Here is a 56,930-nt window from a genome sequence, read left to right on the forward strand (position 1 = left end):
GGACGACCGTTGCCATCCACCACGTTGCCTTGGTTCAAGTAGACGAAACCACCGTCATCGTTGACGCGTTGATGGCCGAGCAAGAACGCGTTGCCACCCAAGGTGTATGTGAACATGGCGCTCCAGGTCTTGTTATCGACCTCGCCCGGGTTCTTGGCATAACCACCGTTGTTATTGAAGCGGTAGCCTGCTTCCCCGTTCTTGCCATCGGAGCTGCTGTCAAAATAGCGGATATCGGTCTTGAACGACTGGTTGGTGCCGATCGGAAGAACATGCACCAGGCCGAAGAAGTTCTGCTTGTAATAATCCTGCAGGTTGGAGTGGTAGTACTGCAGGGTCAGGTCTTTGGTGACCTTCCAGTCGGCGCCTGCATAGCGGAACTGATTGCTGTCCTGTGTACCACCAGCCACTGCGAGGCCAGTGCTGTTTGTCGAGGCACGACCCACTGCATGCTCGAGCTGACCGGCGTTGAAGGTGACGTTGTCGATTTCCTTGGAGGTGATCGCGCCACCCTCGAAGGTTTGAGGCAGCAGGCGACTATCGTTCGCGACCAGAATCGGCAAGTTAGGTTGCAGAGCACCACCCAAGTGAGCTTCGGTCTTGGACAGACGTGCCTTGACGTTACCCGCTATGCGGCTCCAGGAATGTGTTGCCGAACCGTCAGAATCACTCGGGGAGAACGTGTTGCTGTCCGGGTGGTGCCCACGTCCACCATCCAGGTGAATGCCGCTGATCGCCTGCACATCCAGACCAAACCCGACCGTGCCCTGAGTGAAACCGGAGAGGTAATCGAACTTGAAGCCCTGCGCGGTCTCTTTCTGATCGGCGCCGCCATCACGGTTATCGTTGTTGTAGTACATGGTGCGGGAGCTCAGGGAAGCCTTGCTGTCTTCGATGAAACCCGCGGCACCTGCCTGCTGCGCCAATACCCCAAAGGCCACAGCCACGGCCAAGGTGGACTTATTCATTGTCAAGCTCCTCTCGTTTCTAATTCTTGTTTTCCCGGCCCGGATCGACGCCCGAGTCCCAAGGTTAGCGATTAGCGCCAGAGCGTGACTCACAAGTCAATCGTAACCTTGTGTGTCTACGACCATAGTCTAATCTCCGGTTTTTTGGTCCATGCAGTTTCATGAGTTCGTCATGAATCCGAAAAGAATTGATGTCTTCTTTTCTAATACCCTTTAGGAATTTAAACCCCGTGTTTAAAGGCTCGAGTGTTCCCCACGCGAACGCGACGGTCAATTTCTGAAGAGTATTGAGTCACCCTGTCGAGAGTGATTTGTGCTGAAGCAATCCGGAAATATTTCCATCACAACAACAGCCAACCCGCGCAATATCCGGATCAATTGTTACAGTTTGTGTATCGGGATATTTTTTTCACGCACAACGCATCCGCCTTGCCGGATTGACCTGGCTCGATGCAGCAATTGTGTTCAGTGATGTTGAATCAGGAGGAGTACTGCAGAAAGCGGCTGAGTGGGGAGCTTGCGGCCTGCATCTGCTGCCCCACAGCCTGATGAGTCAAAGCGTCTTTTCGAAGATCTTCGAATTGCGCTGATAGTTATAGAGAGAAGCCCGCGCTGCCGGCAGGCGCTCGACGCTGCTCGGCTCGAACCCGCGCTCGCGGAACCAGTGGGCGGTACGAGTGGTGAGCACGAACAGCGTCTTCAGGCCCTGCGCCCGGGCACGGGTCTCGATGCGCTCAAGCAATTCATCACCGCGACCGCCATGGCGGTACTCAGGATTCACCGCCAGGCACGCCAGTTCACCGGCATCCGAATCGGCAATCTGATACAGCGCCGCACAGGCGATGATCATCCCTTCACGCTCGACCACGCTGAACTGCTCGATCTCGCGCTCCAGCACTTCGCGCGAACGACGCACGAGAATCCCCTGCTCTTCCAGCGGGCTGATCAGGTCGAGCAGGCCGCCGACGTCTTCAATCGCCGCCTCGCGCACCAGCTCGAATTGCTCCTGGGCCACCAGCGTACCGCCACCGTCACGGGTGAACAGCTCGGTGAGCAACGCGCCGTCCTCGGCATAACTGACGATATGGCTGCGCGCCACGCCGCCACGGCAGGCTTCGGCGGCGGCATCGAGCAATTCCGCCTGATAGTTGCTGCCCAGACGTTGCAAATGCGCCGGCACCTGTTGCGGGCGCAGTTCGCGCACCAGTTTGCCGTTTTCGTCGATCAGACCGAGGTCGGCACCGAACAGCAGCAGTTTGTCGGCACCCAGATCGATGGCGGCGCGGGTGGCGACGTCTTCACAGGCCAGGTTGAAGATTTCACCGGTCGGCGAGTAACCCAGCGGCGACAGCAGCACGATGGAGCGCTCGTCGAGCAGACGGTTGATACCTTTGCGGTCAACCCGGCGCACTTCGCCGGTGTGGTGATAGTCGACGCCTTCCAGCACGCCGATCGGCCGTGCCGTCACCAGGTTGCCGCTGGCCACCCGCAGACGCGAGCCCTGCATCGGTGACGAAGCCATATCCATCGACAGCCGCGCTTCGATGGCGATACGCAGCTGACCGACCGCATCGATCACGCACTCAAGCGTCGCGGCATCGGTGATGCGCATGCCGTGGTGGTAATGCGGGGTCAGGCCGCGCGCGGCGAGGCGGGTCTCGATCTGCGGGCGCGAGCCATGGACCAGCACCAGCCGCACGCCAAGACTGTGCAGCAGCACGATGTCATGGACGATGTTGCCGAAATTCGGATGCTCCACGCCGTCGCCGGGCAGCATGACGACGAAGGTGCAGTCGCGGTGGGCATTGATATAAGGAGACGCGTGACGAAGCCAATTGACGTATTCGGGCATGAACCTGGGCCTGTAATAAATAGCAGCCGGAAAAAGGGCGAAACGGAAAACGCACAGCGGGCTGATGGTTATCGTCGGAACAGGCTTGGCAACACGCGCGCTCTCCTCATGAATACGGGTTGGCAGGACGGCAATTTATACAGCTTTGAGACAGTAATGTTCGATCAACTGACGCAATAGATGCACGGTAGGCTGCAAACGTGACATTTCAAGGTACTCGTCCGGCTGGTGGGCGCAGGCGATGTCACCGGGGCCGAGCACAATGGTTTCGCAGCCAAGGCGCTGAAGATAAGGCGCTTCGGTGCCGAACGCTACTGCTTCGGCCGTGTGGCCGGTGAGTTTTTCGGCGATTCGCACCAGCTCGGCGTCTTCGGACTGCTCGAACGGCGGCACTTCGGGAAACAGCGGCGCGTAATCGATCTTCACCTGATGCCGTTCGGCGACCGGGTTGAGCTTACGCAGGATCTCGGCCCGCAGGACCTTCGGGTCCATACCCGGCAACGGCCGCAAATCGAACTCCAGCGAACACTGGCCACAGATGCGGTTGGGATTGTCGCCGCCATGGATACAACCGAAGTTCATGGTCGGCTGCGGCACACTGAACTGCGGGTTGTTGAATTCGCGCTGCCACAGCAGGCGCAGCCCGCGCAGCTCGCCAATGGCGTCATGCATCGCCTCGAGGGCGCTGTGCCCCAGACGCGGATCCGACGAATGGCCGCTCTGCCCGAGGATATCGATGCGCTCCATCATGATGCCCTTGTGCATGCGGATCGGCTTGAGCCCGGTCGGCTCGCCGATCACCGCCGCCCGGCCCAGCGGCTGCCCCGCTTCGGCCAGCGCCCGGGCACCGGACATCGAGCTTTCTTCATCGCAGGTGGCGAGGATCAGCAGTGGCTGCTTGAATGGCTGATCGAGCAACGGTTGCACGGCTTCGATGATCAGGGCGAAAAAGCCCTTCATGTCGCAACTGCCGAGGCCGACCCAGCGGCCGTCGACTTCGGTGAGTTTCAGCGGATCGGTTTTCCACAGCGCATCGTCGTAAGGCACCGTGTCGCTGTGCCCGGCCAGCACCAGCCCGCCGGGGCCGCTGCCGAAACTGGCGAGCAGGTTGAACTTGCCGGGGCTGACCTGCTGGATGTCGCAACTGAAGCCCAGATCTCCCAGCCATCCGGCGAGCAGATCGATCACCGCCCGGTTGGATTGATCCAGGTTCGGTTGGGTGCAACTGACCGACGGCACGGCGATCAGTGCAGCGAACTGGTCTTGCATGGATGGCAAAGGCATCGCTGACTCCAACTCCCGGATTGAAGTCCATCATAGAACCATCCGGCGCCGAGAATAAACCGCCGCAAAGCGTAGGAAGGTTCAGTCCTGTACACTGCACGACCTTGGCAGCCACACATTCCCCCGGCTGCGCTCCCGATCCTGGATTTTCCGGCCATGCAGAAAGAAACCGAAATCAAACTCCGCGTCAGCCGCGAAACCCTCGCCGCCCTGCGCGAGCACCCTCTCCTGAAAAAACGCAACAAAAGTGGCTGGGAACGCCGTGAGTTGATGAATCAGTATTTCGACACGCCCGAGCGTGACTTGGCCCGGGCCAAGGTTGCCCTGCGCCTGCGCAAGGACGGCGAAGAGGTGATTCAGACCCTCAAGACCCGTGGCCAGAGCGTCGCCGGTCTGTCCGAGCGTAACGAATACGATTGGCACCTGCCCAAAGCCAAGCTCGACGTGAAGAAACTCGACGGCGAATGCTGGCCCGAGTCCCTCGCCGAGCTGGACAAGAAAACCCTGAAACCGATCTTCACCACCGATTTCGTCCGCGAGCGCGCCGAAATCGCCTGGGGCCGTGGCAAGACCAAAGTGGTCATCGAAGCCGCGCTGGACCTGGGCCATGTGGTGGTCGGCAAACAGAAAGAAGAAATCTGCGAGCTGGAACTGGAACTGCGCGAAGGCGAGCCTGCCGCGCTGCTGGAACTGGCTGCCGAACTGGCCGAAACCCTGGCCCTGATGCCGTGCGACATCAGCAAGGCCGAGCGCGGCTATCGCCTGTACGACGCCAACAGCTACTCGCTGAGCCTGCCGGCGCCGGCCATCACTGCTGAAACCCCGCTGGATGACGCCTTCGCCGCCCTGAGCTGGCACTTGCTCGGCAGCAGCCAGCGTCTGGCCGAACAGTATCGTTTCAACGGTCACTGGCGCCTGCTGCAGGACTGGGTCGAGAGCCTCGCGGAAATGCGCGCCCTGCTGAGCAGCCTCGGCCAGGCCGCGCCGCGTCAATCGACCCACGATCTGCGTGTGGCACTGGATGCATTGCTGGAAGACTGGCGCCCGCTGGTACAGGTCGGCCTTGAAGACGAAGACGTGCGCAAAGCCGCGCCAGAGCAGTTCCTCGAGGAACTGGAAGACCCGCGCTGGGGCCTGTTCTCGCTGAACACCTCGCGCTGGTTGCTGGCCCGCACCTGGGCTGCCGACCGCAACACCCGTGGCAATCGCCAGGGTGCCGCGCAATTGCAAAGCTGGCTGCCGCGCCTGCTGGGCGAAGAAGCCACTTCGCTGCAATTGCAGCGTTATCAGCAGCAACCGGAAGATCTGGCCGAGCAACTGCCACGCATCGAGCGCATCCAGGTCTGGCTGCACCACGCGCGCAACGTGCTGGACATCCCGGAAATGGATCGTCTGTACGGCGAGCTGAACAAACTGGCGCAACTGGCCAACGAGCCGACCATCACGGATGAACTGCTCGATGCACGCAAGCATCAGGCGATTGCGGTTTACCAGAACCGCGCCTGGAAAATGCTGCTGCGCATGTAATCCCCGGATGATGATCGTTCCCGCGCGAGGGAACGATCATCAGCGCAATACCGGCAGGCTCGTCGTCGACTTGATCTCCGACAGCGCCACAATCGAGTTCACTTCCTGAATCCCCGGCACCAGCGACAGCTTCTCGAAGAAGAATCGCTCATACGCCTCGATATCCGCCGCGACGATCCGCAGCAGGAAATCCACCGCCCCCATCAGCACATAACACTCCAGCACTTCGGGAAAGCCGCGAATCGCCTCGGTGAATTCGGTGAAGTTCGAACGACCGTGGGCGTTGAGTTTGATTTCGGCGAAGATCTGCGTGTTCAGGCCGATTTTCTTGCGATCGAGCAAAGTCACCTGGCCGCGAATGATCCCCTCCTCCTTCATCCGCTGAATCCGCCGCCAGCACGGCGACTGCGACAGGCCCACCTGTTCGGCAATCTGTGCGCTGGACAGGGAAGCGTCCTCTTGAAGCAGGGCGAGGATACGCCGGTCATAGCCGTCCAGTTCGCTGTGCATAAATAATCCTCAAAATCAGCCAATACCGAATTGACCAACCCCATCAACCGGCCAATCGGCTCATCTTAGACAAGAAATGCCCGGCATCGAATGTAAAAATTTCTCCATTGATTCCGGAGACCTGCCATGCCACACCTCGAAGCCGTCAACACTCCAGCGCCCCGTGCCGATGTGTGGAACGTCAGCAACGCTCATTGCCTTGCGAAGTACCAGATACTGGCCGAGGCCGAACCGGATTTGCTGGTGCGTGTGCTGAACCTGTTCGCCTTGCAGTTCCTCACCCCGGAACAGGTCAATGTCCAGCGTCTGGACGATCTGCTCTCGATCGACATCGTCATGGGTGGCCTGAGCTGGCACCGCGCCCGGGTGATCGCGGAAAAACTTCGTAACCTGATCAGCGTCTGTTCGGTGAATCTGCAGAACCCCGATGCGGCGTGGGATGCGCCGGCTCAGGCGGCTGGCTGACAAAAGCGGAAACGCCTTTGTCGGGTAGTGGCCCAACGGTCGGCGGGGCCACGACTATCCTTTGCGGACTGTCGTTCAAAAGGAGCCCGCATGTCCGTTCAACTCGCCACTCAGGACCGCTGGCTGGATCTCAATGATGTATTGCGTGAACTGGTCGCCCAAGGCTTCATCAGCCAGGACTCGGCCGAACACGCGCTGAATGCCCGCCGTCGGCAGGCGACCCACGGTCAGATACATCCGCTGGAATTCATCGCCGGCCAGCAACTGGACGACCTCAGCCGTCCGGGCAAACACCTGGATCTGGAAAGCCTGACCTTGTGGCTGGCGCAGCAGGCCGGCCAGCCGTACCTACGGATCGATCCGTTGAAGATCAACGTCGCCGCCGTGACGCCGCTGATGTCCTATGCCTTTGCCCAGCGCCACAAGATTCTCGCGGTGTCGGTTGATCGCGATGCAGTGACCGTGGCCAGCGCCCAGCCTTACGTCAGAGGCTGGGAAGCCGATCTGACCCACGTGCTGAAACTGCCGGTCAAACGGGTGGTGGCCAACCCGGCGGACATCCAGCGCTTCAGCGTCGAGTTCTTTCGCCTCGCCAAATCGGTCAGCGGCGCCAGCAACGCCGACCAGCAGGGCAGCAACCTCGGCAACTTCGAACAACTGCTCAACCTCGGCGCCAGCGATCAGGAGCCGGACGCCAACGACGCACACATCGTCAATATCGTCGACTGGCTGTTCCAGTACGCCTTCCAGCAGCGGGCCAGCGATATCCACATCGAGCCACGGCGCGAGCAAGGCTCGGTGCGTTTTCGCATCGACGGCGTGTTACACAACGTCTATCAGTTCCCGCCGCAGGTGACGATGGCCATCGTCAGTCGCCTGAAAAGCCTTGGGCGTATGAACGTCGCCGAGAAGCGCAAACCGCAGGACGGTCGGGTCAAGACCAAGACCCCGGACGGCGGCGAGGTCGAGTTGCGCCTGTCGACCCTGCCCACCGCGTTCGGCGAAAAAATGGTGATGCGGATCTTCGACCCGGAAGTGCTGCTCAAGGATTTCGACCAGCTGGGTTTTTCCGCCGATGACCTGCGGCGCTGGCAGGACATGACCCGCCAGCCCAACGGCATCATTCTGGTGACTGGCCCGACCGGCTCCGGCAAGACCACCACGCTCTACACCACCCTGAAAAAACTGGCGACCCCGGAAATCAACCTCTGCACCATCGAGGACCCGATCGAGATGGTCGAGCCGGCCTTCAACCAGATGCAGGTGCAGCACAACATCGACCTGACCTTCGCCGCCGGGGTGCGGGCGCTGATGCGGCAGGATCCGGACATCATCATGATCGGCGAGATCCGCGATCTGGAAACCGCCGAAATGGCGATCCAGGCCGCATTGACCGGGCACCTGGTGCTCTCGACCCTGCACACCAACGACGCGCCGAGCGCCATCAGCCGTCTGCTGGAACTCGGCGTGCCGCATTACCTGATCAAGGCCACGGTGCTCGGGGTCATGGCCCAGCGTCTGGTGCGCACACTGTGTCCGCACTGCAAGGCACCGCTACCTGTCGCCGAGGAGGACTGGCAAACCCTGACCCGGCCGTGGCAGGCGCCGCTGCCGGGCAACGCGCAACGGGCCATCGGCTGCCTGGAATGCCGCGACACCGGTTATCACGGTCGCGCCGGGGTCTACGAAATCATGCAACTGACCGACAGCCTCAAGGCGTTGATCAGCCCGGATACCGATCTGACGGCGCTCCGCCGCCAGGCCTTCAAGGAAGGCATGCGCAGTCTGCGGCTGTCCGGAGCGCAGAAGGTCGCGGCGGGGCTGACGACCATCGAAGAGGTGCTGCGGGTGACGCCGCAGAGTGAGCAGAAATAGCCCTTCACGGAACCGGATCGACGAAATGACGATCCAAGCCGTTATTCAACACCAGTGGAGTCATCCCTCATGCGTCTCAAACTTGCTGTCGCCACCCTCGCCCTGCTGTCTCTGCCCGTCGGTTCGGCAATGGCTGACAGCTTTTGGCGTAACGTCATTTCGTCCGGCGCCACCACCGGCTCGACGTACCTGACCTTCAAGGATCACAAGCTGATCGTCGCCGCACAGGACGACGCCGGCAGTTTCGTTGCCAGTGATGGCGGCATCCGTGGCCCGTATCTGGAAGCCGCCATGCAGAAAGTCCGCGCCGACAACCCGGGCCTGCAGGCGACGGACATGGAACTGGCGAACGCGATCCTGGCGAAGAACGCCGTGGCCTCGGAATAAATCTGTCGCCCACAAAAATGCCGCTCATTTGAGCGGCATTTTTTTGTCCGCCAATCAGCGGTAGTCGTCCACCGGCACGCAGGCGCAGAACAGATTTCGGTCACCATAGACGTTGTCCACCCGGTTCACCGCCGGCCAGTACTTGTGCGCCTTGGTGTGCGCATCCGGGGTAATGCCCTGCTCGATGCTGTAGGGCCGCTCCCAGACGCCAGTGACATCGGCCAGCGTATGCGGCGCCCGCTTGAGCGGATTGTCCTCGGCCGGCCAGTTGCCGTTTTGCACTTCGGTGATTTCCGCGCGGATACTCAACATCGCTCCGATGAAGCGGTCCAGCTCAGCCTTGGACTCACTTTCGGTCGGCTCGACCATCAAGGTGCCCGGCACCGGGAACGACATGGTCGGCGCATGGAAGCCGTAATCCATCAGGCGCTTGGCGATGTCTTCCTCGCTGATGCCGGTCTGCGCTTTCAGCGGCCGCAGATCCAGAATGCACTCGTGGGCGACCCTATCATTGCGCCCGGTGTAGAGCACCGGAAAGGCGCCGGACAGATGCTGCGCCAGGTAATTCGCCGTCAGGATCGCCACTTCGCTGGCGTCCGCCAGTTGCGGCCCCATCATGGCGATGTACATCCAGCTGATCGGCAAAATGCTCGCACTGCCCCAGGGCGCTGCACTCACTGCGCCGTTCTGCGGCTGCGGCCCGTCGATCGGCACCACCGGGTGATTGGCGACGAACGGCGCAAGATGCGCGCGAATACCGATCGGGCCCATGCCCGGCCCGCCTCCGCCGTGGGGGATGCAGAAGGTCTTGTGCAGGTTCATATGCGACACATCGGCGCCAATGTCCGCCGGCCGCGCCAGCCCGACCTGGGCATTGAGGTTGGCGCCGTCCATGTACACCTGGCCGCCGTGCTTGTGGATAACTTCGCAGATTTCGCTGATGCCCTCCTCGTACACGCCGTGGGTCGATGGATACGTCGCCATCAGGCATGACAACCTGTCCCCGGCCTCAGCAGCCTTGGTCTTCAAATCCTCCAGATCGACGTTGCCCGCCTCGTCGCACTCGACGATCACCACCCGCATCCCGGCCATCTGCGCCGAGGCCGGGTTGGTGCCGTGGGCAGACGACGGAATCAGGCAGATGTCGCGACCGCCCTGCTGGCGGCTTTCGTGATATTTGCGGATCGCCAGCAACCCGGCGTACTCCCCCTGAGCGCCGGAGTTGGGCTGCATGCAGATCGCGTCGAAACCGGTAATCGCACACAACCAGCGCTCCAGCTCTTCGATCATCAGTGTGTAACCGACGGCCTGCTCCCGAGGCACAAACGGATGCAGGTTGGCGAACTGCGGCCAGGTGATCGGGATCATCTCGCTGGTGGCGTTGAGTTTCATGGTGCAGGAGCCGAGTGGGATCATCGACTGGTTGAGCGCCAGATCCTTGTTCTCCAGTTGCTTGAGGTAGCGCAGCATCTCGGTTTCGCTGTGATGGGCGTTGAACACCGGATGGCGCAGGTAAGGCGAGTTGCGTTGCAGATTGTCGGGAATCCCGGACACCAACGCTTCGGCGTCGAGTTCCTCGACGTTGAGCCCATGATCGACACCCAACAGCACATCGAACAGTTTGCCGACGGTGCTCTCGTCACAGGTTTCATCAAGACTCAGGCCCAAGTGGCCGCGACCGAGAATCCGCAGATTGATCTGCGCTGCCTGAGCGCTTTCGATGATCGCGGTCTGCGCGCCGCCGACGTCCAGAGTCAGCGTGTCGAAAAACTGCTTATTGATGCGTTTGATGCCATGTCGCTCGAGGCCAGCAGCGAGGATGCAGGTCAGCCGATGGACTCGCTGGGCAATACGCTTGAGGCCTTCCGGCCCGTGGTACACCGCGTAGCAACTGGCGATGTTGGCCAGCAGCACCTGAGCGGTACAGATGTTCGAATTGGCTTTCTCCCGGCGAATATGCTGCTCGCGGGTCTGCAGGGCCATGCGCAGCGCTACGTTGCCGCACGCGTCTTTCGACACGCCGATGATCCGCCCGGGAATCGCCCGTTTGTATTCCTCGCGACTGGCGAAAAACGCCGCATGCGGCCCGCCGTACCCCATCGGCACGCCGAAACGCTGGGATGAGCCGAACACCACATCGGCGCCCAGTTCGCCCGGCGGGGTCAGCAACAACAGACTCAGCAGATCTGCCGCGACACAGGCCAGTGCCTGTTGCGCATGCAAGTGATCGATCAACGGACGCAGATCGCGGACCTCGCCGTGGGTGTCGGGGTATTGCAACAGCGCACCGAATACCTGGTGCTGCTTCAAGTTATCCACAGTGTCGACGATCAGCTCGAAACCGAAGCCTTCGGCGCGGGTCTGCACCACGGAAATGGTTTGCGGGTGACAGTTTTCATCGACGAAAAACAGATTGCTCTTCGACTTCGCCACGCGCTTGGCCAGCGCCATGGCCTCGGCGGCCGCCGTGGCTTCATCGAGCAGCGAAGCGTTGGCCAGTTCCAGGCCTGTCAGGTCGATGGTCAGTTGCTGGAAGTTGAGCAACGCTTCGAGCCGGCCCTGGGCGATTTCCGGTTGATACGGCGTGTAGGCGGTGTACCAGCCGGGATTTTCCAGCACGTTGCGCAAAATGACGGTCGGCGTGACGGTACCGTGGTAACCCATGCCGATCAGGCTGGTCCAGACCTGATTCTGTTCGGCGTACCCGCGCAGTTTCGCCAGTGCCGCCTGCTCGTCCAGCGCGGGCGGCAGGTCCAGTTCACGGTTGAGGCGGATGGCGGGCGGCACGGTCTGCTCGATCAGTTCGATCCGGCTGCCCAGGCCCAGGCTGTCGAGCATCGCCTGCTGCTCGGCGGCGTCGGGGCCGAGGTGACGGCGCAGGAAGGCATGGGGGTCGCGTAACTGGCTCAGGGACGGCAACTGGGACATGACGGGCTCTCTCTTGGCTGGCGCTCGGCGTCAATGCAACACGGTCAAACCAGCATAGCAGTCGATACCGTCGCGGACGGCTTGGCGGCGGGTGGCCGAACGCGGCATGCTGTGGCACCTGTAACACGCGCCCAACCCTCGGATGATCGAATCCTCATGAGCCAACTGCCGTTTCTGCCGTTTTCCAAACCTGTCATCGATGAAGCCACCATTGCCGCCGTCGGCGATGTCCTGCGTTCCGGCTGGATCACCAGCGGGCCGAAGGTCCAGGCCTTCGAGGCGCAACTGTCGGAGTATTTCGGCGGGCGTCCGGTACGAACCTTCAACTCCGGCACCTGCACCATGGAGATTGCCCTGCGCATTGCCGGCATCGGACCGGGTGATGAAGTGATCACCACGCCAATCTCCTGGGTAGCCACGGCCAACGTGATTCTTGAAGTGGGCGCCACCCCGGTGTTCGCCGACATCGACCCGGTCACCCGCAACATCGACCTGGATCGACTGGAAGCGGCCATCACACCGCGCACCAAAGCTGTCATCCCGGTCTACCTCGCCGGGCTGCCGGTGGACATGGAGCGCCTGTACGCCATCGCCAAAAAGCACAACCTGCGCATCATCGAAGACGCCGCCCAGGCCCTGGGTTCGAGCTGGAACGGCCAGCGCATCGGCGCCACCGGCGACTTCGTATCGTTCAGCTTCCAGGCCAACAAGAACGTGACCTGCTCCGAGGGTGGTTGCCTGGTGCTGAACACGCCTGAGGAAGCACGTCTGGCGGAGAAATATCGCCTGCAAGGCGTCACCCGGACCGGCTTCGACGGTCTGGATGTCGATGTACTGGGCGGCAAATTCAACATGACCGACGTCGCAGCGACCATCGGCCTCGGCCAGTTTGCCCACATCGAAACCCTGACCGCCCATCGTCAGGAACTGGCTCGCCACTACTTCGAATGCTTTGGCGACGACTTCGAAGCCACGTACGGCGCGCAACTGCCGCCAGCCGACTTCACCAACAGCAACTGGCACCTGTTCCAACTGGTATTGCCGGAGCGCAAGGACGGCTTGCCGGCGCGGTCCACGTTCATGGAGCAGATGCAGGAATTGGGCATCGGCATCGGTTATCACTACCCGCCGATCCATTTGCTTAGCCTGTACCGCGAGCGCGGTTTCAAGGAAGGGATGTTGCCGGTGGCCGAGCGCGTCGGGCGGCTGATTGTGTCGTTGCCGATGTTCACCACCATGACCAAGGCTGATGTCGAGCGCTCGGTGGCGGCGGTCAAAGCGGTGCTGGGCAACGCCTGAGCCGCGCAATAGAAAACTGCGGCCACAAAAAAGCCCCGACGGATCGGGGCTTTGCGGTGTTGCGTGAAGCTTATTCGCCGATGGCGGCCTTGTAGGCGGCAGCGTCGAGCAGCTTGTCCAGCTCGGCCTTGTCGCTTGGCTTGAGCTTGAAGATCCACGCGGCGTACGGATCGTTGTTCAGTTCTTCCGGCGCGCTGGCCAGTTCTTCGTTGACGGCGATCACTTCACCGCCGACCGGGGCGTAGATGTCGGAAGCGGCCTTCACCGACTCGACAACACCTGCCGCATCACCGGCAGCAAACACCTTGCCGACTTCGGCCAGTTCAACGAACACCACATCACCCAGCGCTTCTTGCGCGTGATCGCTGATGCCCACAGTGACAGTGCCATCGGCTTCCAGGCGCGCCCATTCATGACTTTCGGCAAAACGCAGGTCGGCGGGGATATTACTCATGCTCGGTGTCCTCAAGAAATTGTCAGCGGTCGTGCCCGCCGGAAAAGGTTAGATCAAGGTTTTGCCGTGACGGACGAAGGTCGGTTTGACCACTCGTACCGGATACCACTTGCCACGGATTTCCACTTCGGCGCGGTCGGCAGTCGCCATCGGTACACGCGCCAGGGCAATCGACTTGCTAAGCGTAGGAGAGAAACTACCACTGGTGATCTCTCCTTCGCCAACATCAGCGATACGAACCACCTGATGCGCACGCAAAACCCCGCGTTCCTCGAGCACCAGACCCACCAGTTTGTGCTGCACGCCGGCGGCTTTTTCCGCTTCCAGCGCATCGCGACCGATGAAACGGCGCGTGGCCGGCTCCCAGGCGATACTCCAGGCCATGTTCGAGGCCAGTGGCGAAACGTCCTGATGGATGTCCTGACCGTACAGGTTCATCCCGGCTTCCACTCGCAAGGTGTCGCGGGCACCAAGGCCAATGGGAGAAATGCCGGCGCCTACGAGATCGTTGAAAAATCCGGGGGATTGATCGGCCGGCAGGGCGATTTCCAGTCCGTCTTCACCGGTGTAGCCGGTGCGCGCAATGAACCAGTCGCCATCAACCTGGCCTTCGAAAGGCTTGAGCATCTGGATCAGATTGGCGCGGGACTGGGTCACCAGTTCGGCAATCTTGTGCCGGGCATGGGGGCCTTGAATAGCGAGCATCGCCAGATCCGTACGCTCATGCAGTTGCACGTCGTAGCCGGTGAGATGAGCCTGCAACCACGCCAGATCCTGATCGCGGGTCGAGGCGTTGACCACCAGTCGGTAACCGGCCTCAAGACGATAGACGATCATGTCGTCGACGATGCCACCGCGCTCGTTGAGCATGGTGCTGTACAACGCACGGCCGGGGCTGTGCAGGCGTTCGACGTCATTGGCCAGCAAATGCTGGAGCCAGGCCTTGGCCTGATGGCCGGCGACATCGATCACGGTCATGTGGGATACATCGAACACCCCGCAATCGCGACGCACCTCGTGGTGCTCCTCGACCTGCGAGCCGTAATGCAGTGGCATGTCCCAACCGCCAAAATCGACCATCTTCGCGCCGAGGGCGAGATGCAGGTCATACAGAGGCGTACGCTGTCCCATGGGTTTCTCCTTCCGGGCGTGGCGAAGGTGCGGAGCGCTGCTGCACGGTTTGAAAGCCCCGTGGAGGAAGGCTTTCAGCCGATTTCAGCGACAGGGTCTGTCAGACGGACCGCACCGAATGCCGCGCATTGTAGCCGCATGATTCATGACTCACTACTAAGTGTTTCGATGCGCCGAGCGGCGAATAAGTCCGATGACCGGCAACAACCCGACCAGAACAAGGGTCAGCGCCGGCAACGACGCCCTTGCCCATTCGCCTTCGCTGGTCATTTCAAAAATGCGCACCGCCAGCGTGTCCCAACCAAACGGGCGCATCAGCAGGGTGGCGGGCATTTCCTTGAGCACATCGACGAACACCAGCAACGCGGCGCTGAGGGTGCCGGGCAGCAACAACGGCAGATACACTTTGAAAAACAGTCGCGGCCCACTGACACCCAGGCTACGTGCCGCTTCGGGCAAAGAAGGCCGTATACGCGCCAGACCGCTTTCCAGCGGCCCGTAGGCCACCGCCACGAAGCGCACCAGATACGCCATCAGCAACGCCGCCAGACTGCCCAGCAGCAACGGTTTGCCCGCACCGCCGAGCCAGCCTGAGAGCGGAATCACCAGTTCACGATCCAGATAACTGAACGCCAGCATGATCGACACCGCCAGCACCGAGCCCGGCAGCGCGTAGCCGAGGTTGGCCAGACTGACGCCGGAACGGATCGCCGGGGTCGGAGAAAGACGCCGGGCGAACGCCAGCAACATCGCCACGCTGACCGTGATCAACGCCGCCATGCCCCCCAGATACAGAGTGTGCAGAATCAGCCCGGCGTAGCGCTCATCCAGATCGAAACGCCCGCGCTGCCAGAACCACACCAACAGTTGCAGCACCGGGATGACAAACGCACAGGCAAACACCAGACCGCACCATCCGGTCGCCGCCCAGGCCTTGGGCCCGCGCAGGTGATACAACGCCTTGATCCGCGGCCGCTCGTTGCTCGCCCGATTGGCGCCGCGAGCGCGACGTTCGCCGTACAACACCAGCATCACCACCAGCAGCAACAGGCTGGCCAGTTGTGCGGCGCTCGACAGGCTGAAGAAGCCATACCAGGTCTTGTAGATCGCGGTGGTGAAGGTGTCGAAGTTGAACACCGAGACCGCGCCGAAATCCGCAAGGGTTTCCATCAGCGCCAGCGCCACGCCGGCGCCGATGGCCGGCCGCGCCATCGGCAGTGCCACCCGCCAGAACGCCTGCCATGGCGACTGGCCGAGCACCCGCGCCGCTTCCATCAGACCTTTGCCCTGAGCGAGAAACGCGGTGCGTGCCAGCAGGTAAACGTAGGGGTAGAACACCAGCACCAACACCAGAATCACCCCGCCGGTGGAGCGCACCCGTGGCAGGCGCAGGCCGGTTCCGAACCATTCGCGTAGCAGGGTCTGCACGGGACCTGCGAAGTCCAGCAGGCCGACGAACACGAACGCCAGCACATAGGCCGGGATCGCGAAGGGCAGCATCAGCGCCCAGTCGAGCCAGCGCCGGCCGGGGAATTCGCAGAGGCTGGTGAGCCAGGCGAGGCTCACACCCAACAGAGTCACGCCGATGCCGACACCGAGCACCAGCGTCAGGGTGTTGCCCAGCAGGCGTGGCATCTGGGTTTCCCACAGGTGCGACCAGATTTGTTGGTCGATGGTCTGCCACGACAGCAATAGAACGCTGAGGGGCAGCAGCACCAACGCGGCGATGGCGAAGACGATGGGGTACCAGCGGCGTTGGGCGGGGTGGGCCAAGGAAAGACTCTCGTTGAATGAATGTGGCCACGCATGGCGTGGGCACTTATCTTGTGACGCTGCGCATTCCGCGTGCGGCGATTCGACTCGCAGCGTCAGTTCCAACCCGCCCGATCCATCATCCGGATCGCCTCGGCCTGACGTTTGCCCGCCACTTCGACCGGCAACGTATCAGCGACAAACTGCCCCCACGCCGCCACTTCTTCCGAAGGTTTCACCGCCGGATTCGCCGGGAATTCCTGGTTCACGTCAGCGAAGATCTTCTGCGCCTCAGGTGTGGTCATCCACTCGACCAGTGCCTTGGCGGCTTCCGGGTGCGGCGCATGTCTGGTCAAACCGATGCCCGACAGATTGACGTGCACACCGCGATCCGCCTGGTTCGGCCAGAACAGTTTCACCGGCAGTTCCGGCTTCTGCTTGTGCAGGCGCCCGTAGTAGTAGGTGTTGACGATGCCGACGTCACACTGACCGGCGTTGATCGCTTCCAGCACCGCGACGTCGTCGGAGAACACGTCGGTGGACAGGTTGTTGACCCAGCCCTTGAGGATCTTCTCGGTTTTCTCGGCGCCGTGGACTTCGATCATGGTGGCGGTCAGCGACTGGTTGTAGACCTTTTTCGCCGTGCGCAGGCACAGGCGACCTTCCCAGTTTTTGTCGGCCAGCGCTTCGTAGGTGGTCAGTTCGCTCGGTTTCACGCGCTCGGTGGAGTAGGCGATGGTCCGCGCGCGCAGGCTCAGACCGGTCCAGGCGTGGCTGGACGAGCGGTATTGCAGGGGAATGTTGGCGTCGATGGTTTTCGAGGTGAACGGCTGGAGAATGCCCATCTGTTCGGCCTGCCAGAGGTTGCCGGCATCGACGGTCAGCAGCAGGTCGGCGGTGGCGTTCTCGCCCTCGGCCTTGATCCGCTGCATCAACGGCGCTTCCTTGTCGGTGATGAACTTGATCTTCACCCCGGTCTTGGCGGTGTAGGCATCGAACACCGGTTTGATCAGCTCATCGATACGCGACGAGTAAACCACCACCTCATCAGCGGCCTGGGCGGCGGTGCTGCCAATCAGGGTCAGGGCCAGTGCGGTCAGAAGACGCTTGGGTGCCAACATGGGAGTGATCTCTCGGTCGGGAAAAGTGGCCCAAATGATAAGGACTCACATTTACCAGCTCAATCGAACACTTTCCCAAGGAGTTACCAGATGTTGCGCGATATTCATCACGCCTTGGCAAGCGCCGGCAAGTCCCCGGTCAGCCCCAATGCTTCACGTACGAACAGCGCTTTGGCCTCAGGCATCTGCTCGACGATTTTCAGTCCGGTGTTGCGCAACCAGCGCAGCGGCAGCGGATCGGCCTGGAACAACCGTTCGAAGCCTTCCATCGCCGCCATCAGCGTCAGGTTGTGCGGCATGCGCCGGCGTTCGTAGCGGCTCAGCACTTTCACATCCGCCAGGCGTTCGCCGCGTTCATTGGCTTGCAGCAGTACTTCGGCGAGTACAGCGGCATCGAGGAAACCGAGGTTTACACCCTGCCCCGCCAACGGGTGAATGGTATGCGCGGCATCGCCGATCAAGGCCAGGCCCTCGGCCACATAGCGCTTGGCGTGACGCTGACGCAGCGGCACGCACAGGCGCGGATCAGCGCTGATGACATCGCCGAGGCAACCTTCGAAGGCACGCTCCAGTTCACGGCAGAAATCCGCTTCATCCAGCGCCATCAGCCGCTCGGCTTCGCTCGGCGTGGTCGACCAGACGATCGAGCACCAGTCCTGCTGACCGTCACGCTCAAGCGGCAGAAACGCCAGCGGCCCGTGATCGGTGAAACGCTGCCACGCGGTCATCCGGTGCGGTTTGCTGCTGCGCACGCTGGTGACGATGGCGTGATGCAGATAATCCCACTCGCGAGTAGCGACACCGGTCAGGCGACGCACGGCGGAATTGGCCCCGTCCGCCGCAATCACCAGCGGTGCGCGCAAAGTGCGGCCGTCGGCCAGGGTCAGCAGCCAGTCGTCACCGGAGCGGCGCATCTGCTCCAGCCGCGCATTGGCCAGCAGGCCCAGATCGCAATCGTGCAGACGGTCGAGCAAGGCATCCTGCACCACGCGGTTCTCGACAATGTGGCCGAGCACATCGGCATGCACGCTGCTGGCCGAAAAGTGAATCTGCCCGGTACCGCTGCCGTCCCAGACGTGCATGTCGGTGTAAGGGCTGCTGCGTCGGTTGACGATGCCGTCCCACACGCCGAGGCGATCAAGGATTCGCTGGCTGGCTGCCGACAACGCGCTGACTCGCGGTTCGAACGGCGCGTCGGCATTGAAGGGTTTGACACTCAGCGGGCTGCCGTCGAGCAGCAGGACTTCCAGCCCGCTGTCCTGCAACGCCAGCGCCAGGGCGCTGCCGACCATTCCGGCTCCGACAATCAGCACATCTGCGCGCATTTCCATGCTTTAAGCCTGTCTCGCTTGCGGCTTGAGCCGCACGTAAAGGGTTTTACCGACCCGCGCCACCAGGTTGCCGGCGCCGTCATGAATGTCGACCTGCAACTGCGGCAGGTATTTCTCGCCAGTGGCGGTCTGCCGACGGATCTCGTCGAGCAGGGTGTCGTCGATGTTGAACCGGGCGAACACCGGGCCTTTGCCCGGCGCAATGAAATCAATGTCGGCAGCCTTGTCCCAGACGATGTAGCGCGAGCCGAGGTTCTCCATGAGCATCAACATGAAAAACGGATCGACCATCGAATACAGACTGCCGCCGAACTGGGTGCCGACGTAATTGCGGTTGTACCAGCCCAGGCCCATCGAAACCTGAATGTCACGAAAGTCATCGCTGATGTGCTTCACCCGGACGCCGGCGCCGAAATACGGCGGGTAGAACGTCATGATCCAGCGCATCAGCCGCGCCTTGCCAAACTGTTTGATCAGCCGCTCACGCATCCGGCCGCGTCCCCAGCCCCATGGCCTGACGGGCGAACCAGCGTTTGGCCGGCGGCAGCAGATCGAGGCCGAGCAGACCGATATTGCGCCCCAGCGACACCAGCGGCTGAGTGCTGCCGAACAGGCGCGTGACCTGATCGGAGAAGCCCACGGTGAGGTCCTGATCGAGGCGCTGACGCTCGCGATAGGCCTGCAGCGTGGCGAAATCCCCCAGCGGCTTGTTACTGGCCAGCAGCGCGGCGGCCAAGGCATCGGCATCACGCAGGGACAGGTTGAAACCCTGTCCGGCAATCGGGTGCAGGCTGTGGGCGGCGTTGCCGAGCACGGCCAGATGCGATCGAACCTGCTCTTCGGCCTCCACCAGCGACAGCGGATACAGATGCCGCGCGCCGACCTGCTTCAACGTGCCGAGGCGGTAACCGAACACGCCTTGCAGCTCGCTGAGGAAATCACGATCACTCAGGTCCGCCAGACGTTGCGCGTCCATGCCCAGACGGGTCCAGACCAGCGCGCAGCGGTTTTCCGGCAGCGGCAGCAGCGCCATCGGGCCTTCATCGGTGAAGCGCTCGAAAGCCATGCCGTTGTGCGCTTCGCTCGGGGTGATGTTGGCTATCAGCGCGCTCTGGTTGTACGGGCGCTTGCGCACATTGATGCCCAGTTGCTCGCGCAGACCGGAACGGCCGCCATCGGCGAGCACCGCCAGATCGCATTCGACCGTGGTCTCATCGTTGAGGGTCAGACGATAGCCGTCCGGCAGCGGCTCCATGCGGATGACTTCCGCCGGGCAGCGCCAGCTGATCACGTCTTTGTCGAGGTGTTGCCACAGGCTATGACCGAGCCAGGCGTTTTCCACTACATAACCGAGCGCCGGTACGCCCTCTTCCATCGCCGACAGCCGGGCAGTGGAAAAACGTCCACGATCGGAGACGTGAATCTGTTTGATCGGCTCGGCGCGGCGGGAGATTTCCTGCCATACGCCCAGCCGCTGATAAATCTGCCGCGAGCCAAAGGACAGCGCCGACGAACGTGCGTCGTAGCTCGGCTGCCAGCTGTCGCCGGGGGCGAACGGTTCGATCAGCACGATCTTCCAGCCCCGGGCCTTGGCCCCGGCCTGCAAGGCCAACGCCAGACTGGCGCCGACCAGGCCGCCACCGATGATTGCCAGATTGACCCGACTCATGCTGCGCAGGTCCGTGCTTGCGCCATCAGGGCTTCGATCTCGGCGACGGTTTTCGGCACGCCGTGGGTCAAAATTTCACAACCGCTTTTGGTCACTACCACGTCGTCCTCGATGCGCACGCCAATGCCGCGCCATTTCTTCGCTACGTTCTGATTGTCCGGGGCGATGTAGATGCCCGGCTCCACGGTCAGCGCCATGCCGACTTCCAGCACCCGCCATTCGCCGCCGACCTTGTACTCGCCGACGTCATGCACATCCATGCCCAGCCAGTGGCCGGCGCGGTGCATGTAAAACGCCTTGTAGGCCTCGGAGGCGATCAACTCGTCCACTTCGCCCTGCAACAACCCCAGCTTCACCAGCCCGGTGGTGATGACCCGAACCGTGGCTTCGTGCGCCTGGTTCCAGTGTTTGTTCGGGGCGATTTCGGCGAATGCCGCTTCCTGCGAGGCCAGCACCAACTCGTAGATCGCTTTCTGTTCGGCGGAAAATTTGCCGTTGACCGGCCAGGTGCGGGTGATGTCGCTGGCGTAGCAGTCGATTTCGCAACCGGCGTCGATCAGCACCAGGTCACCGTCCTTGAGCAACGCGTCATTCTGCTGGTAATGCAGGATGCAGCTGTTGCGCCCGGCGGCGACGATCGAGCCATAGGCCGGCATCTTCGCCCCGCCCTTGCGAAACTCGTAATCGAGTTCGGCTTCGAGGCTGTACTCGTACAGCCCGGCGCGGCTGGCCTGCATCGCGCGGATGTGGGCCTGAGCGGAAATCCGCGCCGCTTCGCGCATCACCTTCACTTCTGCCGCCGATTTATACAGACGCATGTCGTGCAGCAGGTGATCCAGGGCAACGAATTCGTTCGGAGGCTGGGCGCCGAGATGCGCCTTGGAGCGGATCACGTTGATCCAGTCCATCAGGTGACGGTCGAATTCCGGGTTGCTGCCCATGGCCGAATACACCCGGTCGCGGCCCTCGATCAGGCCCGGCAGGATGTCGTCGATGTCGGTGATGGGGAAGGCATCGTCGGCGCCAAAGTCGCGAATCGCGCCTTCCTGGCCGGCGCGCAGGCCGTCCCAGAGTTCGCGCTCGGTATTGCGTTCACGGCAGAACAGCACGTATTCACCGTGTTCGCGACCTGGCATCAGGACGATGACCGCCTGTGGCTCGGGGAAACCGCTGAGGTACTGGAAGTCGCTGTCCTGGCGGTAGACGTGCTCGACATCACGGTTGCGGATGGCAACTGCGGCGGCGGGCAGGATGGCAATGCTGTTGGGTTCCATCTGCGCCATGAGTGCCTTGCGGCGACGGGCGTATTCCGCTTTCTGGATATGGATCATGGGCAGATGGCTTTCCCTGGCACGCGATCAGTGCAGCGACGGCTTGGCGGCTGGCGGCACGTCGGCTTTCTTGGTTTCGGAGAACAGCAGCAGCGGCGCTACACGCAGGTACTCCATGACTTCCATGTAGTCGCTTTCGCCATCTTCGGATTCTTCCAGTGCATCTTGCACCTGGGAGATCGCTGCCAGATCCTGCAACACCTCGGTGGCCTCGGTGCTCAGCATGCTGCTGTCGCGGCAGTTCAGTCCGAAACCGGTGAGGAAGCCCTGGCACCACTGGCCCAGTGCGGCGGCGCGATCGGCCAGCGGCACGTCATCGGTCGGCAACAGCAGCACGACGGTCACATCGTCGCCCGTGAGCTCGCCCTTGACCATTTCCTGCAGGCCGATGAGCGCGTTGCGGACGTTGTCCTGCGGCTCGCTTTCGAGCAGCTCGGCGGCGTCGATCAGCCATTCTTCGGCATTGAAGCCGGCACCGGCGCAGCTGCGGCCGAGCAGCAGGCCATGCAGTTCGGCAGGCGAGACGTTGTGACCGCTGGCAGTCAGCAGGGTGGCGAAGGCTTGGTACGGGGAATTCTGAATGGGCATGGGCAGCTAGGCGCCAGACGGCGCTATGTCTAGAATGAAGGCCTTGTATCCTACATCGACAGACTCGCCAAGACCATTAAAGGCTGTCCCCCAGCCAAACCCATCAGACCGAATCAGTGGACACAATGGAAGACACCGACCTGCAAGCGCTGATGGCCAGACTCGAACTGCTGATTACTCGGGTCGAGCAACTAAAGAGTCAAAACGCACTCTTACTAGCTCAGGAAAAGACCTGGCGCGAGGAACGCGCGCACCTCATTGAAAAAAACGAAATCGCCCGGCGTAAGGTCGAGTCGATGATTTCGCGCCTCAAGGCCCTGGAGCAAGACTCATGAGTTCAAGCAATAGCGTTACCGTGCAGATCCTCGACAAAGAATATTCGATCATCTGTCCCCAGGAAGAACGCAGCAATCTGGTCAGTGCCGCGCGTTACCTGGACGGCAAGATGCGCGAGATCCGCAGCAGCGGCAAAGTCATCGGCGCTGACCGCATCGCCGTGATGGCCGCCCTGAACATCACCCACGATCTCTTGCACAAAGAAGAGCGCCCGGACATCCAGGCCAGCGGCTCGACCCGTGAACAGGTGCGCGACTTGCTCGATCGTGTCGATCTGGTGCTGGCCGACGATCCGGACATCAGCAAGGGCTGATTCGCCAGGCCGCTTGAGGTATACTCGCCGCACTCCCTGGGGTGCTTGCCAGTTGACGATGTCCCTGAGCCGATTTGCACTACCCTGGGGGTTGCACGTTGGGCTGGTGTGCATGTCCGCCAGACGGAAAGCCTTAAAGCCTACTGCATCCTCCACCTTGAACTCTCGGGTTCAAGGGCTAAGTCGACAGCGGCTCATCCGGGGAGCCTGATTCGAATCCGATGCCGGTGCATGCCGGCATCGGATTTTTTATGCGTACGTTTTCGTCCCACCCTGCCGAAGCCGAACCATGACCGAACCCGCGCTGCTGCCCCGTCCCCAACTGCGCCGCCTGCTGCGCAAGGCCCGCCGCTCCCTGACGCCAAGTCAGCAACGCGCGGCCGCCGAAGGTCTGTACAAACAACTGGCGCAGGACCCGCAATTTCGCCGGGCGAAACACATTTCCCTGTACCTGCCCACCGACGGTGAAATCGACCCGCGCCTGTTGCTGCGTGCCGCCCAGCGTCGCGGCAAGAAAACCTATCTGCCGGTGCTGAGCGCCTGGCCGCGGACCAAAATGGTCTTTCAGCAGATCCGCCCCGGCGAAAAGCTGCGGCCCAACCGTTTCCGTATTCTCGAGCCTCGGGTCAATACGGCCCGTCAGCGCAAGATCTGGGCACTGGATCTGGTGTTGTTGCCATTGGTAGGGTTTGACGATGTCGGCGGACGACTGGGGATGGGCGGCGGATTCTACGACCGCAGCCTCGCGTACCTGGCCCGACGCCAGAACTGGCGCAAGCCGACGCTGTTGGGGCTGGCCCATGAATGTCAGAAAGTGGAACGACTGGCGCAAGCCAGCTGGGATGTACCGTTGCAGGGAACGGTGACCGACAAGGCGTGGTATTTCGCAGGGTAGACGCCGCGAGGGTGTCAGCGGCGTCGGGAAGACGGGATCAGCGTTTGAACGCAGTCGACTGCTGTACTTGTTGCGCCACTTCAATCGGAGCATCGGCCTTGTTGGCCCACAGACTTTGCGCATAACCGGTGGTCACGACGCCAAGGCCGAACAAAATCACCAAAGTCCACAGCAAATCCGGTTTGCGTTTCATCGATTGCCCCCCTCAAGGCACATCATCACGATGACAGCAGCGGTTTCCATTCGTAGGCCGTGCAGCAGCGTCAAGCTTTAAAGGCCGGCATTTTGCGACAACGTGAACCTCTGCGCAAATGCTGGCGTCAACCGACTGTCGGTTTGTCATAAAATTGCCCGACAACCTGCCCAATGACCGTTTCAGGAGCAACCACCATGGCCTACTGGCTGATGAAATCCGAGCCCGACGAACTCTCGATCAAGGGTCTGGAAAAACTCGGCAAGGCGCGCTGGGACGGGGTGCGCAACTATCAGGCGCGCAATTTCCTGCGGGCCATGGCGGTGGGGGATGAGTTCTTTTTCTATCATTCCAGCTGCCCGGAGCCGGGGATTGCCGGGATCGGCAAGATTATCGAAGCCGCGTACCCGGATCCCACCGCACTGGAGCCTGAAAGTCATTACTTCGACCCGAAGGCCACACCGGAGAAGAATGCCTGGAGCGCAATCGACGTCGCCCACGTCGAAACGTTTGCCCGGGTGTTGAAGCTGGACTATCTGAAGCAGCAGAGCGCACTGGCCGAAATGCCGCTGGTACAGAAAGGTTCACGACTGTCGGTGATGCCGGTGACAGCCGAACAGTGGGCGGCGGTACTCGGCTTGCGTTGAAACGGCCCCGTCTGCCGCTCATTTGATTGATATCAAGCGCTACCATCGCTTGAACCGTCAAACTGGACGCCACAGTCGCAGGATGCCTCCATGTCAGCGCACAGCCGCTCCTCTCTTTTTTTTGCCGGATCTCTCATCGTATTGCTGGTGGCCGCCGGTGGTTTCGGTTACTGGGCGTCCATGAGCAGCCGTCTGCCCGAAGGCCTGTCCTCCGGCAACGGGCGCCTGGAAGCCACGGAAGTGCAGATCGCCAGCAAGACACCCGGGCGTCTGGCCGAGGTGCTGGTCGATGAAGGCGACAAGGTCGGCAAAGGGCAATTGCTTGCCCGAATGGATACCCGAACCCTCGAGGCCCAGCGCAATCAGGCCGAAGCCGAGGTCATACGTGCCCGTGAAAATCTGGCAGCCGCCCAGGCCAACGTGCAGTTGCGCCTGAGCGAGCAACTGCTGGCCCAGCAAGAGCTCGGCCGCTCACAGTCGTTGTTCAAGCATGGTTTCGTCAGCGCACAGGTCATCGATCAGTTGCAGTCACGCATCGGCACGGGCAACGCCGCCGTAGCGGCGGCCCGGGCGCAGGTCGCCGCTGTCAGCGCCGCCATCGGTGCCGCACAGGCCCAGGTGGCGCAATTGGCCAGTGAAATTGATGACAGCAGTTTGCGTGCGCCGATCGACGGCGTGATCCAGCTACGCATGGCCGAGCCCGGTGAAGTGTTGGGTGCCGGGGGGCGAGTCTTGCTGATGATCGATCCCACTGACCAGTACATGAACCTGTACCTTCCGGCCTCCGTCGCCGGACGCCTGGCGGTGGGCGATGACGCTCGGATCCTGCTGGATGCCCTGCCCGACCGGTCGTTACCGGCGAAAGTCAGTTTCGTGGCGGCCAAATCGCAATTTACCCCCAAAGAGGTCGAGACCCGCGATGAGCGACAGAAACTGGTCTTTCGCGTCAAGCTGCGCCTGACTGAGCCTGGCAACGTACCGCAGGCCAAGCCTGGCATGCCCGGCGTCGGCTACGTGCGCACGGCGCCGATCGGTTGGCCGGCCAATTTGCAATGAACGGCATCGCGGTTCGAGCGAGCGCCATTGCGCACCGCTATGGCCAGCGGCAAGCCCTGGATGCAATCGCGTTCGATCTGCCGGCGGGCACCCGGTGCGGTTTGATCGGCCCTGACGGCGCGGGCAAGTCCAGCCTGCTGGGCCTGATCGCCGGGGTAAAAGCCCTTCAGCAGGGACAACTGGAAGTCCTTGGCGGCCCGATTCAGGATCGCGCCCATCGCAACACGTTGTACGCGCGCATCGCCTTCATGCCGCAAGGGCTGGGTGGCAACCTGTACCCGGAACTGTCGATCCGCGAAAACGTGCAGTTTTTTTCCACACTGTTCGGCTTGTCTGCCAACGAAAGCGAACAGCGGCTGCACAACCTGCTGCTCGCCACGGACCTGTTGAGGTTTGCTGATCGCCCGGCCGGCAAACTGTCCGGCGGCATGAAACAGAAACTGGGGCTGTGTTGCGCGTTGATCCATGAGCCGGATCTGCTGATCCTTGACGAGCCCACCACGGGTGTCGACCCACTCTCTCGGCGGCGCTTCTGGGAGCTGATCGACGACGTGCGACGCCAGCGGCCGCAACTGACCTTGCTGGTCGCCACGGCGTATATGGAAGAAGCCGAACAATTCGAACATTGTCTGATGCTCGATGGCGGCCGGATGATTGCTTCGGGATCAAGCCGCGAGCTGGCAGCGGCCACTCCCAGCGGCAAACTCGATGATGCCTTCACTCACTTTCAGGGCGACAGCCGTCGCGACCTGCAACCGCTGCAGATCCCGCCGCGTACCACCAACACCGATATCGCCATCGAAGCCCACGAGCTGACGTTGCGTTTCGGCGACTTTACTGCAGTGGATCACGTCAGCTTCGCCATCGGACGCGGTGAAATTTTCGGATTTCTCGGCTCCAACGGCTGCGGCAAGACCACCACCATGAAAGTCTTGACCGGGCTGATGCCAGCCAGTGAGGGCAGCGCAACGCTGCTGGGCAACCCGGTGGATGCAAGGGATCTGGCCACGCGCAAGCGGGTCGGCTTCATGTCCCAGAGCTTTTCGCTGTATGGCGAGCTCAGCGTCCGGCAGAACCTTGATCTGCACGCACGCCTGTTCGATCTGCCCAAGGCCGAGAGCGCCCCGCGCATCGATGCCTTGATTCAGCGCTTCGATCTGCACGGCGTCGCCGATCAGCCGTCAGGCGCCTTGCCCCTGGGACTGCGCCAACGCCTGTCATTGGCCGTCGCTGTCCTGCATCGTCCGGAAGTATTGATACTGGATGAGCCAACTTCCGGCGTCGATCCGGCAGCACGGGACGATTTCTGGCGACTGTTGATCGAACTGTCCCGTGATCAGGGCGTGACCATTTTTCTCTCCACCCATTTCATGAACGAAGCACAGCGATGCGACCGCATCTCCCTGATGCATGCGGGCCGGGTCCTGGCCTGTGACGCGCCGGCCGCCCTGCAGCAGCAATTCAATGGCGAATCCCTTGAGGCTGCGTTCGTGACTTGTCTCGAACAGGCCCAGGGCAACACCGAGGCGCCACCGGCAGCCGAACCACCGCCGGCCGCGATGGCCCCGGCCATGTCCGTCACTGAACACGGTTTCAGCTTCGGGCGTCTGACAGCGGTGGCCAGCCGTGAAGGCAAGGAATTGCTGCGCGACAAAGTGCGCTTGGCGTTCGCTCTTCTGGGCGCCATTTTCATGATGGTGATTTTTGGCTACGGGATTTCCCTCGACGTGGAAAATCTTGCCTTTGCCGTGTACGACCAGGATCAGACCCCCCAAAGCCGTGCCTACCTGGAGGCCTTTCGCGGCTCGCGCTACTTCGCCGAACAGCCGGCCATTGAAGACGCGCAGGCCTTGCACCGACGCCTGCAACGTTCGGAAATCAAACTGGCGCTGGAGATCCCGCCCGGTTTCGGCCGCGACCTGTACGCCGGGCGCCGGCCGGCGGTGGCGGCGTGGCTGGATGGCGGCATGCCGTTTCGCGCGGAAACCAGTCGCAACTATGTCGAAGCCGTCCATCAGGCCAATCTCGAGCAACTCGCCGAACAGAGCAGCCCCGCGCTCAACCGCCAGGCTGCCGCCAGCCTGGAAACCCGTTTTCGTTATAACCAGGACGTGGTCAGCGTCAACGCGATCGGCCCAGGCGTGATGGCGCTGATCCTGGCGTTCATTCCGGCGATGCTGACGGCCCTCGGCATCGTGCGTGAGAAAGAGCTGGGGTCGATCACCAATTTCTACGCCACGCCCTTGACGCGTCTGGAGTTTTTGCTGGGCAAGCAGATGCCTTATCTGCTGGTCAGCCTGGTCAACCTGGCCGTCCTGGTGGCCATGAATCGCTGGCTGTTCGGCGTACCGTTCAAGGGCAGCGGGCTGACCCTCGCTTTCGGCGGGCTGCTGTATGTACTGGCCACCACCAGCATGGGGCTGCTGATCTCTGCGTTCACCCGAACGCAGATCGCGGCAATTCTCGGCACCATGATCATCACCAGCCTGCCGACCATCCAGTTCTCCGGTCTGATCGTGCCGCGCTCGTCACTGGAGGGTGCCGCTGCCGTGATGGGCACGCTGTTCCCGGCCGGCCACTTCCTCGACATCGCAGTAGGAACGTTCACCAAAGCGCTGGATCTGCGACAGCTCTGGCCGCAATGCCTGGCGCTGTCCGGCTTCTTTATCGCGTTCACCGGATTGAGCCTGGTCATGTTGAAAAAGCAGGAGGCCTGATGCACAAGTTCGCGCATATCCTGCGATTGGGACTCAAGGAACTGACGAGTCTGCGGCATGACAGCGTGTTGCTGCTGTTCCTGTTCTACGCCTTTACCGTGGCCATCTACATGCCGGCCGCCGGATCGGTAATCGGTGTGCATAACGCCAGCGTGGCGATTGTCGACGAGGACCATAGCGCCCTCTCCCGACAATTGGCCCAGGCGCTGCAACCTCCGGAGTTCCAGTCTCCCGTCCCGCTGCGCTACGAACGACTGGATGAAGTCATGGACAGTGGCCAGTACACGTTCGTCATCAATATCCCGGCTCGCTTCCAGACCGACCTGCTCGCGGGCCGTCACCCGGCCGTGCAAGTCAATGTCGATGCCACCGCCATGAGCCAGGCGTTCATGGGCGCCGGCTACATCGGCCGGATATTCCAGCGCGAGCTGTTGGCTTATGCCGGCCAGGGCAATGCGCAGGCCTATGCCCCGGTGCAACTGACGACCCGTGCCCTGTTCAATACCAACCTGGAGGGGGGCTGGTTCCTGGCCGTGATCCAGATCGTCAACAACATCACCATTCTGGCGATCATCCTGACCGGCACAGCACTGCTGCGGGAACGCGAACATGGCACCCTCGACCATTTGCTGGTGCTGCCGCTGACCGCGCTGGAAATCATGCTGGCGAAAATCTGGAGCAATCTGCTGGTGGTGGTGCTATGCACCTGGCTGTCGCTGGAGGTGATCGTCAAAGGCGCACTCGGCGTGCCGCTGTCCGGCTCGCTGAGCCTGTTTTTGCTGGTCACGGCGGTCTATCTGTTCGCCAGCACCGCGCTAGGTATTTTCCTGGCAACGCTGGCGCGTTCGACACCGCAGTTCGGCCTGCTGGCCATCCCGGTGATTATCCCGATGTTGCTGCTGTCGGGCGGGAGTACGCCGCTGGATAGCATGCCGCAATGGCTGCAATGGGTCATGCAGGGATCGCCTTCCACCCATTTCGTCAGCCTCGGCGCCGCGATTCTGTTCCGCGACGCCGGGCTGAGTGTGGTCTGGCCAGACTTGCTGGCCCTGACCGTCATCGGATTACTGTTCTTCTTCATCGCCCTGGCGCGCTTTCGCAGAAGCCTGGCGTCCTGAACCGCAGCCGCGATGCTTACTGAATGATCAGATTGTTGAACAACAGATCTTCAACCACCGGTTTGCCGGTCTCGTCATTCATCACTTGCTGGGTCTGCTTCAAGGCTTCCTGACGCAGTTTTTCCTTGCCTTCGATGCTGCCCATCGCATCGGTGGTCTGCTGGGTGAACAGCGCCACCAGTTGATTGCGGATCAGCGGCTCGTTGGCCTTGACCAGCTTGGTCGCCTCGTCACCCGTCACTCGCAACGCCACGTCGGCCTTGTAGACCTTGAGCTTCGGCGTACCGTCCAGCCCGTAGTTGCCCACGAACGGCGGGCTCAGGGTGATGTAGTTGACCTTCGGCGCCTCGCCTTCTTTGGCTTCTTCGGCCAGCGCTGCCACAGGCAGAGACAGGGCCAGCAACAACATGATCCACGCTTTCACAATTCGCTCCTTATCCGGTTTGCGGCCTAGCATAACGACCCGCCGCGCAAGCACAAGCTTATGGCGGACTATCAGGGCCGGGCATGCTCGTTGACCCGTTGACTGCCACACCTACACTTATCGGCCATCACTCCCAAAGGAATAGCCCTGATGAAAGCCGTGCTGTGCAAAGCCTTCGGTCCTGCCGAATCGCTGGTGCTGGAAGACGTCGCCAGTCCTGTCGCGAAGAAGAATGAAATCCTGCTGGACGTGCACGCCGCCGGGGTCAACTTCCCGGACACGCTGATCATCGAGGGCAAGTACCAGTTCAAGCCGCCCTTCCCGTTTTCCCCGGGTGGCGAAGCCGCCGGCGTGGTCAGCGCGGTAGGTGAAAAGGTCGTCCACTTGAAAGTCGGCGACCGGGTCATGGCCCTGACCGGCTGGGGCAGCTTCGCCGAGCAGGTGGCAGTGCCGGGCTACAACGTGCTGCCGATCCCGCCATCGATGGATTTCAACACCGCCGCCGCGTTCAGCATGACCTATGGCACTTCGATGCACGCGCTCAGGCAGCGCGGCAACCTGCAACCGGGGGAAACTCTGTTGGTGCTTGGCGCCTCCGGCGGTGTCGGCCTGGCTGCCGTGGAAATCGGCAAAGCCATGGGCGCCCGGGTGATTGCCGCCGCCAGCAGCGCCGAAAAACTCGCCGTGGCCAAGGCTGCCGGTGCGGACGAACTGATCAACTACAGCGAAACCAGCCTCAAGGACGAAATCAAACGCCTGACCGACGGCCAGGGTGCCGACGTGATCTACGACCCGGTCGGCGGCGATCTGTTCGACCAGGCCATCCGCGCCATCGCCTGGAACGGCCGCCTGCTGGTGGTCGGTTTCGCCAGCGGACGCATCCCCGAACTGCCGGTCAACCTCGCCCTGCTCAAGGGCGCGGCCGTGCTCGGCGTGTTCTGGGGCTCCTTCGCCCAGCGCCAGCCGCAGGACAACGCAGCGAACTTCCGGCAACTGTTCGGCTGGTTCGCCGAAGGCAAGCTGAAGCCGCTGGTGTCGCAGGTCTATCCGCTGAGTGAGGCGGCACAGGCGATCAATGATCTTGGGCAGCGCAAGGCGGTGGGCAAGGTTGTGGTGAAGGTGCGCTGAAGCACCTCGGAGCCGTCATTTGTTGCCGGGAGAGTCCTCAGCATCGCCCGGCAACAGGTGCTCCTGAACCTTCCGGCTGCTGGCCTTGATAAGGTGGCCCTCTTCATCGAATCGCAGAACGATCAGCCAATCGTAGACTTCGTCCGGCCATTTTTTCTGGCCCATCAGGGCCGTGCTGTCGCCACCGAACGCTTGAATCAGGTGGTTGATATGGCCGTGATGCCAGGCAATCAGGATCGTCGGCGCCTGATTGCTCTTGCGCAGCAGCTTGACCAGTTCGTGGGCATCGTTATTGATGTAAGGCTGTTCGACAGTCAGGCCCAGGCGTTCGGCCAGCGGGGTCAACGTCAGGCGTGAGCGGGAACTCACCGGGCTATCCCCTGCGGCAATCAGTCGTTCCGGGGTCAGTGTCTGGCCATCCAGTTTCAACGGATTGAAATAGTCGACATAGGCGCGAGCCCTTTCTTCGCCCCGGGCATTGAGTACAGCTCCCTCAGTGGGCTTTTCCGCATGGCGGATGATCAGCACGGTTGCATTACGCAAACCGGACTGGGCCGGATGATCGGCGTAAATCAATGTCAGCACCGCAACGGCAATGACCGTCGCCGCCAATAATCGGCGCATCAGCATGCGAACCTTCAAAGCCATCATTCATCTCTGTTGATCAGTCGGTCGACGGATCGCGAGTCTAAGCCAACCCATGTTCACAAGTGGTGAAAACGCCCTGTTCTTACAGCAGAGCGACAGGTTCGTAAAAGAACGTGCGACTTCCAACATTTTCCGCTGTTTTGCCGATGCGAACCGGTGCTATTTTCGGTAACGAAACTGTAACATTCGCATCCGCAGTCAAAACAAGAAATCTGGAGCTCTTGAATGTTTGCTTTCTTTCGACCTGCCGCACATCAGGCTCCATTGCCTGAAGAAAAAATAGACAGTACCTACCGACGCCTGCGCTGGCAGATCTTCGCCGGTATCTTCTTTGGCTACGCGGGTTACTACCTGCTGCGCAAAAACTTCTCCCTGGCCATGCCGTACCTGATCGACGAGGGTTACACCCGCGGCGAACTGGGTCTGGCGATGTCGGCCATCGCAATCGCCTACGGTCTGTCCAAGTTCCTCATGGGCCTGGTCTCCGACCGTTCCAACCCGCGCTACTTCCTGCCCTTCGGCCTGCTGGTCTCGGCGGGGGTGATGTTCATTTTCGGTTTCGCGCCCTGGGCAACGTCCAGCGTGACCATGATGTTCATCCTGCTGTTCATCAACGGCTGGGCCCAGGGCATGGGCTGGCCGCCGAGCGGACGGACCATGGTGCACTGGTGGTCGCAGAAGGAGCGCGGTGGCGTGGTGTCCGTGTGGAACGTGGCGCACAACGTCGGCGGTGGTCTGATCGGCCCGCTGTTCCTGATCGGCATGGGCCTGTTCAACGACTGGCACGCAGCGTTCTATGTACCGGCGGCGGTAGCCCTGGCGGTGGCGGCATTTGCCTTCATCACCATGCGCGACACCCCGCAATCGGTTGGCCTGCCGCCGATCGAGAAGTACAAGAACGACTACCCGGAAGGCTACGATGCCAGCCACGAAGACGAATTCAGCGCCAAGGAAATCTTCGTCAAATACGTGCTGCGCAACAAAATGCTCTGGTACATCGCCATGGCCAACGTGTTCGTCTACCTGCTGCGCTACGGTGTACTGGACTGGGCGCCGACCTACCTCAAGGAAGCCAAACACTTCGACGTCGACAAGACTTCGTGGGCGTACTTCTTTTATGAGTGGGCGGGTATTCCGGGCACGCTGCTGTGCGGCTGGATGTCGGACAAGATCTTCCGTGGCAACCGTGGCCTGACCGGCATGGTGTTCATGACCCTGGTGACCGTCGCAACCCTGGTTTACTGGCTGAACCCGGCCGGCAACCCGACGGTCGACATGATCGCGCTGTTCTCGATCGGCTTCCTGATCTACGGCCCGGTGATGCTGATCGGCCTGCAGGCACTGGAGCTGGCGCCGAAGAAAGCCGCCGGTACTGCGGCGGGCTTCACCGGCCTGTTCGGTTATCTGGGTGGCTCGGTCGCAGCCAGTGCAGCGATGGGCTACACCGTGGACCACTTCGGTTGGGATGGCGGTTTCGTGCTGCTGGTGGGCGCTTGCCTGCTGTCGATGGCCTTCCTGGCCCCGACCCTGTGGCACAAGCAAGTCGCCAGTCAGAGCCGCGAAGCAGTCGCCTGATCGGCTTTTGACTTACAGCGCTTGAGCCGCGCCTCCAGATTCCGGTCTGGCATGGCGTGGCTGCGCAGGGCGTGAGCGGTCTGCTCGACATAATCGCGAGTCGTGCCGTAACGCCCGCAAGCGCTTTCGAACACCTGGCTCAGCACGTGATCCGGCAGATTGCCGGCATAGCTGGGCAGGTGTCGCTCCAAGACAAATCCCAATGCCTGTACCTGGCTGCCATCTTCGAGACGGCAGTTGAGCCAGTGTGGCCGATAGGACGGGAACGGCATCTCGCGTTTCCACAGCGCATACAGCGCACTGTCGAGGTTGTCTTCCGGCAACCGATAGGCAAAGCCGCTGCACGAACCGCCGCGATCCAGACCGAAAACCAGCCCCGGCATTTCCGGCGTGCCGCGATGTTCGTGTGACCACAGGTACAGACCGCGATGGTAGCCATGCACCCGTCCGCGCACACGCTCTACCGCTGAACACTCCGGACGCCAGATCAATGAACCGTACGCGAACAACCACACCGGCCCGCCCTTGTGGCGCGCCATGGTCGATTGCATGGAAGCGAGAAGTTGTTCGTGAGTCAGCTGCGGCCCCAGGTCGAGCCGCGGAGGATAAGCCAGATTCAGAAAAGCAGATTCTATGGCTGTCATGACGGAAGTATTCGGCCCCGCAAGTATTACAAGATGTAAGCACTATTCGCTTGATAGAACATATAGCAGTAACTGTAAAACGAAAAGTGCTAAAGGATGTATGACACCTTCAATAGCGCTAATTCGGGGTTATCCGCGATGGCTATCTTGTTTGATATAGCCTAATACCATTGCGCAGATATCTTAAATACCCGAATGAAATATGCATAAGCCTTCGCTCGTTCAGGTTTCGTTCATGAAGTCCCGGGATTTTTCCTACTAAAATTTCGGACTTTCCATATTTACCGTCGCTGAACGCCTACGTACAACGGCTTTCCTCTGGCGCAAGCCACCCGTTCAACCGAGGCTGCACGATGAACACACCAAGGCTTTTGGCCGCACTTTTATTGATTCAGACCGGCCTGGCACTGGCCGCAGATGACTCGCAAGAGGACAAGGGTTTCTGGTACGCACAAACCAGTGTCTATACCAAACATTACTCACCCGACCCCGAACACAATAATCATCAGGATTTGATCGGCATTGAACGCAATCAGGCTTCCGGCTGGGTATTTGGCGGGGCAACTTTCCGTAACTCGTTCAGTCAGCGCTCCAATTACGCCTATGCCGGCAAACGCTTCGAGAGCGCCGATTATCCGGTGTATGTGAAACTCACGGGCGGGTTGCTGCAGGGCTATCGGGGTGACTACAAGGACAAGATCCCACTCAATCACTTCGGCGTTGCACCGGTGATCATTCCCTCGGTCGGCACCCATTATGGCCCGCTGGGCGCCGAGCTGGTTTTTCTCGGCGCCAACGCGGCCATGGTGACGACGGGCGTGCGGTTCTAGGAAGGCTAAGCCGAGGGCTCAATCGCGCGGCTCAATTCGCGCGGCTCAAGAGCGCGGCGCATACGCAAACACATCGGCGCGCATCTGGTGGGCGTCCATCCCGGCTTCCACCAGCGCATCCAGCGTGCCGTAGACCATCGCCGGCGAGCCGCTGGCGTAGACGTGCAGGGATTTCAGGTCCGGAAAATCCTCACACACGGCTTCATGCAACATCCCGCAGCGCCCTTCCCAGCCGCACTGGTCGCTGACGACCTTGTGCAGGAACAGGTTGGGCAGCTTCAGCCATTCGTCCCAATGCTCGATTTCATAGAAATCTTCCGGACGACGCACGCCCCAGTACAAATGCACCGGATGCTTGAAGCCGTTGGCCCGGCAATGTTCGATCAGGCTGTGAATCTGGCCCATGCCAGTGCCGGCGGCAATCAGCACCAGCGGCCCGTCCGGCAACTCCGCGAGATGGGTGTCGCCGAACGGCAGTTCGACCCGCACCATCGAATTGCGCTGCAGTTGCTCGATCAGGCTCAGGGCACTGGCCTCGCGCGCCAGGACATGGATTTCCAGGTCTCGCCCGCCGTGGGGCGCCGAGGCCATGGAAAAGGCTGACTTCTCGCCGCTCTCGCGCTCGATCATCAGGTACTGACCTGCGTGATAACGCGGCGGCTTGCCGGCCGGCGCCCGCAGGCGCACGCGCCAGGTATCGCCACCGACGTCCCGGCATTCGATGACCTGACACGACAGGCTGCGCACCGGCAGTTCTCCCAGCGCAAGCACGCCATCCCACAGCAGGATGCAGTCTTCCAGCGGCTGCGCTATGCAAGTGTAGAACTCGCCGTGGTCATGCACCTTGCCGGCCTGTTCGACCCGGCCTTCCACCAGCAGCGCTGCGCACACGTGACAATTGCCGTTGCGGCAGCTTTGCGGGCATTCGTAGCCCAGGCGCCGCGCACCATCGAGAATCCGCTCTCCGGGCCGTATCTCAAGCACCGCTCCGGAGGGCTGCAGGGTTACACGCATCAATCTATTCCTAACTGATTCCAGATGGCATCGATCCGTTGGGTGACGGCATCATCCTTGACGATGACGCGGCCCCACTCGCGAGTGGTTTCGCCCGGCCATTTGTGGGTGGCATCCAGGCCCATTTTCGAGCCAAGTCCCGACACCGGCGAGGCGAAGTCGAGGTAGTCGATCGGCGTGTTGTCGATCATCACCGTGTCGCGCTTGGGGTCCATGCGCGTGGTGATGGCCCAGATCACGTCGTTCCAGTCCCGCGCGTTGATATCGTCGTCGGTGACGATAACGAACTTGGTGTACATGAACTGTCGCAAAAACGACCAGACACCCAGCATCACGCGCTTGGCGTGGCCCGGATACGACTTCTTCATCGTCACCACGGCCATGCGGTACGAGCAGCCTTCCGGCGGCAGGTAGAAGTCGGTGATCTCCGGGAACTGCTTCTGCAGGATCGGCACGAACACTTCGTTCAGCGCCACACCGAGAATCGCCGGCTCATCCGGTGGACGGCCGGTGTAGGTGCTGTGGTAGATCGGCTTGATCCGGTGAGTGATGCGCTCGACGGTGAACACCGGGAAGCTGTCGACTTCGTTGTAGTAACCGGTGTGGTCGCCGTACGGGCCTTCATCGGCCATTTCTCCCGGATGGATCACGCCTTCGAGGATGATTTCGGCAGTGGCCGGCACTTGCAGGTCGTTGCCACGGCACTTCACCAACTCCGTGCGACTGTCGCGCAGCAGACCGGCGAAAGCGTATTCGGAGAGGCTGTCCGGCACCGGGGTGACCGCGCCAAGAATGGTAGCCGGATCCGCGCCGAGGGCCACGGACACCGGGAACGGCTGGCCCGGATGCTTCTCGCACCACTCACGGAAATCCAGCGCGCCGCCACGGTGACTGAGCCAGCGCATGATGACCTTGTTGCGGCCGATCACCTGCTGACGGTAGATGCCGAGGTTCTGCCGATCCTTGTTCGGGCCTTTGGTGACGGTCAGGCCCCAGGTGATCAGCGGCGCCACGTCGCCCGGCCAGCAGGTCTGCACCGGCAGCATCGCCAGGTCGACGTCATCGCCTTCGATGACCACTTCCTGGCACGGTGCGTCTTTGACGACTTTCGGCGCCATCGCGATGATCTTGCGGAAGATAGGCAGCTTCGACCACGCGTCCTTCAAGCCCTTCGGTGGCTCCGGTTCCTTGAGGAACGCCAGCAGCTTGCCGATCTCGCGCAGTTCGCTGACCGATTCGGCGCCCATGCCCATGGCAACCCGCTCGGGGGTGCCGAACAGGTTGCCGAGCACCGGAATGTCATAGCCGGTCGGTTTCTCGAACAGCAGCGCCGGGCCCTTGGCCCGCAGTGTGCGGTCGCACACTTCGGTCATTTCCAGCACCGGCGAAACGGGAATCTGGATGCGTTTCAACTCTCCGCGCTGCTCAAGCTGCTGCACGAAATCCCGAAGATCCTTGAATTTCATTGACGATGGCACCCTCAAAATAGGCGTACATCCTACCTGCTATGCCGGTCGCTGGCAGCCCGTCACTGCTTACTTGGCTGCATTCACCTGACCTTTCGCGAGTTTTTTCCCGGCTTGCAGACCGACAAACAACGGTTCAAGGATCGGTGCCACGAAACGGGCGCCGACTTCTGAAAGGTGATTGTCATCGGTGTAAAGGGAATAACCATCAAGCTCCGTGCGGCACAGACCACTTTCATCACACAGCCGTGGCGCCGGGTCGACCACCCGTACCGCCGGGTCTCTTGCCAATTGAGCGAACAACTGGCTGATGAATGCCTGACGCTTGTAATGCTCGCCAACGGCCAGACCAACACCTTCCACCGGATGATTGAGCATCGCCAGACGCGTGAGGCGATAAGGCGGACTGAACGCCTGCAACGGCACCTCTTTCACCAGCCAGACGCGATGCCCACCGGCGCGCAGTTGCGCAATCCGTGCACGCAAACCATCGGCCAGACGCTGTTCGGCAGCGGCGCGATCGTATTTCCCGTCAGTCGTTCTGAGCACATGGCCAAGGTCACCTTTGGCATCGCCATACAGATAGAGGCTCCAGCGCGCGACCAGCACCACATCGCTGACACGTTGCGCACTCAAGCTTTGCTCGATCCGTCGATTGAAACGCGCACAGACACCGTCATGCTCCAGCCCGTCAACCGGGATGCAGCCGGGAGAGCTGGCGAGGATCACGCTGACCCCGTGGGCTTTCGCGCCATCATCGAATACCGGAATCAGCGCCGTGGCGTGACTGTCACCCCAGACCATCGCCTGGGTTGGCAGGTTTTCCACACCGTAATGACAGAACAGCTTGTCGTCCGGGGTTTTGTCGTCCGCCAGGCATGCCATCAACTCCGGACGCCACTCGCGCCCCTTCGCATATTGCAGCGCCTGATCGGACAGGCGCCACGGCAAGCCATCGGTCCAGCGCAGGGACTGCCCGGCCAGACCGAGCACCAGAATGCCGCAGAAACCGGCCAGCAGAACCTGCCGGCGCCCACCGAGCAGGCGACGTTCACGAAATGGCGTCTCGACAAACCTCCATGACAGATAACCCAGTACCAGCGTCAACAGGATCAAACCCGCAATGTCCAGCGCGCCCGGTTCCTCGACGCTGGCGTAGCTGGAAAACACGAACACCGGCCAGTGCCACAAGTACCAGGAGTAAGAAATCAGGCCGAGGCCGACCATCACCCTACTGCTCAGGAGTCGGCCAATCAGCGTCTCTCGATGACCGTTGGCCAGAATCAGCGCCACCACACCCAACACGGGTAGCAGCGCGGTGACACCGGGGAACGGCGTGCTTTTGTCGTACGCGAACACTGCCAGCAGGATCAGCCCCATGCCGAGCAGGCTCAACCACTGCGCGGCCATCGGCTTGAGCCGCCACGAATGCCGGGGTGCCACAGCGAGCATCGCCCCGGCCAACAGCTCCCATGCCCGCATCGGCAACAGGAAGAAGGCTTTTTCCGGGTGATGATTGACCGCCCACACGCTCAGCCCGAAGGACAACAGCAACACGCCGAACAATGCCAGTCGCCAGTGTTTCAGGCGGCTCGAGAGCAAGGTCAGCAGTAGCGGGAAGATAATGTAGAACTGTTCCTCCACCGCCAGCGACCAGGTGTGCAGCAGCGGTTTGAGATCAGAGGCAACGTCGAAATAGCCATCCTGGCGCATGAACAGGATGTTCGAGACAAAGGTCACTTGATAGCGCACCGAGCGTCCGAGCTCTTCGTAATCCCTGGGCGCCAGCAGGAACCAGCCCACCGCCAGCACCGCGATGATCATCGCAAACAGCGCCGGCAGGATCCGCCGGGCACGCCGGGCCCAGAACTCGACGAAGCTGAAACGCCCGGCCTGGCGCTGGTTCCAGATGATCGAGGTGATCAGGTAACCGGAAATCACGAAAAACACGTCCACGCCGACAAATCCGCCGGTGAACCCCGGGACGCCAAAATGAAACAGCACCACGGCAATCACTGCGACTGCGCGCAAGCCGTCGATATCCCTTCGGTAAGCGAGTGTGCTCATAAATCCTGAATGCCAATCATGTGGTTATTTTTTGTACAGCCTCGGACGCTGCCTGTTGTTTTGCCAACTCACTGACCTTACCAGATCGCAAACCTCCCATCGTTCGGACAAAAAACAGGCAAAAAAATGGCGCCCCCCTGGGGGGACGCCACTTTTCGGACTCAACCGACGATGTTACTTGCGCTTCATCGACAGGAAGAACTCGTCGTTGGTCTTGGTCGTTTTCAGCTTGTCGACCAGGAACTCGATGGCAGCCACTTCGTCCATCGGGTGCAGCAGCTTGCGCAGGATCCACATGCGCTGCAGTTCGTCGTCGGCCGTCAGCAACTCTTCGCGGCGGGTGCCGGAACGGTTGATGTTGATGGCCGGGAACACACGCTTCTCGGCGATCTTGCGATCCAGAGGCAGCTCCATGTTGCCGGTACCCTTGAACTCTTCGTAGATCACTTCGTCCATCTTCGAGCCGGTTTCAACCAGCGCGGTGGCGATAATGGTCAGCGAGCCGCCTTCTTCGATGTTACGCGCGGCACCGAAGAAACGCTTCGGCTTCTCCAGGGCGTGGGCATCGACACCACCGGTCAGCACCTTGCCGGAGCTCGGGATCACGGTGTTGTAGGCCCGGGCCAGACGGGTGATGGAGTCGAGCAGGATCACTACGTCCTTTTTGTGTTCGACCAGACGCTTGGCCTTCTCGATCACCATTTCAGCCACTTGCACGTGACGGGTCGGCGGCTCGTCGAAGGTCGAGGCAACCACTTCGCCGCGCACGGTGCGCTGCATTTCGGTCACTTCTTCCGGACGTTCGTCGATCAACAGCACGATCAGGTGAACTTCGGGGTTGTTTCGCGCAATATTCGCGGCGATGTTCTGCAGCATGATTGTCTTGCCCGCTTTCGGCGGAGCAACGATCAGACCACGCTGGCCTTTACCGATCGGGGCGCACAGGTCGATCACACGACCGGTCAGGTCTTCGGTGGAACCGTTGCCGGCTTCCATCTTCATGCGCACGGTCGGGAACAGCGGGGTCAGGTTCTCGAAGAGAATCTTGTTCTTCGCATTCTCTGGGCGATCGAAGTTGATCGTGTCGACCTTGAGCAGGGCGAAATAACGCTCGCCTTCCTTCGGCGGCCGGATCTTGCCAACGATGGTGTCACCGGTGCGCAGGTTGAAACGGCGGATCTGGCTCGGCGAGACGTAGATGTCGTCAGGGCCGGCGAGGTAGGAAGCGTCAGCGGAGCGCAGGAAGCCGAAGCCGTCCTGGAGAATCTCCAGCACGCCATCACCGGAGATTTCCTCACCGCTTTTCGCGTGCTTTTTCAGCAGGGAGAAAATCACGTCCTGCTTGCGCGAACGGGCCATATTTTCTATGCCCATCTGTTCGGCCAATTCGAGCAGTTCGGTAATCGGCTTTTGCTTGAGTTCAGTCAGATTCATATAGGAATGACGTAATCATTTATGGAGGGGGGAAATTAAGCTTTTGGCTTAATGAGGCCGCGCCGCGGAGAAGGCGACAGGATCGCGTACTTGTTCGAAAAGGAGTGCGTCGGCGACGGCTAGCAGGGGGCAGTGGAGAAACCAGTGCGGGGCCGAATGTACCACCTGAATTTCGGAGCGTCTAGCCCTGAATACGCAAAAAGCCCCGCGATTTGCGGGGCTTTTTGAGGACAATCTTTACTGCGACGCTTAGATGTTGGCGTCGAGGAAAGCAGCCAGTTGCGACTTCGACAGAGCGCCGACCTTGGTCGCTTCCACGTTGCCGTTCTTGAACAGCATCAGGGTCGGGATACCACGTACGCCGTGCTTGGCCGGGGTTTCCTGGTTCTCGTCGATGTTCAGTTTGGCAACGGTCAGCTTGCCTTTGTAAGTCTCTGCAATCTCGTCCAGAACCGGAGCGATCATTTTGCAAGGGCCGCACCATTCAGCCCAGTAGTCGACCAGGACAGCGCCTTCGGCCTTGAGTACGTCGGCTTCGAAGCTAGCGTCGCTAACGTGTTTGATCAGATCGCTGCTCATGGAATTCTCCAGGTTGTAAGCAAAAAAACGTGGCCCATCATAGCCGCCCTTCCCTTGTTCAGGAAGCCGCAGATGATTGAGTCTTGCTATGGCACTCGATGAGTTTGGGTATAGCTCAAGTCACGCGCTGGCGGGGGCGATGAAGGCAATTCCGGTGCGAAGTGCCGCGTTGCGCACGTGCTCCTGCATGGCTTTCTGCGCGGCAGCGGAAGCCCGGCGCGCAAGGGCGCGGAGGATCTTGCGGTGTTCCTGCCAGGTTTCCATGGCCCGTTCGGCGCGGATGAACGGTAGTTTCTGGCTCTCCAGAAAGATGTCGGCGCTGGCGGTGAGGATGCTCAGCATCGGCTGATTGCCGCTGGCCCGCAGGATTCGACGGTGAAATTCGAAATCCAGTTTTGCTGCTGCTTCAAAGTCACCGGCGCGCAGTTGCTCACGCATGGCGGCCACATTGTCTTCCAGTTCGTCCAGGTCAAACGTGCTCAGCGTCACTGCCGCCAACCCGGCCGCGAACCCTTCCAGCGCATAGCGCAACTGGAAGATCTCCAGCGGCGAGGCCTGCGCTGCAAACGGCCAGGCCGGTGCGCCCTCCCCGCGCGGCAGCTCCACCGGTGCCTGCACGAACACGCCTTTGCCCGGCTGAATACTGACCAACCCCAGCGCACTCAAGGACGACAACGCCTCGCGCAACGACGCCCGGCTGACCCCCAGTTGCACCGCCAGATCTCGCTGCGACGGCAGTGCATCACCGGGACCGAAACCCTGCTCGGTAATCAGTTTGCGGATCGCTTGCAGCGCCACTTCGGGTACGGCGCGGGAGATCGAGTTCATGGTTTTCCAGTCGGACCAGGCCAAGGTGCGGCCAGTTGTAAAGCTATTCGAGGCGTCAGGCAAGTCATGCCCCAGCGGGGTTCGACGGCGCACGCCGATGCGCTATCGCAGTGCGAAATCCAACCGCACTGTTCAGACCAGTAAGACCGAGAGAACCCGCTAAACCCGTGGCTTTGCGCAGCCAAACCGCTGTCTTGGCACGGCCCGTGCTCTGTCCGATCGCAGAATTCACTTCCCGCCGATCCGGAGATTGTCCATGACGAAGCGTTACAGCGCCCTCCTCGCCGCCCTGTTTGCCGGTCTGATGCTCAGCCAGGTCCCCGCCCATGCCGACGGTCTGGACGACGTAGTCAAACGCGGCACCTTGAAAGTCGCGGTACCTCAGGACTTCCCGCCCTTCGGTTCGGTCGGCCCGGACATGAAGCCGCGCGGCCTGGACATCGATACTGCGAAACTGCTGGCCGACCAGCTCAAGGTCAAACTCGAACTGACCCCGGTCAACAGTACCAACCGCATCCCGTTCCTCACCACCGGCAAGGTCGATCTGGTGATCTCCAGCCTCGGCAAGAACCCCGAACGCGAGAAAGTCATCGATTTCTCCCGCGCTTATGCACCGTTCTATCTCGCCGTGTTCGGGCCGCCGGATGCAGCCGTCAGCACCCTGGACGACCTCAAGGGCAAGACCATCAGCGTCACTCGTGGCGCCATCGAAGACATCGAGCTGACCAAGGTCGCTCCCGAAGGCGTGACCATCAAGCGCTTCGAAGACAACAACTCGACCATCGCCGCCTACCTCGCAGGGCAAGTCGATCTGATCGCCAGCGGCAACGTGGTGATGGTCGCAATCAGCGAAAAGAGCCCGAAGCGCGTACCGGCGCTGAAGGTGAAGCTCAAGGATTCGCCGGTCTACGTCGGCGTGAACAAGAACGAGCCGGCGCTGCTGGGCAAGGTCAACGAGATCCTCACCACCGCCAAGGCTGACGGCGCGCTGGAAAAGAACGCGCAGACCTGGCTCAAAGAGCCGCTGCCGGCCGACCTCTGACCGGCGCTGCGGGAGACTTTCATGGCCTATCAGTTCGATTTCTTGCCGGTGGTGGAAAACACCGACCTGCTGCTCCGCGGGGCGTTGTTCACCCTTGAGCTGACGGCCATCGGTGCGCTGTTCGGGGTTGGCGTGGGCATCGCCGGGGCGCTGGTGCGGGCGTGGAACATCCGCCCGTTTTCGACGATCTTCGGTGTCTACGTCGAGTTGATCCGCAACACGCCGTTCCTGGTGCAACTGTTTTTCATCTTTTTCGGCCTGCCGTCCCTCGGCGTGCAGATTTCCGAGTGGCAGGCCGCAGTGCTGGCGATGGTGATCAACCTCGGCGCGTACTCGACCGAGATCATCCGCGCCGGTATCCAGGCGATTCCGCGCGGGCAGCTGGAAGCCGCAGCCGCATTGGCGATGAGTCGTTTTGAAGCGTTCCGGCACGTGGTGCTGTTGCCGGCGCTGGGCAAGGTCTGGCCGGCCCTGAGCAGCCAGATCATCATCGTCATGCTCGGTTCGGCGGTGTGTTCGCAGATCGCCACCGAAGAGTTGAGCTTCGCCGCCAACTTCATTCAATCGCGTAACTTCCGCGCCTTTGAAACCTACGCCCTGACTACCCTCATTTATCTGTGCATGGCGCTGCTGATCCGTCAGTTGCTGAACTGGCTCGGCCGGCGCTACCTGTCGAAAAGCAGCGCAAGGAGCAGCCGATGAGCGATTTCACGTTCTGGGACATCCTGCGCAACCTGCTCACCGGCCTGCAATGGACGCTGGCGTTGTCGCTGGTGGCATTCATCGGCGGCGGGATCGTCGGGTTGCTGATCCTGATCATGCGTATCTCGAAAAACCCGCTGCCCAGCAGTATCGCCCGCACCTGGATCGAACTGTTCCAGGGCACCCCGCTGTTGATGCAGCTGTTTCTGGTGTTCTTCGGCGTGGCGCTGGCCGGGGTCGAGATTTCGCCGTGGATGGCGGCGGCGATTGCCCTGACGCTGTTCACCAGCGCCTATCTGGCGGAGATCTGGCGTGGATGCGTCGAGGCAATTCCCAATGGCCAGTGGGAAGCTTCGTCGAGCCTGGCGCTCAATCCGCTTGAGCAACTGCGCTACGTGATCCTGCCGCAAGCGCTGCGCATCGCCGTGGCGCCGACCGTGGGCTTCTCGGTGCAAGTGATCAAGGGCACCGCGGTGACCTCAATCATCGGCTTCACCGAACTGACCAAGACCGGCGGCATGCTCGCCAACGCCACCTTCGAACCGTTCATGGTCTACGGCCTCGTTGCCCTGGGCTACTTCCTGCTCTGCTACCCCCTGTCCCTCAGTGCGCGCTACCTGGAAAGGAGACTGCATGCCTCTGCTTAGAATTTCCGCCCTGCATAAATACTACGGCGATCACCACGTGCTCAAAGGCATCGACCTGAGTGTCGAGGAAGGCCAAGTGGTGGCGATCATCGGCCGTAGCGGCTCGGGAAAATCCACCCTGTTGCGCACCCTCAACGGCCTGGAGTCGATCAACGACGGCGTGATCGAAGTCGACGGCGAATACCTCGACGCGGCCCGCGCCGACCTGCGCAGCCTGCGGCAGAAAGTCGGAATGGTGTTTCAGCAGTTCAACCTGTTCCCGCACCTGACGGTGGGCGAAAACGTGATGCTCGCACCTCAAGTGGTGCAGAAAATGCCCAAGGCCAAAGCTGCGGAACTGGCGCGGCAGATGCTGGAGCGCGTCGGCCTGGGTGAAAAGTTCGATGCCTTCCCGGAGCGCCTCTCGGGCGGCCAGCAACAACGCGTGGCGATTGCCCGGGCGCTGGCGATGTCGCCCAAGGTACTGCTGTGCGACGAGATCACCTCGGCGCTGGACCCGGAACTGGTCAACGAAGTCCTGAGCGTGGTCCGACAACTGGCCAAAGAAGGCATGACGCTGATCATGGTCACCCACGAAATGCGCTTCGCACGGGAGGTTGGGGATAAACTGGTGTTCATGCACCAGGGCAAGGTGCATGAGGTGGGCGACCCGAAGGTGCTGTTTGCCGATCCGCAGACGCCGGAGCTGGCGAATTTCATCGGAACCGTGGAAGTCGCAGGCTGAAAGCAGGCCGTCAGTGCGCTAAATCAAGGGTTTGAACCGTGCGCGTTGGCGGCAGCGTTTGATCGTGGCACGATGTCGGGGTTATCGACCGAGACCCCCTGACCATGCCCCAATCCCAAGCCAAGAATCTGTCCCTGATCGCCGCGATCGACCTGGGCTCCAACAGCTTCCATATGGTCGTGGCCAAGGCCCAGAACGGCGAAATCCGTATTCTCGAACGGCTCGGGGAAAAGGTTCAGCTGGCCGCCGGCATCGACGATGAGCGTCAGCTCAACGAAGAATCCATGCAGCGCGGGCTCGACTGCCTCAAGCGCTTTGCCCAACTGATCAACGGCATGCCGCTGGGCGCTGTGCGGATCGTCGGTACCAACGCCCTGCGTGAGGCGCGCAACCGTGGCGAATTCATCCGCCGCGCCGAAGAAATCCTCGGCCACCCGGTGGAAGTCATCTCCGGCCGTGAAGAAGCGCGTCTGATCTACCTCGGCGTGTCCCACACCCTCGCCGACACTCCGGGCAAACGCCTGGTCGCCGACATCGGCGGTGGCAGTACCGAATTCATCATCGGGCAACGATTCGAGCCATTGTTGCGCGAAAGCCTGCAAATGGGCTGCGTGAGCTTCACCCAGCGCTATTTCAAGGACGGCAAGATCACCCCGGCACGCTACGCCCAGGCTTACACGGCGGCGCGGCTGGAGATCATGAGCATCGAACACGCCCTGCACCGTCTGACCTGGGATGAAGCCATCGGCTCCTCGGGCACCATCCGTGCCATCGGCTTGGCACTGAAGGCCGGCGGACACGGCACCGGCGAAGTGAACGCCGAAGGCCTGGCGTGGCTCAAGCGTCGCCTGTTCAAGCTGGGCGATGTCGACAAGATCGATTTCGAAGGGATCAAACCGGATCGCCGCGCGATCTTCCCCGCAGGTTTAGCGATTCTTGAAGCGATCTTCGACGCCCTCGAACTGCAACGTATGGATCACTGCGAAGGCGCGCTGCGTGAAGGCGTGCTCTACGACCTGCTTGGCCGCCATCATCACGAAGACGTGCGCGAACGCACCCTGACCTCGCTCATGGAGCGCTACCACGTCGACCTGGAACAAGCCGCGCGGGTCGAGCGCAAAGCCCTGCACGCCTTCGATCAGGTCGCCGTGGACTGGGAGCTGGACGACGGTATCTGGCGCGAACTGCTGGGCTGGGCGGCGAAAGTGCACGAAGTCGGGCTCGACATCGCTCACTACCACTACCACAAGCACGGCGCCTACCTGATCGAGCACTCGGACCTCGCCGGGTTCTCCCGCGAAGACCAGCAAATGCTCGCCCTGCTGGTGCGCGGCCACCGCCGCAACATCCCCAAGGACAAGTTCGCCGAGTTCGGCGACGACGGCGACAAGCTGATCCGCCTGTGCGTGCTGCTGCGCTTCGCGATCCTGTTCCATCACATTCGCGGCACCCAGACCATGCCGCAAGTGGCGCTGCATGCCAACGGCAACAACCTCGACGTGGAATTCCCGGAGAACTGGCTGGATGAAAATCAGCTGACCCAGGCGGACTTCGCGCTTGAGGCCGAGTGGCTGACACGGGTGGGCATCGTCCTGACCGTGCACTGAATAACCGACAGGCACAAAAAAGGCGATCCGGATGGATCGCCTTTTTTATTGCGCCGAAATCTTCAGTCAACTGCTGACCGGCAGAATCGGGCTGCCCAACCGCTCCAGTAACGTCGCCTGCGCACTGCGCGGGTTCTGGTTGCCGGTCGGCGTGTTGCGGATGTAGCGGCCATCCGACTGCAGGCTCCAGCTGTGGGTGTTGTCGGTCAGGTACAGCTCCAGCTCTTTCTTGACCCGGGTCAGCAGCTTCTTGCCTTCCACCGGGAAGCAAGTCTCGACGCGCTTGTCGAGGTTGCGCTCCATCCAGTCGGCACTGGACAGGAACATCTGCTCCTCGCCGCCATTGAGGAAGTAGAAAACCCGGGTGTGTTCAAGGAAGCGACCGATGATCGAGCGCACGTGGATGTTGTGCGAAACCCCGGCGATGCCCGGACGCAGGCAGCACATGCCGCGCACCACCAGATCGATGCGCACACCGGACTGGCTGGCCTTGTACAGCGCGCGGATGATCTTCGGATCGGTCAGCGAGTTGAACTTGGCGATGATGTGCGCAGGCTTGCCGTCGAGCGCGAATTGCGTCTCGCGCAGGATCATGTCGAGCATGCCCTTCTTCAGGGTGAACGGCGCGTGCAGCAGCTTCTTCATGCGCAGCGTCTTGCCCATGCCGATCAACTGGCTGAACAGTTTGCCGACGTCTTCGCACAAGGCGTCGTCGGAGGTCAGCAGGCTGTAGTCGGTGTACAGACGGGCGTTGCCGGCGTGGTAGTTACCGGTGCCGAGGTGCGCGTAACGCACGATCTCGCCAGCCTCGCGGCGCAGGATCAGCATCATCTTGGCGTGGGTCTTGAAGCCGACCACGCCGTAGATCACCACCGCACCGGCCGCTTGCAGACGGCTGGCCAGTTGCAGGTTGGATTCTTCGTCGAAGCGCGCCCGCAGCTCGATGACCGCCGTCACTTCCTTGCCGTTACGCGCGGCATCTACCAGCGCATCGACGATTTCCGAGTTGGCGCCGGAACGGTACAGGGTCTGGCGCACGGCAAGAACGTGCGGGTCTTTCGCGGCCTGGCGCAGCAGGTCGACCACCGGGGTGAACGACTCGAACGGGTGCAGCAGCAGAATGTCCTGCTTGCTGATCACGCTGAAAATATTCTCGCTGTTTTGCAGCAATTTCGGAATCTGCGGCGTGAACGGCGTGTATTGCAGCTCCGGATGGCTGTCCAGACCGGTGATGCTGAACAGACGCGTCAGGTTGACCGGACCGTTGACCTGATACAGCTCGGTCTCGCTCAGGTTGAACTGCTTGAGCAGGTAATCCGACAGATGTTTCGGGCAGGTGTCGGCGACTTCCAGGCGCACGGCGTCGCCGTAACGACGGGAGAACAACTCGCCACGCAGGGCGCGGGCCAAGTCTTCGACGTCTTCGGAATCGAGCGCAAGGTCGGCGTTCCGGGTCAGACGGAACTGGTAACAGCCCTTTACCTTCATGCCCTGGAACAGGTCATCGGCGTGAGCGTGAATCATTGACGACAGGAACACATAGTTGTCGCCAGGGCCGCCGACTTCTTCCGGCACCTTGATGATCCGTGGCAGCAGACGCGGCGCCGGGATGATCGCCAGACCGGAGTCGCGACCGAAGGCGTCGATACCTTCGAGCTCGACGATGAAGTTCAGGCTCTTGTTCACCAGCAACGGGAACGGGTGCGTCGGGTCGAGGCCGATCGGCGTAATGATCGGCGCGATCTCGTCGCGAAAATAACGGCGCACCCAGGTCTTGAGCTTGGTGGTCCAGTAGCGGCGACGGATAAAGCGGATCTGGTGCTTTTCCAGCTCGGGCAGCAGGATGTCGTTGAGGATCGCGTACTGGCGGTCGACGTGACCGTGCACCAGTTCGCTGATCCGCGCCAATGCCTGATGCGGTTGCAGGCCGTCGGCGCCGGCCTGTTCACGAGCGAAAGTGATCTGCTTCTTGAGGCCAGCGACGCGGATCTCGAAGAATTCGTCGAGGTTGCTGGAGAAGATCAGCAGGAACTTCAGCCGCTCCAGCAACGGGTAGGACTCGTCCAGCGCCTGTTCCAGCACGCGGATGTTGAACTGCAGTTGCGACAATTCCCGGTGGATATACAGGCTGCTGTCATCCAGACCGGGAATCGCGATCACCGGAGCCGCCGCTGCGGGCTCTGACGCCGGCGCGGGTGGCGCAGGCTCGAGTTCCGGCGGGGTTTCGGTAATCTGCTCGACCACGGGTTGAGCTTCTTTTACGGCAACTTCACTGAGTCCTTCGGTATTCATCGAATGTTCCTGGGAGGGCTATTTCTGCTCTCGTAACAATTGAGCGGCGCGGACAGCAAAGTAAGTCAGGATGCCATCAGCGCCGGCACGTTTAAAGGCGGTCAGGGATTCGAGGATCACGCCTTCGCTCAACCAGCCATTCTGGATCGCCGCCATGTGCATGGCGTATTCGCCGCTAACCTGATAGACGAACGTCGGCACTTTGAAGGCATCTTTTACCCGGAACAAAATATCCAGGTAAGGCATGCCGGGTTTGACCATGACCATGTCCGCGCCTTCAGACAGGTCCGCGCCCACTTCGTGCAACGCTTCGTCACTGTTGGCCGGGTCCATCTGGTAGGAAGCCTTGTTCGCCTTGCCCAGGTTCGCGGCTGAACCCACGGCATCGCGGAACGGGCCGTAATAGGCGCTGGCGTACTTGGCCGAGTAGGCCATGATCCGCACGTTGACGTAACCGGCCAGCTCCAGCGCCTCACGGATCGCCTGGATGCGGCCGTCCATCATGTCCGACGGGGCCACCACCTGGGCGCCAGCGGCGGCGTGGGACAACGCCTGCTTGACCAGTGCATCGACGGTGATGTCGTTCTGCACATAACCTTCTTCGTCGAGAATGCCGTCCTGACCATGAGTGGTGAACGGATCCAGGGCGACGTCGGTGATCACGCCCAGCTCCGGGAAGCGGTCACGCAGGGCGCGGGTGGCGCGCTGGGCGATACCTTCGGGATTCCAGGCTTCGGCGGCATCGAGGGATTTGAGTTCAGGTGGCGTGACCGGGAACAGCGCCAGCGCCGGAATCCCCAGTTCAACCCATTTCGTCGCTTCTTCAAGCAGCAGGTCGATGGTCAGACGCTCGACACCCGGCATCGAGGCCACGGCTTCGCGGCGGTTTTCACCGTCGAGCACGAACACCGGCAGGATCAGGTCATCGACCGTCAACACGTTCTCACGCACCAGGCGCCGGGAAAAATCATCACGACGATTGCGACGCAGGCGGGTGGCGGGGAACAGGCGGTTGGCTGGGGTAAAGCTCACGGCAGACTCCTGAGCCCGCGCAGACGGGCGAGTGTGGCAGTTATAAGCGGCCATTATGACGGTCGTATTACAGTTATGTGCACCCCCGTGACATGTAGCCGCAATCCATTGTCGTTGTAGGAAATGTTAACGTCGAGACACATTTCGACACTTTCCTGAATGTGTCCGAAGGGTTAGGCTGCGCGTTCATTTCGCCAGCACCCAGACAATGCTCCAACAATTTCTGCATGACTTCGGCTACTTTGCCCTGTTTCTCGGCACGTTCTTCGAAGGCGAAACCATCCTGGTGCTCGCGGGCTTCCTCGCGTTCCGTGGTTACATGGACATCAATCTGGTGGTGGTCGTGGCGTTCTTCGGCAGCTATGCCGGCGATCAGCTGTGGTACTTCCTGGGCCGCAAGCACGGGCGCAAGTTGCTGGCGCGCAAACCGCGCTGGCAAATGATGGGCGACCGCGCGCTGGAGCATATCCGCAAGCACCCGGACATCTGGGTCCTGAGCTTCCGCTTCGTTTACGGCCTGCGCACGGTGATGCCGGTGGCGATCGGTCTGTCGGGCTACCCGCCGGGACGCTATCTGCTGCTGAATGGCATTGGCGCTGCGATCTGGGCCGCCGCCCTGGCTGCGGCCGCGTACCACTTCGGTGCGGTGCTCGAAGGCATGCTGGGCAGCATCAAGAAGTATGAACTGTGGGTACTTGGCGCGCTGCTGGTACTGGGCGTCGGTCTTTGGCTGCGCCGCCGGTTCAAGAATGCCTGGCTGGCCAGGAAGGTCTACGAAGACGAGCAGGCCGAACAACTGGCCAAGGCTGAACGGCATAAAGCCGAACAGGCCAAATCCGCCGAACCTAAGACGCCAGCCGAGTAAACCGCTGGCGGCAGTAATACAGCCCGATGCCACTGAACAGGCTGTAACCGAGCAGGCCGGCCCAGACCCCGGGGCTGGCCGGCCAAAGCCCGACCTGCGGCGCCAGCCACACCAGCGGCACGTTCGCCGCCAACCGCAGTACCTCCAACTTCCCCGCCCAAGGGCGATTCTCCAGGGCCACGCCCAACACAAACAAACCAAACGCCACCGCGCCCCAGCCCAGCACCAGGGCGCCGGTCGACAGGCTGCGCTCCAGGTTCATCAGGTAACTGCCCAGCGCAACGTACACGCCGAATTGCAGCAGCACGTACCACTGCTGTCGGGCGCCCAGCGGCACTTCGAATTTGCGGAACCGGCTCAAGTCCGGCTTGTGCATCGGGTACTTCGCCGCCACGTCCGCCGGGCGCCATCCTGTACGCATGAACCAGATCCGGATCCTGTCCCACATACGCTCGGCCCGGCGCGCGTCATCCCACAGCTGCGCGTAAAACTGCACGTTGGCCCACAACGGATTCCAGCTCGCCAGCGGTGTGGTCACGCCGAAAATCACCGGTTCGTTGTCGTCCTCTTCCTGGAACGAGCCGAACAGGCGATCCCAAATAATGAACACCCCGCCGTAGTTGCGATCCATGTAGAGAGCGTTCTGCGCATGGTGGGCCCGATGATTGGACGGCGTGACGAAGATCCATTCGAACCAGCCGAGCTTGGGAATGTGCTTTGTATGCACCCAGAACTGATACAGCAGGTTCATCGCCGCGACACTGACGAACACCAGCAGCGGCACACCGAGCACGGCCATCGGCAGGTAAAAGATCCAGCCCAGCAGAAACCCTGTGCTGGTCTGGCGCAAGGCGGTGGAAAGGTTGTAGTCCTCGCTCTGGTGATGCACCGAATGCGCCGCCCAGAGAATGTTCCGCTCGTGCCCCATGCGGTGCAGCCAGTAGTAGCAGAAGTCGTAGAGGACGAAAGCGAAGCCCCATGCCCAGACACTGTCCGCCGGCAACCTGAGCAGCGCCAGATGCTCCAGGGCAAAGCCGTAGGTCACCAGCCCCACGCCTTTGGTCAGCAGGCCGGTGGTGGTCGACAACACCCCGGTGCTGATGCTGTTCACCGCATCGGCCAGGCGATAGTTGCTCACCCCGCGCCAACGGTCGGCGATCAGCTCGGCCGCAATCAATACGAAGAAAAACGGCACCGCATACAGAATGAAGTTCATGACGCGCCCTGATCGAGATCCGTGTGCACAGATCCTAGGTGTAGCCACGGCTTGGCCCTATGGCAACGAACGACAAATTAGTGGACATTTAGCGCCATGAATCTGGAGAGAAACCCATGAGCAAAAAAGTTGCAGTGATCCTGTCCGGTTGCGGCGTGTACGACGGCGCCGAGATCCACGAAAGCGTCATCACCCTGCTTCGCCTCGACCAGCGCGGCGCCCAGGTGCAGTGCTTCGCCCCGGACATCGCGCAATTGCATGTGATCAACCACCTCACCGGCAAGGAAATGCCCGAGTCGCGCAACGTGCTGGTGGAGTCGGCGCGCATCGCCCGGGGCAACGTCAAGGATGTCCGTGAAGCCGATGTCGATGATTTCGATGCGCTGATCGTGCCTGGCGGTTTTGGTGCAGCGAAGAACCTGTCGAACTTCGCCGTCGACGGCGCGGGCTGCTGCGTTCAGCCGGACGTGCTGGCGCTGACCGAGGCGTTTGCCGAAGCGGGCAAACCGGTGGGCCTGATGTGCATCTCGCCGGCACTGGCCGCCAAGATCTACGGCCCGGGCGTGACCTGCACCATCGGTAATGACGCGGAGACGGCCAAGGCCATCGGCAAGATGGGCGCAACCCACGAAGACTGCGCGGTGACCGACATCATCGAAGACAAGGCGCGCAAACTGGTGACCACCCCGGCCTACATGCTGGCGCAGTCGATCAGTGAAGCGGCTTCGGGGATCAACAAATTGGTGGATCGCGTGCTTGAGCTGACCCACGAAAACGACGCCTGACCCGCGACAATGATCATTCCCACGCGCTGCGTGGGAATGATTGACTCAGGACTGGCGCGCCAGCCGCGTCAGGATCCGGTCCAGCGCATTGGCGAACGCCTGCTTCTCCCGGTCACCGAACGGCGCCGGGCCGCCGCTGACCTGGCCCTGCTCTCGCAGGTCGGTGAACAGATTGCGAGTCGCCAGCCGTTCACCCATGTTCTGCGCGTCGAACTCCTTGCCTCGCGGGTCGAGCGCTGCCACGCCCTTCTTCACCAGCCGGTCGGCCAGCGGGATATCACTGCAGATCACCAGCTCGCCCGGCACCGCGTGTTCCACCAGATAATCATCCGCCGCATCCGGGCCACTCGGCACCACGATCAGCTTGACGATCGACAGTGCCGGCTTGCTCTGCGGCTGCCCCGCCACCAGCACCACCTCGAAGCGGCGCTTGAGGGCGAATTTGACCACCAGCTCCTTGGCCATCTTCGGGCAGGCGTCGGCATCGATCCATACGCGCATCATCTCAGGCCGCCACTCGGCGCTTTTCCGCCACCCGGCTGCGGCCGTACAGCACGATGATCGCTGCAATCGCCACGGCCTGCGCCGTCAGCGAGTAGGCGTCGGCGTGAATCCCCAGCCATTCGAAATCGAAGAACGCCACCGGCCGGGTGCCGAAGATCCCGGCTTCCTGCAACGCCTTCACACCATGACCGGCAAACACCACCGACAGCGCACACAGCAACCCCGCATTGATGCTGAAGAACAGCGCCAGCGGCAGTTTCGCCGAGCCGCGCAGGATCACCCACGCCAGACCGAACAGCAGCACCAGCGCTGTCGCACCACCCGCCAACACCGCGTTGTGCCCGGCGGGACCGGCCTGCAGCCACAGGGTTTCGTAGAACAGGATCACTTCGAACAATTCGCGGTACACCGAGAAGAACGCCAGGATCGCGAAGCCGAAACGCCCGCCACCACCGACCAGGCTCTGCTTGATGTAATCCTGCCAGGCTGCCGCGTGCCGGCGGTCATGCATCCAAACCCCGAGCCACAGCACCATGACACTGGCGAACAACGCCGTGGCGCCTTCCAGCAATTCCCGCTGGGAGCCGCTGACATCGATCACGTACGCCGCCAGCGCCCAGGTACCGAGACCGGCCAACAGCGCCAGGCCCCAGCCGACGTTGACGCTGCGCACCGCCGATTGCTGACCGGTATTGCGCAGGAACGCGAGGATCGCCGCCAGTACCAGAATCGCTTCCAGGCCTTCACGCAGCAGAATCAACAGACCGGAGATGTAACTCAGCGACCAGCTCAGTCCGTCACTGCCCAGCAGGCCAGCGGATTCCTTGAGTTTGGCCTTGGCCGCGTCAAGACGCTGCTCAGCCTGCTCCACCGGCAAGCCGTCCTGCAGCGATTGCCGATAGGCCATCAGGGATTTTTCAGTGTCCTTGCGCACGTTGGCATCGACGTTATCCAGCGAGCTTTCAACCAGTTCGAAACCTTCCAGATACGCTGCAACGGACAAGTCATAAGCCTGATCACGCTCGCCTGCGCGGTAAGCGGCAAGGCTCTTGTCCAGGGTCGCGGCGGTGTAGTCGAGCAACTGCGCCGGGCCACGCTTGACCTGCGGCGGCTGCGCTCGCTGTACACGGAAGATCGCGGCGGCGTCAGCACCTTCGGCGGCCTGCACTTCGGCCGGGGTCTGGCGGGCCAGGTCGGCGATGTTGTAGGTCTTGTCGGATTTGGCCGTGGCCGGATCGGCGCTGAACTGTGCGATGTAGGTCGCCAGATCCCAGCGCTGACGGTCGTCCAGTTGATCGGCGAAGGCTGGCATGTCGGTGCCTTCGACGCCCTGGCCGAGGGTGTTGTAGATCGCGTAGAGGCTCAGATGATCCAGACGTTTGGCATCACGCAGATTGGCCGGCGCAGGCTCCATGCCGACACCCGCGGGGCCATCGCCGGCCCCGTTGGTGCCATGACATACCGAGCAGTGCTGGGTATAGAGCGGCGCACCACGGGTCGGGTCCGGGGTGATAATCGGCGCCTGGCTGACTTCATAGGCCACCGCCAGTTTCGCTCCCAGTTGCCGGGCCTGACGCGCGACGTCCGCGCCGTCCTGCTTCGCGGTGATGGCGGCCAGCAGAGCGTTGATGCCCTGCTCCAGACCGACCTTCTCCGGTTTGGCCGGCATACCGGCAATCAAGCCTTGCAGCGCGCGGGTGAACTCCAGTTGTTCACGGTATTCGGCATCGTCGATGACCTTGCCGGCCTCTACCGTCGGCGGGTAGTCGGCGCTGATGTAATCGAGCAGGTGCAGCGCTTGCGGCGCGCCTTCCACGGTATCGGCCAGCAGATTGAAGCTGCTCAGGGCAAACAACGGGAACACCAGCCAGGCCAGGAATCGGGACGAGGCAGTCATGAATGGGTCTCAATTGGAAATGCGAAGTAACACATTGTTCACGCCGATGAAGGCTGACTCAAGCTTTCTCGTTGGCCGCATCGTAATTACGCGCATTGTGCTGCAGCAAATAGCCATCACTCGCTTCTATACTGCGTCGCCTCTCACCCCTTTCGATTAAGGAAAATCTCGTGGTCATGCGCCATTGTCTGCTGTTTCCCTTGCTGTTAAGCGCGGTCCTGCAATTGAGCGGTTGCGGGGCCTACCGCAATTACGACCTGGAACTGCAACAGACAACCGAACAGTTGAAAGCGGGCAACACCGACGGTGCGCTGGCCCTGATCGAGGCGCATAACCCGGATGAAGAGAAAGACCTGCTTTATTACTTCGAGAAAGGCGCGGTACTCAGCGCTGCCGGCGAGTTGCCGCAAAGTCAGGTTGCCTGGCGCAGCGCCGAACAGATGGTGATTCAGCGCCAGGACGCCATTGAAACCACTGGCGACAAGCTGCTTTCCGCCCTGGGCAATCAATGGGGCAGCATCATCAACGATAAGATTCGTCGCTACGATGGTTACGACTATGAAAAGGTCATGCTGACCACGCAAATGGCCCTCAATCAGTTAGCCGTGAACGACTTCGACGGTGCTCGTGCGGACATCAAGAAGACCCACGAGCGCGAAACACTGATCGCCCGGCAACGAGAGCTCGAATACGAGCGTGTTGAAAACGCCGCCAAGGACCAGGGCGCCCGTGTGCATTACAAGGACCTGCAATGTTACCCGGTGGTCATGCTGGATGCGCCTGCAGTCATCGCTCTGAAGAACGGCTATCAAAGTGCGTTCAGCCACTATCTGGCCGGCTTCACTTATGAAGCCCTGGGTGAAAAGGATCTGGCTGCACCGGGTTATCGTCAGGCCATAGAACTGCGCCCTGACATGCCGTTCTTCCAACAGGCCTTGCGTGACCTCGACAGCCCCGGGCTCAAGGCCGGCGAAAGCGACGTGCTGATCATCGTGCAAAGCGGGCTGGCACCGGCTCGCAGCTCGGTGCGTGTGCCGTATCCGGTGAAGCTTGAGGACGGTCAAGTGATCGTCGCCAATGTATCGTTTCCGGTAATGGTGCCCGACACCTCCACCCAGCCTTTCAATCAGATAAGCCTCGACGGCCGCCAAAAGAAGCTGATCACGGTCAACAACATCACCGACATGTCCCTGCGCACCCTGCGTGACGACATGCCCGGGATCATTCAGCGCA

General features: G+C 61.4%; 52 protein-coding genes and 1 other RNA gene (2 of these 53 only partly in view). 24 read left to right on the top strand and 29 right to left on the bottom strand.

Annotated features, from left to right (window positions below; genetic code table 11):
- The 3 genes from NH234_RS28525 to argE form a co-directional block, all read right to left on the bottom strand.
- On the bottom strand, nt 1–968 hold the 5' portion of the coding sequence (locus tag NH234_RS28525) for an OprD family porin (RefSeq protein WP_367255122.1). The gene continues 361 nt to the left of window position 1, outside the view; only the first 968 of its 1,329 coding nucleotides appear in the window; the start codon lies at nt 966–968; its stop codon lies beyond the left edge, outside the window.
- Between the two features lie 553 nt (nt 969–1,521).
- On the bottom strand, nt 1,522–2,820 hold the full coding sequence (gene argA, locus NH234_RS28530; RefSeq protein ID WP_064389470.1) for an amino-acid N-acetyltransferase: 1,299 nt from the start codon (nt 2,818–2,820) through the stop codon (nt 1,522–1,524).
- A 135-nt stretch (nt 2,821–2,955) separates the two neighbouring features.
- On the bottom strand, nt 2,956–4,104 hold the full coding sequence (gene argE / locus NH234_RS28535) for an acetylornithine deacetylase (RefSeq protein WP_085731491.1): 1,149 nt from the start codon (nt 4,102–4,104) through the stop codon (nt 2,956–2,958).
- A 156-nt stretch (nt 4,105–4,260) separates the two neighbouring features.
- Between argE and NH234_RS28540 the strand changes: the two genes are divergently transcribed.
- Nucleotides 4,261–5,631 (top strand): inorganic triphosphatase, encoded by a 1,371-nt coding sequence (locus NH234_RS28540; protein WP_367255125.1) that lies wholly within the window; start codon nt 4,261–4,263, stop codon nt 5,629–5,631.
- A gap of 39 nt (nt 5,632–5,670) precedes the next feature.
- Here the strand turns inward: NH234_RS28540 and NH234_RS28545 are convergent, their stop codons facing one another.
- The gene (locus NH234_RS28545; protein ID WP_085731489.1) at nt 5,671–6,141 is read right to left on the bottom strand and encodes an Lrp/AsnC family transcriptional regulator; all 471 of its coding nucleotides are present in this window, start codon (nt 6,139–6,141) and stop codon (nt 5,671–5,673) included.
- Between the two features lie 126 nt (nt 6,142–6,267).
- Here NH234_RS28545 and NH234_RS28550 point away from each other — a divergent pair, with 126 nt between their 5' ends.
- From NH234_RS28550 to NH234_RS28560, 3 genes are all read left to right on the top strand, one after another.
- On the top strand, nt 6,268–6,606 hold the full coding sequence (locus NH234_RS28550; protein ID WP_085731488.1) for a hypothetical protein: 339 nt from the start codon (nt 6,268–6,270) through the stop codon (nt 6,604–6,606).
- A gap of 90 nt (nt 6,607–6,696) precedes the next feature.
- Entirely contained in the window at nt 6,697–8,481 is a 1,785-nt protein-coding gene (locus tag NH234_RS28555; protein WP_367255127.1) for a GspE/PulE family protein, read from the top strand.
- A 69-nt stretch (nt 8,482–8,550) separates the two neighbouring features.
- A complete protein-coding gene (locus NH234_RS28560) occupies nt 8,551–8,868 on the top strand; it encodes a DUF2388 domain-containing protein (protein ID WP_007951791.1) in 318 nt (105 codons plus the stop codon).
- Nucleotides 8,869–8,922: 54 nt separating this feature from the next.
- Here the strand turns inward: NH234_RS28560 and gcvP are convergent, their stop codons facing one another.
- Complete coding sequence (gcvP, locus tag NH234_RS28565) at nt 8,923–11,796, bottom strand: aminomethyl-transferring glycine dehydrogenase (RefSeq protein WP_367255129.1); 2,874 nt, start codon at nt 11,794–11,796, stop codon at nt 8,923–8,925.
- A 156-nt stretch (nt 11,797–11,952) separates the two neighbouring features.
- Between gcvP and NH234_RS28570 the strand changes: the two genes are divergently transcribed.
- Nucleotides 11,953–13,095: a DegT/DnrJ/EryC1/StrS aminotransferase family protein gene (locus tag NH234_RS28570; protein ID WP_085731485.1), complete on the top strand. Its 1,143-nt coding sequence runs from the start codon at nt 11,953–11,955 to the stop codon at nt 13,093–13,095.
- A 70-nt stretch (nt 13,096–13,165) separates the two neighbouring features.
- On the opposite strand, the gene gcvH is transcribed toward NH234_RS28570, so the two are convergent.
- The 9 genes from gcvH to NH234_RS28615 form a co-directional block, all read right to left on the bottom strand.
- Complete coding sequence (gene gcvH / locus NH234_RS28575) at nt 13,166–13,549, bottom strand: glycine cleavage system protein GcvH (protein ID WP_085731484.1); 384 nt, start codon at nt 13,547–13,549, stop codon at nt 13,166–13,168.
- A 48-nt stretch (nt 13,550–13,597) separates the two neighbouring features.
- Nucleotides 13,598–14,680 carry a glycine cleavage system aminomethyltransferase GcvT gene (gene gcvT / locus NH234_RS28580; protein ID WP_367255131.1) on the bottom strand — a complete coding sequence of 361 codons (1,083 nt, stop codon included), beginning with the start codon at nt 14,678–14,680 and terminating at the stop codon, nt 13,598–13,600.
- Nucleotides 14,681–14,836: 156 nt separating this feature from the next.
- Nucleotides 14,837–16,453, bottom strand: a complete 1,617-nt coding sequence (locus NH234_RS28585; protein ID WP_367255133.1) for an ABC transporter permease — start codon at nt 16,451–16,453, stop codon at nt 14,837–14,839.
- A gap of 95 nt (nt 16,454–16,548) precedes the next feature.
- The gene (locus NH234_RS28590; protein WP_367255136.1) at nt 16,549–17,553 is read right to left on the bottom strand and encodes an extracellular solute-binding protein; all 1,005 of its coding nucleotides are present in this window, start codon (nt 17,551–17,553) and stop codon (nt 16,549–16,551) included.
- A 107-nt stretch (nt 17,554–17,660) separates the two neighbouring features.
- Nucleotides 17,661–18,878, bottom strand: coding sequence for a 2-octaprenyl-3-methyl-6-methoxy-1,4-benzoquinol hydroxylase (locus NH234_RS28595; protein ID WP_367257259.1), 1,218 nt, complete (start codon nt 18,876–18,878; stop codon nt 17,661–17,663).
- A 9-nt stretch (nt 18,879–18,887) separates the two neighbouring features.
- The gene (locus NH234_RS28600; protein WP_085731479.1) at nt 18,888–19,373 is read right to left on the bottom strand and encodes a DUF4442 domain-containing protein; all 486 of its coding nucleotides are present in this window, start codon (nt 19,371–19,373) and stop codon (nt 18,888–18,890) included.
- Nucleotides 19,366–20,553 carry a 2-octaprenyl-6-methoxyphenyl hydroxylase gene (gene ubiH / locus NH234_RS28605; protein WP_085731478.1) on the bottom strand — a complete coding sequence of 396 codons (1,188 nt, stop codon included), beginning with the start codon at nt 20,551–20,553 and terminating at the stop codon, nt 19,366–19,368. The genes NH234_RS28600 and ubiH overlap by 8 nt, the downstream gene beginning before the upstream one ends.
- A complete protein-coding gene (pepP, locus tag NH234_RS28610; RefSeq protein WP_367255138.1) occupies nt 20,550–21,884 on the bottom strand; it encodes a Xaa-Pro aminopeptidase in 1,335 nt (444 codons plus the stop codon). Before pepP ends, ubiH begins: the two co-directional genes overlap by 4 nt.
- 27 nt (nt 21,885–21,911) lie before the next feature.
- Nucleotides 21,912–22,472, bottom strand: coding sequence for a YecA family protein (locus NH234_RS28615; RefSeq protein WP_192552532.1), 561 nt, complete (start codon nt 22,470–22,472; stop codon nt 21,912–21,914).
- A 125-nt stretch (nt 22,473–22,597) separates the two neighbouring features.
- On the opposite strand from NH234_RS28615, the gene NH234_RS28620 reads away from it, so the two are divergent.
- The 4 genes from NH234_RS28620 (at nt 22,598) to NH234_RS28635 (ending at nt 24,016) form a co-directional block, all read left to right on the top strand.
- Nucleotides 22,598–22,807, top strand: a complete 210-nt coding sequence (locus tag NH234_RS28620; protein ID WP_007940359.1) for a TIGR02449 family protein — start codon at nt 22,598–22,600, stop codon at nt 22,805–22,807.
- Nucleotides 22,804–23,121 (top strand): cell division protein ZapA, encoded by a 318-nt coding sequence (locus NH234_RS28625; RefSeq protein ID WP_007967943.1) that lies wholly within the window; start codon nt 22,804–22,806, stop codon nt 23,119–23,121. Before NH234_RS28620 ends, NH234_RS28625 begins: the two co-directional genes overlap by 4 nt.
- Nucleotides 23,122–23,151: 30 nt before the next feature.
- A non-coding RNA gene (gene ssrS, locus NH234_RS28630) (6S RNA) lies at nt 23,152–23,330 on the top strand.
- A gap of 80 nt (nt 23,331–23,410) precedes the next feature.
- Nucleotides 23,411–24,016, top strand: coding sequence for a 5-formyltetrahydrofolate cyclo-ligase (locus NH234_RS28635; RefSeq protein WP_085731475.1), 606 nt, complete (start codon nt 23,411–23,413; stop codon nt 24,014–24,016).
- A gap of 37 nt (nt 24,017–24,053) precedes the next feature.
- Here NH234_RS28635 and NH234_RS28640 read toward each other — a convergent pair whose 3' ends face one another.
- Nucleotides 24,054–24,209 carry a hypothetical protein gene (locus NH234_RS28640; RefSeq protein ID WP_007911192.1) on the bottom strand — a complete coding sequence of 52 codons (156 nt, stop codon included), beginning with the start codon at nt 24,207–24,209 and terminating at the stop codon, nt 24,054–24,056.
- A gap of 197 nt (nt 24,210–24,406) precedes the next feature.
- On the opposite strand from NH234_RS28640, the gene NH234_RS28645 reads away from it, so the two are divergent.
- The 4 genes from NH234_RS28645 (at nt 24,407) to NH234_RS28660 (ending at nt 29,747) form a co-directional block, all read left to right on the top strand.
- A complete protein-coding gene (locus NH234_RS28645) occupies nt 24,407–24,856 on the top strand; it encodes an EVE domain-containing protein (RefSeq protein ID WP_085731474.1) in 450 nt (149 codons plus the stop codon).
- 90 nt (nt 24,857–24,946) lie between these two features.
- A complete protein-coding gene (locus NH234_RS28650) occupies nt 24,947–25,912 on the top strand; it encodes an HlyD family secretion protein (RefSeq protein ID WP_085731473.1) in 966 nt (321 codons plus the stop codon).
- Nucleotides 25,909–28,629, top strand: coding sequence for a ribosome-associated ATPase/putative transporter RbbA (gene rbbA / locus NH234_RS28655; protein ID WP_367255142.1), 2,721 nt, complete (start codon nt 25,909–25,911; stop codon nt 28,627–28,629). Before NH234_RS28650 ends, rbbA begins: the two co-directional genes overlap by 4 nt.
- Nucleotides 28,629–29,747 (top strand): ABC transporter permease, encoded by a 1,119-nt coding sequence (locus NH234_RS28660; protein WP_085731471.1) that lies wholly within the window; start codon nt 28,629–28,631, stop codon nt 29,745–29,747. The genes rbbA and NH234_RS28660 overlap by 1 nt, the downstream gene beginning before the upstream one ends.
- A gap of 16 nt (nt 29,748–29,763) precedes the next feature.
- Here NH234_RS28660 and NH234_RS28665 read toward each other — a convergent pair whose 3' ends face one another.
- Nucleotides 29,764–30,171, bottom strand: a complete 408-nt coding sequence (locus tag NH234_RS28665; RefSeq protein ID WP_065259922.1) for a flagellar basal body-associated protein FliL — start codon at nt 30,169–30,171, stop codon at nt 29,764–29,766.
- Between the two features lie 150 nt (nt 30,172–30,321).
- On the opposite strand from NH234_RS28665, the gene NH234_RS28670 reads away from it, so the two are divergent.
- Nucleotides 30,322–31,299: an NADPH:quinone oxidoreductase family protein gene (locus tag NH234_RS28670; RefSeq protein ID WP_085731470.1), complete on the top strand. Its 978-nt coding sequence runs from the start codon at nt 30,322–30,324 to the stop codon at nt 31,297–31,299.
- Nucleotides 31,300–31,314: 15 nt separating this feature from the next.
- Here NH234_RS28670 and NH234_RS28675 read toward each other — a convergent pair whose 3' ends face one another.
- On the bottom strand, nt 31,315–31,947 hold the full coding sequence (locus NH234_RS28675) for a flagellar basal body-associated protein FliL (protein WP_367255144.1): 633 nt from the start codon (nt 31,945–31,947) through the stop codon (nt 31,315–31,317).
- Between the two features lie 225 nt (nt 31,948–32,172).
- Here NH234_RS28675 and glpT point away from each other — a divergent pair, with 225 nt between their 5' ends.
- Entirely contained in the window at nt 32,173–33,522 is a 1,350-nt protein-coding gene (gene glpT / locus NH234_RS28680) for a glycerol-3-phosphate transporter (RefSeq protein ID WP_085731468.1), read from the top strand.
- Here the strand turns inward: glpT and NH234_RS28685 are convergent.
- Nucleotides 33,498–34,166, bottom strand: coding sequence for a gamma-glutamylcyclotransferase (locus tag NH234_RS28685; protein WP_085708964.1), 669 nt, complete (start codon nt 34,164–34,166; stop codon nt 33,498–33,500). The two genes, glpT and NH234_RS28685, sit on opposite strands and share 25 nt — an antisense overlap.
- 353 nt (nt 34,167–34,519) lie before the next feature.
- On the opposite strand from NH234_RS28685, the gene NH234_RS28690 reads away from it, so the two are divergent.
- Nucleotides 34,520–34,996, top strand: coding sequence for a sn-glycerol-3-phosphate transporter (locus tag NH234_RS28690; protein WP_367255146.1), 477 nt, complete (start codon nt 34,520–34,522; stop codon nt 34,994–34,996).
- Nucleotides 34,997–35,041: 45 nt separating this feature from the next.
- On the opposite strand, the gene NH234_RS28695 is transcribed toward NH234_RS28690, so the two are convergent.
- The 6 genes from NH234_RS28695 to NH234_RS28720 all read right to left on the bottom strand — a co-directional run bounded on the left by NH234_RS28695 (nt 35,042) and on the right by NH234_RS28720 (nt 42,384).
- Nucleotides 35,042–36,010, bottom strand: coding sequence for a CDP-6-deoxy-delta-3,4-glucoseen reductase (locus NH234_RS28695; protein ID WP_085708962.1), 969 nt, complete (start codon nt 36,008–36,010; stop codon nt 35,042–35,044).
- The gene (gene ubiD, locus NH234_RS28700; protein WP_007951823.1) at nt 36,010–37,476 is read right to left on the bottom strand and encodes a 4-hydroxy-3-polyprenylbenzoate decarboxylase; all 1,467 of its coding nucleotides are present in this window, start codon (nt 37,474–37,476) and stop codon (nt 36,010–36,012) included. Before ubiD ends, NH234_RS28695 begins: the two co-directional genes overlap by 1 nt.
- A gap of 69 nt (nt 37,477–37,545) precedes the next feature.
- A complete protein-coding gene (locus tag NH234_RS28705) occupies nt 37,546–39,543 on the bottom strand; it encodes an acyltransferase family protein (protein WP_367255147.1) in 1,998 nt (665 codons plus the stop codon).
- Between the two features lie 174 nt (nt 39,544–39,717).
- Nucleotides 39,718–40,977 (bottom strand): transcription termination factor Rho, encoded by a 1,260-nt coding sequence (gene rho / locus NH234_RS28710; RefSeq protein ID WP_003229334.1) that lies wholly within the window; start codon nt 40,975–40,977, stop codon nt 39,718–39,720.
- Nucleotides 40,978–41,226: 249 nt separating this feature from the next.
- Nucleotides 41,227–41,556: a thioredoxin TrxA gene (gene trxA, locus NH234_RS28715; protein WP_003206727.1), complete on the bottom strand. Its 330-nt coding sequence runs from the start codon at nt 41,554–41,556 to the stop codon at nt 41,227–41,229.
- Nucleotides 41,557–41,676: 120 nt separating this feature from the next.
- On the bottom strand, nt 41,677–42,384 hold the full coding sequence (locus NH234_RS28720) for a FadR/GntR family transcriptional regulator (protein ID WP_367255148.1): 708 nt from the start codon (nt 42,382–42,384) through the stop codon (nt 41,677–41,679).
- 256 nt (nt 42,385–42,640) lie between these two features.
- Between NH234_RS28720 and NH234_RS28725 the strand changes: the two genes are divergently transcribed.
- The 5 genes from NH234_RS28725 to ppx all read left to right on the top strand — a co-directional run bounded on the left by NH234_RS28725 (nt 42,641) and on the right by ppx (nt 47,106).
- On the top strand, nt 42,641–43,426 hold the full coding sequence (locus NH234_RS28725) for a transporter substrate-binding domain-containing protein (RefSeq protein WP_367255149.1): 786 nt from the start codon (nt 42,641–42,643) through the stop codon (nt 43,424–43,426).
- A 21-nt stretch (nt 43,427–43,447) separates the two neighbouring features.
- Nucleotides 43,448–44,128 carry an amino acid ABC transporter permease gene (locus tag NH234_RS28730; RefSeq protein WP_085731461.1) on the top strand — a complete coding sequence of 227 codons (681 nt, stop codon included), beginning with the start codon at nt 43,448–43,450 and terminating at the stop codon, nt 44,126–44,128.
- Entirely contained in the window at nt 44,125–44,775 is a 651-nt protein-coding gene (locus tag NH234_RS28735; RefSeq protein WP_085731460.1) for an amino acid ABC transporter permease, read from the top strand. The genes NH234_RS28730 and NH234_RS28735 overlap by 4 nt, the downstream gene beginning before the upstream one ends.
- Nucleotides 44,762–45,499 carry an amino acid ABC transporter ATP-binding protein gene (locus NH234_RS28740; RefSeq protein ID WP_367255151.1) on the top strand — a complete coding sequence of 246 codons (738 nt, stop codon included), beginning with the start codon at nt 44,762–44,764 and terminating at the stop codon, nt 45,497–45,499. Before NH234_RS28735 ends, NH234_RS28740 begins: the two co-directional genes overlap by 14 nt.
- A gap of 104 nt (nt 45,500–45,603) precedes the next feature.
- Nucleotides 45,604–47,106 carry an exopolyphosphatase gene (gene ppx, locus NH234_RS28745; protein WP_085731458.1) on the top strand — a complete coding sequence of 501 codons (1,503 nt, stop codon included), beginning with the start codon at nt 45,604–45,606 and terminating at the stop codon, nt 47,104–47,106.
- 66 nt (nt 47,107–47,172) lie between these two features.
- Here the strand turns inward: ppx and ppk1 are convergent, their stop codons facing one another.
- Nucleotides 47,173–49,398 (bottom strand): polyphosphate kinase 1, encoded by a 2,226-nt coding sequence (gene ppk1 / locus NH234_RS28750; protein WP_085731457.1) that lies wholly within the window; start codon nt 49,396–49,398, stop codon nt 47,173–47,175.
- Between the two features lie 18 nt (nt 49,399–49,416).
- Nucleotides 49,417–50,430 (bottom strand): porphobilinogen synthase, encoded by a 1,014-nt coding sequence (hemB, locus tag NH234_RS28755; RefSeq protein WP_085731456.1) that lies wholly within the window; start codon nt 50,428–50,430, stop codon nt 49,417–49,419.
- A 208-nt stretch (nt 50,431–50,638) separates the two neighbouring features.
- On the opposite strand from hemB, the gene NH234_RS28760 reads away from it, so the two are divergent.
- Complete coding sequence (locus NH234_RS28760) at nt 50,639–51,295, top strand: DedA family protein (RefSeq protein WP_367255154.1); 657 nt, start codon at nt 50,639–50,641, stop codon at nt 51,293–51,295.
- Here the strand turns inward: NH234_RS28760 and NH234_RS28765 are convergent.
- Nucleotides 51,276–52,511: a sterol desaturase family protein gene (locus NH234_RS28765; protein ID WP_085731454.1), complete on the bottom strand. Its 1,236-nt coding sequence runs from the start codon at nt 52,509–52,511 to the stop codon at nt 51,276–51,278. The genes NH234_RS28760 and NH234_RS28765 overlap by 20 nt on opposite strands.
- Before the next feature lie 116 nt (nt 52,512–52,627).
- Here NH234_RS28765 and elbB point away from each other — a divergent pair, with 116 nt between their 5' ends.
- Nucleotides 52,628–53,296 (top strand): isoprenoid biosynthesis glyoxalase ElbB, encoded by a 669-nt coding sequence (gene elbB, locus NH234_RS28770; protein WP_085731453.1) that lies wholly within the window; start codon nt 52,628–52,630, stop codon nt 53,294–53,296.
- 45 nt (nt 53,297–53,341) lie between these two features.
- Here elbB and NH234_RS28775 read toward each other — a convergent pair whose 3' ends face one another.
- The gene (locus NH234_RS28775) at nt 53,342–53,797 is read right to left on the bottom strand and encodes a YaiI/YqxD family protein (RefSeq protein WP_367257260.1); all 456 of its coding nucleotides are present in this window, start codon (nt 53,795–53,797) and stop codon (nt 53,342–53,344) included.
- 4 nt (nt 53,798–53,801) lie between these two features.
- Entirely contained in the window at nt 53,802–55,697 is a 1,896-nt protein-coding gene (locus NH234_RS28780) for an FTR1 family protein (RefSeq protein ID WP_367255157.1), read from the bottom strand.
- 176 nt (nt 55,698–55,873) lie between these two features.
- On the opposite strand from NH234_RS28780, the gene NH234_RS28785 reads away from it, so the two are divergent.
- Nucleotides 55,874–56,930, top strand: the 5' portion of a protein-coding gene (locus NH234_RS28785) for a COG3014 family protein (protein WP_367255159.1). The gene runs 344 nt beyond the window's last position; 1,057 of the gene's 1,401 nt are visible here — the first part of the coding sequence; its start codon is at nt 55,874–55,876; its stop codon lies beyond the right edge, outside the window.

It is taken from the genome of Pseudomonas sp. stari2 (assembly GCF_040760005.1).
GTDB lineage: Bacteria > Pseudomonadota > Gammaproteobacteria > Pseudomonadales > Pseudomonadaceae > Aquipseudomonas.

Bases quoted from the DNA above. Each gene is read 5' to 3' on its own strand.
- NH234_RS28660 (WP_085731471.1), top strand. From the start codon at position 28,629: ATGCACAAGTTCGCGCATATCCTGCGATTGGGACTCAAGGAACTGACG.
- NH234_RS28730 (WP_085731461.1), top strand. From the start codon at position 43,448: ATGGCCTATCAGTTCGATTTCTTGCCGGTGGTGGAAAACACCGACCTG.
- ppx (WP_085731458.1), top strand. From the start codon at position 45,604: ATGCCCCAATCCCAAGCCAAGAATCTGTCCCTGATCGCCGCGATCGAC.
- rho (WP_003229334.1), bottom strand. From the start codon at position 40,977: ATGAATCTGACTGAACTCAAGCAAAAGCCGATTACCGAACTGCTCGAA.
- NH234_RS28775 (WP_367257260.1), bottom strand. From the start codon at position 53,797: ATGCGCGTATGGATCGATGCCGACGCCTGCCCGAAGATGGCCAAGGAG.
- gcvH (WP_085731484.1), bottom strand. From the start codon at position 13,549: ATGAGTAATATCCCCGCCGACCTGCGTTTTGCCGAAAGTCATGAATGG.
- NH234_RS28640 (WP_007911192.1), bottom strand. From the start codon at position 24,209: ATGAAACGCAAACCGGATTTGCTGTGGACTTTGGTGATTTTGTTCGGC.
- NH234_RS28735 (WP_085731460.1), top strand. From the start codon at position 44,125: ATGAGCGATTTCACGTTCTGGGACATCCTGCGCAACCTGCTCACCGGC.
- NH234_RS28780 (WP_367255157.1), bottom strand. From the start codon at position 55,697: ATGACTGCCTCGTCCCGATTCCTGGCCTGGCTGGTGTTCCCGTTGTTT.
- NH234_RS28725 (WP_367255149.1), top strand. From the start codon at position 42,641: ATGACGAAGCGTTACAGCGCCCTCCTCGCCGCCCTGTTTGCCGGTCTG.
- pepP (WP_367255138.1), bottom strand. From the start codon at position 21,884: ATGATCCATATCCAGAAAGCGGAATACGCCCGTCGCCGCAAGGCACTC.
- NH234_RS28645 (WP_085731474.1), top strand. From the start codon at position 24,407: ATGGCCTACTGGCTGATGAAATCCGAGCCCGACGAACTCTCGATCAAG.
- NH234_RS28720 (WP_367255148.1), bottom strand. From the start codon at position 42,384: ATGAACTCGATCTCCCGCGCCGTACCCGAAGTGGCGCTGCAAGCGATC.
- rbbA (WP_367255142.1), top strand. From the start codon at position 25,909: ATGAACGGCATCGCGGTTCGAGCGAGCGCCATTGCGCACCGCTATGGC.
- elbB (WP_085731453.1), top strand. From the start codon at position 52,628: ATGAGCAAAAAAGTTGCAGTGATCCTGTCCGGTTGCGGCGTGTACGAC.
- NH234_RS28545 (WP_085731489.1), bottom strand. From the start codon at position 6,141: ATGCACAGCGAACTGGACGGCTATGACCGGCGTATCCTCGCCCTGCTT.
- NH234_RS28595 (WP_367257259.1), bottom strand. From the start codon at position 18,878: ATGCGCGCAGATGTGCTGATTGTCGGAGCCGGAATGGTCGGCAGCGCC.
- gcvT (WP_367255131.1), bottom strand. From the start codon at position 14,680: ATGGGACAGCGTACGCCTCTGTATGACCTGCATCTCGCCCTCGGCGCG.
- NH234_RS28765 (WP_085731454.1), bottom strand. From the start codon at position 52,511: ATGAACTTCATTCTGTATGCGGTGCCGTTTTTCTTCGTATTGATTGCG.
- NH234_RS28740 (WP_367255151.1), top strand. From the start codon at position 44,762: ATGCCTCTGCTTAGAATTTCCGCCCTGCATAAATACTACGGCGATCAC.
- NH234_RS28675 (WP_367255144.1), bottom strand. From the start codon at position 31,947: ATGGCTTTGAAGGTTCGCATGCTGATGCGCCGATTATTGGCGGCGACG.
- NH234_RS28695 (WP_085708962.1), bottom strand. From the start codon at position 36,010: ATGCGTGTAACCCTGCAGCCCTCCGGAGCGGTGCTTGAGATACGGCCC.
- NH234_RS28705 (WP_367255147.1), bottom strand. From the start codon at position 39,543: ATGAGCACACTCGCTTACCGAAGGGATATCGACGGCTTGCGCGCAGTC.
- NH234_RS28590 (WP_367255136.1), bottom strand. From the start codon at position 17,553: ATGTTGGCACCCAAGCGTCTTCTGACCGCACTGGCCCTGACCCTGATT.
- glpT (WP_085731468.1), top strand. From the start codon at position 32,173: ATGTTTGCTTTCTTTCGACCTGCCGCACATCAGGCTCCATTGCCTGAA.
- NH234_RS28685 (WP_085708964.1), bottom strand. From the start codon at position 34,166: ATGACAGCCATAGAATCTGCTTTTCTGAATCTGGCTTATCCTCCGCGG.
- NH234_RS28555 (WP_367255127.1), top strand. From the start codon at position 6,697: ATGTCCGTTCAACTCGCCACTCAGGACCGCTGGCTGGATCTCAATGAT.
- NH234_RS28650 (WP_085731473.1), top strand. From the start codon at position 24,947: ATGTCAGCGCACAGCCGCTCCTCTCTTTTTTTTGCCGGATCTCTCATC.
- NH234_RS28620 (WP_007940359.1), top strand. From the start codon at position 22,598: ATGGAAGACACCGACCTGCAAGCGCTGATGGCCAGACTCGAACTGCTG.
- argA (WP_064389470.1), bottom strand. From the start codon at position 2,820: ATGCCCGAATACGTCAATTGGCTTCGTCACGCGTCTCCTTATATCAAT.
- argE (WP_085731491.1), bottom strand. From the start codon at position 4,104: ATGCCTTTGCCATCCATGCAAGACCAGTTCGCTGCACTGATCGCCGTG.
- NH234_RS28570 (WP_085731485.1), top strand. From the start codon at position 11,953: ATGAGCCAACTGCCGTTTCTGCCGTTTTCCAAACCTGTCATCGATGAA.
- ubiH (WP_085731478.1), bottom strand. From the start codon at position 20,553: ATGAGTCGGGTCAATCTGGCAATCATCGGTGGCGGCCTGGTCGGCGCC.
- trxA (WP_003206727.1), bottom strand. From the start codon at position 41,556: ATGAGCAGCGATCTGATCAAACACGTTAGCGACGCTAGCTTCGAAGCC.
- NH234_RS28760 (WP_367255154.1), top strand. From the start codon at position 50,639: ATGCTCCAACAATTTCTGCATGACTTCGGCTACTTTGCCCTGTTTCTC.
- NH234_RS28635 (WP_085731475.1), top strand. From the start codon at position 23,411: ATGACCGAACCCGCGCTGCTGCCCCGTCCCCAACTGCGCCGCCTGCTG.
- NH234_RS28560 (WP_007951791.1), top strand. From the start codon at position 8,551: ATGCGTCTCAAACTTGCTGTCGCCACCCTCGCCCTGCTGTCTCTGCCC.
- ppk1 (WP_085731457.1), bottom strand. From the start codon at position 49,398: ATGAATACCGAAGGACTCAGTGAAGTTGCCGTAAAAGAAGCTCAACCC.
- gcvP (WP_367255129.1), bottom strand. From the start codon at position 11,796: ATGTCCCAGTTGCCGTCCCTGAGCCAGTTACGCGACCCCCATGCCTTC.
- NH234_RS28625 (WP_007967943.1), top strand. From the start codon at position 22,804: ATGAGTTCAAGCAATAGCGTTACCGTGCAGATCCTCGACAAAGAATAT.
- NH234_RS28600 (WP_085731479.1), bottom strand. From the start codon at position 19,373: ATGCGTGAGCGGCTGATCAAACAGTTTGGCAAGGCGCGGCTGATGCGC.
- NH234_RS28670 (WP_085731470.1), top strand. From the start codon at position 30,322: ATGAAAGCCGTGCTGTGCAAAGCCTTCGGTCCTGCCGAATCGCTGGTG.
- ubiD (WP_007951823.1), bottom strand. From the start codon at position 37,476: ATGAAATTCAAGGATCTTCGGGATTTCGTGCAGCAGCTTGAGCAGCGC.
- NH234_RS28540 (WP_367255125.1), top strand. From the start codon at position 4,261: ATGCAGAAAGAAACCGAAATCAAACTCCGCGTCAGCCGCGAAACCCTC.
- NH234_RS28550 (WP_085731488.1), top strand. From the start codon at position 6,268: ATGCCACACCTCGAAGCCGTCAACACTCCAGCGCCCCGTGCCGATGTG.
- NH234_RS28690 (WP_367255146.1), top strand. From the start codon at position 34,520: ATGAACACACCAAGGCTTTTGGCCGCACTTTTATTGATTCAGACCGGC.
- NH234_RS28615 (WP_192552532.1), bottom strand. From the start codon at position 22,472: ATGCCCATTCAGAATTCCCCGTACCAAGCCTTCGCCACCCTGCTGACT.